General features: G+C 62.7%; 61 protein-coding genes and 1 tRNA gene (2 of these 62 only partly in view). 38 read left to right on the top strand and 24 right to left on the bottom strand.

From position 1 onward, the window contains the following. Together mgtE and CB0101_RS09060 are read right to left on the bottom strand one after the other, a co-directional pair. Window positions 1-1,140, bottom strand: partial view of a magnesium transporter gene (gene mgtE / locus CB0101_RS09065; RefSeq protein ID WP_010312431.1) — the 5' portion only. Its footprint begins 270 nt before the window's first position; only the first 1,140 of its 1,410 coding nucleotides appear in the window; it begins with the start codon at window positions 1,138-1,140; its stop codon lies beyond the left edge, outside the window. 35 nt (window positions 1,141-1,175) lie between these two features. Further along, entirely contained in the window at window positions 1,176-2,303 is a 1,128-nt protein-coding gene (locus CB0101_RS09060; protein ID WP_071778169.1) for an acyltransferase, read from the bottom strand. Window positions 2,304-2,370: 67 nt separating this feature from the next. Between CB0101_RS09060 and CB0101_RS09055 the strand changes: the two genes are divergently transcribed. Then, window positions 2,371-2,841, top strand: coding sequence for a glutathione peroxidase (locus CB0101_RS09055; RefSeq protein ID WP_010312434.1), 471 nt, complete (start codon window positions 2,371-2,373; stop codon window positions 2,839-2,841). Between the two features lie 11 nt (window positions 2,842-2,852). Here the strand turns inward: CB0101_RS09055 and CB0101_RS09050 are convergent, their stop codons facing one another. Continuing rightward, window positions 2,853-3,269, bottom strand: a complete 417-nt coding sequence (locus tag CB0101_RS09050; RefSeq protein ID WP_010312436.1) for a CrcB family protein — start codon at window positions 3,267-3,269, stop codon at window positions 2,853-2,855. Beyond that, window positions 3,262-3,624, bottom strand: coding sequence for a CrcB family protein (locus CB0101_RS09045; RefSeq protein WP_010312438.1), 363 nt, complete (start codon window positions 3,622-3,624; stop codon window positions 3,262-3,264). Before CB0101_RS09045 ends, CB0101_RS09050 begins: the two co-directional genes overlap by 8 nt. Between CB0101_RS09045 and CB0101_RS15400 the strand changes: the two genes are divergently transcribed. Then, complete coding sequence (locus tag CB0101_RS15400) at window positions 3,623-3,931, top strand: hypothetical protein (protein WP_168187970.1); 309 nt, start codon at window positions 3,623-3,625, stop codon at window positions 3,929-3,931. The two genes, CB0101_RS09045 and CB0101_RS15400, sit on opposite strands and share 2 nt — an antisense overlap. 30 nt (window positions 3,932-3,961) lie before the next feature. Here CB0101_RS15400 and gyrB read toward each other — a convergent pair whose 3' ends face one another. Beyond that, on the bottom strand, window positions 3,962-5,923 hold the full coding sequence (gene gyrB, locus CB0101_RS09035; RefSeq protein ID WP_010312442.1) for a DNA topoisomerase (ATP-hydrolyzing) subunit B: 1,962 nt from the start codon (window positions 5,921-5,923) through the stop codon (window positions 3,962-3,964). 197 nt (window positions 5,924-6,120) lie between these two features. Between gyrB and miaA the strand changes: the two genes are divergently transcribed. From miaA to CB0101_RS09015, 4 genes are all read left to right on the top strand, one after another. Further along, entirely contained in the window at window positions 6,121-7,056 is a 936-nt protein-coding gene (gene miaA / locus CB0101_RS09030; protein ID WP_010312444.1) for a tRNA (adenosine(37)-N6)-dimethylallyltransferase MiaA, read from the top strand. 45 nt (window positions 7,057-7,101) lie between these two features. Continuing rightward, on the top strand, window positions 7,102-7,749 hold the full coding sequence (gene infC, locus CB0101_RS09025) for a translation initiation factor IF-3 (RefSeq protein WP_010312446.1): 648 nt from the start codon (window positions 7,102-7,104) through the stop codon (window positions 7,747-7,749). A gap of 63 nt (window positions 7,750-7,812) precedes the next feature. Next, complete coding sequence (locus CB0101_RS09020; RefSeq protein WP_010312449.1) at window positions 7,813-8,061, top strand: type II toxin-antitoxin system Phd/YefM family antitoxin; 249 nt, start codon at window positions 7,813-7,815, stop codon at window positions 8,059-8,061. A 47-nt stretch (window positions 8,062-8,108) separates the two neighbouring features. Beyond that, window positions 8,109-8,456 (top strand): type II toxin-antitoxin system VapC family toxin, encoded by a 348-nt coding sequence (locus CB0101_RS09015; protein ID WP_029553184.1) that lies wholly within the window; start codon window positions 8,109-8,111, stop codon window positions 8,454-8,456. A gap of 30 nt (window positions 8,457-8,486) precedes the next feature. On the opposite strand, the gene CB0101_RS09010 is transcribed toward CB0101_RS09015, so the two are convergent. After that, a complete protein-coding gene (locus CB0101_RS09010) occupies window positions 8,487-9,194 on the bottom strand; it encodes a dienelactone hydrolase family protein (RefSeq protein ID WP_246833731.1) in 708 nt (235 codons plus the stop codon). A 245-nt stretch (window positions 9,195-9,439) separates the two neighbouring features. Here CB0101_RS09010 and CB0101_RS09005 point away from each other — a divergent pair, with 245 nt between their 5' ends. Continuing rightward, window positions 9,440-10,429: a GntR family transcriptional regulator gene (locus CB0101_RS09005; protein ID WP_010312455.1), complete on the top strand. Its 990-nt coding sequence runs from the start codon at window positions 9,440-9,442 to the stop codon at window positions 10,427-10,429. 19 nt (window positions 10,430-10,448) lie between these two features. Here CB0101_RS09005 and CB0101_RS09000 read toward each other — a convergent pair whose 3' ends face one another. Continuing rightward, window positions 10,449-10,850 (bottom strand): type II toxin-antitoxin system VapC family toxin, encoded by a 402-nt coding sequence (locus CB0101_RS09000; RefSeq protein WP_010312457.1) that lies wholly within the window; start codon window positions 10,848-10,850, stop codon window positions 10,449-10,451. Beyond that, window positions 10,847-11,074 carry a hypothetical protein gene (locus tag CB0101_RS08995; protein WP_010312460.1) on the bottom strand — a complete coding sequence of 76 codons (228 nt, stop codon included), beginning with the start codon at window positions 11,072-11,074 and terminating at the stop codon, window positions 10,847-10,849. Before CB0101_RS08995 ends, CB0101_RS09000 begins: the two co-directional genes overlap by 4 nt. A gap of 33 nt (window positions 11,075-11,107) precedes the next feature. Here CB0101_RS08995 and cysE point away from each other — a divergent pair, with 33 nt between their 5' ends. The 3 genes from cysE to CB0101_RS08980 all read left to right on the top strand — a co-directional run bounded on the left by cysE (window position 11,108) and on the right by CB0101_RS08980 (window position 13,980). Next, complete coding sequence (cysE, locus tag CB0101_RS08990; protein WP_256360113.1) at window positions 11,108-11,917, top strand: serine O-acetyltransferase; 810 nt, start codon at window positions 11,108-11,110, stop codon at window positions 11,915-11,917. Window positions 11,918-11,919: 2 nt separating this feature from the next. Beyond that, entirely contained in the window at window positions 11,920-12,720 is an 801-nt protein-coding gene (locus CB0101_RS08985) for an ABC transporter permease (RefSeq protein ID WP_071778170.1), read from the top strand. A 147-nt stretch (window positions 12,721-12,867) separates the two neighbouring features. Next, window positions 12,868-13,980 carry an ABC transporter ATP-binding protein gene (locus tag CB0101_RS08980; RefSeq protein ID WP_210409951.1) on the top strand — a complete coding sequence of 371 codons (1,113 nt, stop codon included), beginning with the start codon at window positions 12,868-12,870 and terminating at the stop codon, window positions 13,978-13,980. Between the two features lie 12 nt (window positions 13,981-13,992). On the opposite strand, the gene CB0101_RS15655 is transcribed toward CB0101_RS08980, so the two are convergent. The 4 genes from CB0101_RS15655 to secA are packed head-to-tail and all read right to left on the bottom strand — an operon-like array spanning window position 13,993 to window position 19,759. Then, on the bottom strand, window positions 13,993-14,403 hold the full coding sequence (locus tag CB0101_RS15655; RefSeq protein ID WP_010312464.1) for an SxtJ family membrane protein: 411 nt from the start codon (window positions 14,401-14,403) through the stop codon (window positions 13,993-13,995). Further along, on the bottom strand, window positions 14,403-16,241 hold the full coding sequence (locus CB0101_RS08970) for a carbamoyltransferase (RefSeq protein WP_010312466.1): 1,839 nt from the start codon (window positions 16,239-16,241) through the stop codon (window positions 14,403-14,405). The genes CB0101_RS15655 and CB0101_RS08970 overlap by 1 nt, the downstream gene beginning before the upstream one ends. Further along, window positions 16,238-16,873 (bottom strand): hypothetical protein, encoded by a 636-nt coding sequence (locus tag CB0101_RS08965; RefSeq protein WP_136644067.1) that lies wholly within the window; start codon window positions 16,871-16,873, stop codon window positions 16,238-16,240. The genes CB0101_RS08970 and CB0101_RS08965 overlap by 4 nt, the downstream gene beginning before the upstream one ends. A 15-nt stretch (window positions 16,874-16,888) precedes the next feature. After that, a complete protein-coding gene (gene secA / locus CB0101_RS08960; protein ID WP_010312468.1) occupies window positions 16,889-19,759 on the bottom strand; it encodes a preprotein translocase subunit SecA in 2,871 nt (956 codons plus the stop codon). Window positions 19,760-20,044: 285 nt separating this feature from the next. Between secA and CB0101_RS08955 the strand changes: the two genes are divergently transcribed. The 4 genes from CB0101_RS08955 to CB0101_RS08940 all read left to right on the top strand — a co-directional run bounded on the left by CB0101_RS08955 (window position 20,045) and on the right by CB0101_RS08940 (window position 22,423). Then, window positions 20,045-20,308, top strand: coding sequence for a type II toxin-antitoxin system VapB family antitoxin (locus tag CB0101_RS08955; RefSeq protein WP_029553186.1), 264 nt, complete (start codon window positions 20,045-20,047; stop codon window positions 20,306-20,308). After that, window positions 20,305-20,706 carry a type II toxin-antitoxin system VapC family toxin gene (locus CB0101_RS08950; RefSeq protein WP_256360102.1) on the top strand — a complete coding sequence of 134 codons (402 nt, stop codon included), beginning with the start codon at window positions 20,305-20,307 and terminating at the stop codon, window positions 20,704-20,706. The genes CB0101_RS08955 and CB0101_RS08950 overlap by 4 nt, the downstream gene beginning before the upstream one ends. Then, window positions 20,703-21,143, top strand: a complete 441-nt coding sequence (locus CB0101_RS08945; RefSeq protein WP_136644066.1) for a GNAT family N-acetyltransferase — start codon at window positions 20,703-20,705, stop codon at window positions 21,141-21,143. Before CB0101_RS08950 ends, CB0101_RS08945 begins: the two co-directional genes overlap by 4 nt. A 301-nt stretch (window positions 21,144-21,444) precedes the next feature. After that, window positions 21,445-22,423 (top strand): IS5 family transposase gene (locus CB0101_RS08940; RefSeq protein ID WP_246833729.1). Its coding sequence is split into 2 segments (ribosomal slippage): window positions 21,445-21,830 and window positions 21,829-22,423, totalling 981 coding nucleotides; the frame shifts between segments, so codons are not numbered across the junction. Between the two features lie 339 nt (window positions 22,424-22,762). Here the strand turns inward: CB0101_RS08940 and CB0101_RS08935 are convergent. Both CB0101_RS08935 and CB0101_RS08930 read right to left on the bottom strand, forming a co-directional pair. Next, window positions 22,763-23,743 (bottom strand): IS5 family transposase, encoded by a 981-nt coding sequence (locus CB0101_RS08935; protein ID WP_136644065.1) that lies wholly within the window; start codon window positions 23,741-23,743, stop codon window positions 22,763-22,765. Between the two features lie 81 nt (window positions 23,744-23,824). Further along, complete coding sequence (locus tag CB0101_RS08930) at window positions 23,825-24,037, bottom strand: UPF0175 family protein (protein WP_010312474.1); 213 nt, start codon at window positions 24,035-24,037, stop codon at window positions 23,825-23,827. A gap of 66 nt (window positions 24,038-24,103) precedes the next feature. On the opposite strand from CB0101_RS08930, the gene CB0101_RS08925 reads away from it, so the two are divergent. Beyond that, window positions 24,104-25,267, top strand: a complete 1,164-nt coding sequence (locus tag CB0101_RS08925) for an ATP-binding protein (protein WP_071778172.1) — start codon at window positions 24,104-24,106, stop codon at window positions 25,265-25,267. A 7-nt stretch (window positions 25,268-25,274) separates the two neighbouring features. On the opposite strand, the gene CB0101_RS08920 is transcribed toward CB0101_RS08925, so the two are convergent. The 4 genes from CB0101_RS08920 to CB0101_RS08905 form a co-directional block, all read right to left on the bottom strand. Beyond that, entirely contained in the window at window positions 25,275-25,529 is a 255-nt protein-coding gene (locus CB0101_RS08920; RefSeq protein ID WP_010312477.1) for a type II toxin-antitoxin system RelE/ParE family toxin, read from the bottom strand. Continuing rightward, window positions 25,507-25,758, bottom strand: coding sequence for a ribbon-helix-helix protein, CopG family (locus CB0101_RS08915; RefSeq protein ID WP_210409950.1), 252 nt, complete (start codon window positions 25,756-25,758; stop codon window positions 25,507-25,509). The genes CB0101_RS08920 and CB0101_RS08915 overlap by 23 nt, the downstream gene beginning before the upstream one ends. Window positions 25,759-25,809: 51 nt before the next feature. Further along, the gene (locus tag CB0101_RS08910; protein WP_043718336.1) at window positions 25,810-27,492 is read right to left on the bottom strand and encodes a glycosyltransferase family 4 protein; all 1,683 of its coding nucleotides are present in this window, start codon (window positions 27,490-27,492) and stop codon (window positions 25,810-25,812) included. Window positions 27,493-27,519: 27 nt separating this feature from the next. Continuing rightward, window positions 27,520-27,591 (bottom strand) — tRNA-Gly (locus CB0101_RS08905). Between the two features lie 110 nt (window positions 27,592-27,701). On the opposite strand from CB0101_RS08905, the gene CB0101_RS08900 reads away from it, so the two are divergent. The 14 genes from CB0101_RS08900 (at window position 27,702) to CB0101_RS08835 (ending at window position 41,679) form a co-directional block, all read left to right on the top strand. Next, window positions 27,702-28,448, top strand: a complete 747-nt coding sequence (locus CB0101_RS08900; RefSeq protein ID WP_010312480.1) for a peptidylprolyl isomerase — start codon at window positions 27,702-27,704, stop codon at window positions 28,446-28,448. Then, window positions 28,445-31,393, top strand: a complete 2,949-nt coding sequence (locus CB0101_RS08895; RefSeq protein ID WP_010312481.1) for a peptidase domain-containing ABC transporter — start codon at window positions 28,445-28,447, stop codon at window positions 31,391-31,393. Before CB0101_RS08900 ends, CB0101_RS08895 begins: the two co-directional genes overlap by 4 nt. Continuing rightward, a complete protein-coding gene (locus tag CB0101_RS08890) occupies window positions 31,393-32,535 on the top strand; it encodes an HlyD family secretion protein (RefSeq protein ID WP_010312482.1) in 1,143 nt (380 codons plus the stop codon). The genes CB0101_RS08895 and CB0101_RS08890 overlap by 1 nt, the downstream gene beginning before the upstream one ends. A 131-nt stretch (window positions 32,536-32,666) precedes the next feature. Then, window positions 32,667-33,839, top strand: a complete 1,173-nt coding sequence (locus CB0101_RS08885; protein ID WP_029553187.1) for a hypothetical protein — start codon at window positions 32,667-32,669, stop codon at window positions 33,837-33,839. Window positions 33,840-33,972: 133 nt separating this feature from the next. Next, window positions 33,973-34,134 (top strand): DUF5989 family protein, encoded by a 162-nt coding sequence (locus tag CB0101_RS15650; protein WP_246833872.1) that lies wholly within the window; start codon window positions 33,973-33,975, stop codon window positions 34,132-34,134. Between the two features lie 311 nt (window positions 34,135-34,445). Further along, window positions 34,446-35,264, top strand: coding sequence for a hypothetical protein (locus CB0101_RS08875; RefSeq protein ID WP_136644063.1), 819 nt, complete (start codon window positions 34,446-34,448; stop codon window positions 35,262-35,264). A 223-nt stretch (window positions 35,265-35,487) separates the two neighbouring features. Further along, window positions 35,488-35,856 (top strand): hypothetical protein, encoded by a 369-nt coding sequence (locus CB0101_RS08870; protein WP_010312484.1) that lies wholly within the window; start codon window positions 35,488-35,490, stop codon window positions 35,854-35,856. Window positions 35,857-35,956: 100 nt separating this feature from the next. Beyond that, entirely contained in the window at window positions 35,957-36,205 is a 249-nt protein-coding gene (locus CB0101_RS08865; RefSeq protein WP_029553189.1) for a type II toxin-antitoxin system Phd/YefM family antitoxin, read from the top strand. Window positions 36,206-36,212: 7 nt separating this feature from the next. Further along, window positions 36,213-36,626, top strand: coding sequence for a type II toxin-antitoxin system VapC family toxin (locus CB0101_RS08860; RefSeq protein ID WP_010312487.1), 414 nt, complete (start codon window positions 36,213-36,215; stop codon window positions 36,624-36,626). A gap of 371 nt (window positions 36,627-36,997) precedes the next feature. Continuing rightward, window positions 36,998-37,324 carry an MbcA/ParS/Xre antitoxin family protein gene (locus tag CB0101_RS08855; RefSeq protein WP_136644062.1) on the top strand — a complete coding sequence of 109 codons (327 nt, stop codon included), beginning with the start codon at window positions 36,998-37,000 and terminating at the stop codon, window positions 37,322-37,324. Beyond that, window positions 37,321-38,052 (top strand): RES family NAD+ phosphorylase, encoded by a 732-nt coding sequence (locus CB0101_RS08850; RefSeq protein WP_010312490.1) that lies wholly within the window; start codon window positions 37,321-37,323, stop codon window positions 38,050-38,052. Before CB0101_RS08855 ends, CB0101_RS08850 begins: the two co-directional genes overlap by 4 nt. A 67-nt stretch (window positions 38,053-38,119) precedes the next feature. After that, a complete protein-coding gene (locus tag CB0101_RS08845) occupies window positions 38,120-38,407 on the top strand; it encodes a hypothetical protein (protein ID WP_136644061.1) in 288 nt (95 codons plus the stop codon). A 423-nt stretch (window positions 38,408-38,830) separates the two neighbouring features. Continuing rightward, on the top strand, window positions 38,831-39,070 hold the full coding sequence (locus CB0101_RS15645) for a hypothetical protein (protein ID WP_246833728.1): 240 nt from the start codon (window positions 38,831-38,833) through the stop codon (window positions 39,068-39,070). Next, window positions 39,070-41,679 (top strand): glycosyltransferase, encoded by a 2,610-nt coding sequence (locus CB0101_RS08835; RefSeq protein ID WP_010312494.1) that lies wholly within the window; start codon window positions 39,070-39,072, stop codon window positions 41,677-41,679. The genes CB0101_RS15645 and CB0101_RS08835 overlap by 1 nt, the downstream gene beginning before the upstream one ends. On the opposite strand, the gene CB0101_RS08830 is transcribed toward CB0101_RS08835, so the two are convergent. Next, window positions 41,655-42,110, bottom strand: a complete 456-nt coding sequence (locus CB0101_RS08830) for a type II toxin-antitoxin system YhaV family toxin (protein ID WP_010312495.1) — start codon at window positions 42,108-42,110, stop codon at window positions 41,655-41,657. The genes CB0101_RS08835 and CB0101_RS08830 overlap by 25 nt on opposite strands. Beyond that, window positions 42,107-42,454: a hypothetical protein gene (locus CB0101_RS08825; protein WP_029553191.1), complete on the bottom strand. Its 348-nt coding sequence runs from the start codon at window positions 42,452-42,454 to the stop codon at window positions 42,107-42,109. The genes CB0101_RS08830 and CB0101_RS08825 overlap by 4 nt, the downstream gene beginning before the upstream one ends. 195 nt (window positions 42,455-42,649) lie before the next feature. Between CB0101_RS08825 and CB0101_RS08820 the strand changes: the two genes are divergently transcribed. Further along, on the top strand, window positions 42,650-42,787 hold the full coding sequence (locus CB0101_RS08820) for a hypothetical protein (protein ID WP_168187969.1): 138 nt from the start codon (window positions 42,650-42,652) through the stop codon (window positions 42,785-42,787). A gap of 74 nt (window positions 42,788-42,861) precedes the next feature. Next, on the top strand, window positions 42,862-43,260 hold the full coding sequence (locus tag CB0101_RS08815; RefSeq protein ID WP_136644059.1) for a hypothetical protein: 399 nt from the start codon (window positions 42,862-42,864) through the stop codon (window positions 43,258-43,260). Window positions 43,261-43,282: 22 nt separating this feature from the next. On the opposite strand, the gene CB0101_RS08810 is transcribed toward CB0101_RS08815, so the two are convergent. Genes CB0101_RS08810 through rfbB form a run of 4 tightly spaced genes read right to left on the bottom strand, consistent with a single transcriptional unit; the run spans window position 43,283 to window position 48,454 of the window. Next, complete coding sequence (locus CB0101_RS08810) at window positions 43,283-45,169, bottom strand: glycosyltransferase family 2 protein (protein WP_010312499.1); 1,887 nt, start codon at window positions 45,167-45,169, stop codon at window positions 43,283-43,285. Next, window positions 45,166-46,128 carry a glycosyltransferase family 2 protein gene (locus tag CB0101_RS08805; protein WP_010312501.1) on the bottom strand — a complete coding sequence of 321 codons (963 nt, stop codon included), beginning with the start codon at window positions 46,126-46,128 and terminating at the stop codon, window positions 45,166-45,168. The genes CB0101_RS08810 and CB0101_RS08805 overlap by 4 nt, the downstream gene beginning before the upstream one ends. After that, on the bottom strand, window positions 46,107-47,369 hold the full coding sequence (locus tag CB0101_RS08800; protein ID WP_010312502.1) for a glycosyltransferase family 2 protein: 1,263 nt from the start codon (window positions 47,367-47,369) through the stop codon (window positions 46,107-46,109). Before CB0101_RS08800 ends, CB0101_RS08805 begins: the two co-directional genes overlap by 22 nt. After that, the gene (gene rfbB, locus CB0101_RS08795) at window positions 47,366-48,454 is read right to left on the bottom strand and encodes a dTDP-glucose 4,6-dehydratase (protein ID WP_010312503.1); all 1,089 of its coding nucleotides are present in this window, start codon (window positions 48,452-48,454) and stop codon (window positions 47,366-47,368) included. Before rfbB ends, CB0101_RS08800 begins: the two co-directional genes overlap by 4 nt. A 185-nt stretch (window positions 48,455-48,639) precedes the next feature. On the opposite strand from rfbB, the gene CB0101_RS08790 reads away from it, so the two are divergent. The 7 genes in view from CB0101_RS08790 to CB0101_RS08760 are tightly spaced (at most 5 nt apart) and all read left to right on the top strand, a layout consistent with a single transcriptional unit that may run on beyond the window. Further along, entirely contained in the window at window positions 48,640-49,887 is a 1,248-nt protein-coding gene (locus CB0101_RS08790; RefSeq protein WP_010312504.1) for a glycosyltransferase, read from the top strand. A gap of 4 nt (window positions 49,888-49,891) precedes the next feature. After that, a complete protein-coding gene (locus tag CB0101_RS08785) occupies window positions 49,892-51,529 on the top strand; it encodes a hypothetical protein (RefSeq protein WP_010312505.1) in 1,638 nt (545 codons plus the stop codon). Next, a complete protein-coding gene (locus CB0101_RS08780) occupies window positions 51,522-52,457 on the top strand; it encodes a decaprenyl-phosphate phosphoribosyltransferase (protein WP_010312506.1) in 936 nt (311 codons plus the stop codon). Before CB0101_RS08785 ends, CB0101_RS08780 begins: the two co-directional genes overlap by 8 nt. Beyond that, window positions 52,454-53,179, top strand: a complete 726-nt coding sequence (locus tag CB0101_RS08775; protein WP_010312507.1) for an SDR family NAD(P)-dependent oxidoreductase — start codon at window positions 52,454-52,456, stop codon at window positions 53,177-53,179. The genes CB0101_RS08780 and CB0101_RS08775 overlap by 4 nt, the downstream gene beginning before the upstream one ends. Before the next feature lie 5 nt (window positions 53,180-53,184). After that, on the top strand, window positions 53,185-54,543 hold the full coding sequence (locus tag CB0101_RS08770; protein ID WP_010312508.1) for an FAD-binding oxidoreductase: 1,359 nt from the start codon (window positions 53,185-53,187) through the stop codon (window positions 54,541-54,543). Continuing rightward, a complete protein-coding gene (locus CB0101_RS08765) occupies window positions 54,543-55,481 on the top strand; it encodes an NAD(P)-dependent oxidoreductase (protein ID WP_010312509.1) in 939 nt (312 codons plus the stop codon). Before CB0101_RS08770 ends, CB0101_RS08765 begins: the two co-directional genes overlap by 1 nt. Next, window positions 55,481-55,494: the 5' end (the start) of an NAD(P)/FAD-dependent oxidoreductase gene (locus CB0101_RS08760; protein WP_010312511.1), read on the top strand. 1,297 nt of this gene lie beyond the right edge of the window; 14 of the gene's 1,311 nt are visible here — the first part of the coding sequence; its start codon is at window positions 55,481-55,483; its stop codon lies off the right edge, out of view. Before CB0101_RS08765 ends, CB0101_RS08760 begins: the two co-directional genes overlap by 1 nt.

Here is a 55,494-nt window from a genome sequence, read left to right as displayed (position 1 = left end):
CAGGGCTCCCGCAATCGCCTCGCGTCCGATCGCCTTGGCGGGTCCAAGGCTCTGAATGCGCTGGGTGCTGAGGCCGCGAATCACCACGGTGGAACTCTGGGCGCCCACATTGCCGCCTGTGCCAATCAACAGCGGGATGAACGCGGCCAACACCACCACCTGTTTGAGCACGCCATCCATCGAGGCGATCACGGCGGCGGTGCCGCTGTTGGCCAGGAGCAGCACCAGCAGCCACACCACGCGCCGGCGGGCCACGCTGAACAGATTGCTCTGGAAGTAGTCGTCTTCATCGCCGGCCTGCACGGCACCCGCGGCGTAGAGGTCGCGGGTGGCCTCCTGCTGGATCACGTCGATCACGTCGTCCACGGTCACGATCCCCACCAGGCGCTGCTCCCGGTCCACCACCGGCACGGCCAGGAAGTCGTATCGCTGGATCACGCGGGCCACTTCTTCCTGGTCAGTGTCGGTACCCACGCTCACCACCTCGCGGGTCATCACATCGCCCACCCGCTCCTCTGGATCCGCCACCACCAGATCCCGCAGCGACAGGATTCCGGTGAGATGGCGCGACGCATCGGTCACGTAAAGGGCGTAGATGGTTTCGGTGTCGCGGGCGCGGCGGCGGACGATCGCAAGCGCCTGGGCCACGCTGTGGAATTCCTTGAGGTCGATGAACTCAGTGGTCATCAACCGGCCAGCGGTTTCCGGCTCGTAGCCGAGCAGCTGGGCCGTCACACGACGCTCCGCTGGGCTCAGCTCCGCCAGCAGCCGCCGCACCACCTTCGCTGGCAATTCATCAAACAGATCCACCCGGTCGTCGGGCGCCATCTGCTCCACGAGCTCCAGCACCTCACCGGAGCGCAACCGCTCCAGCAACGACTGCTGCACGCTGGGCTCGAGGTATTCGTAAACCTCAATCGCTTCGTCTTTGGGCAGCAGGCGGAACGCCAACGCCTGCAGGGTGCGGGGCAAGCCACCGATCGCCTCAGCGATATCCACCTCCTGCACGGGCTGCAGGAGCAACTTCACGCCGTCGTAATTGCCAGCCTCCAGCAGGCCCTTGAGCTGCTGCGTGAGCACCTCCGCCAAGGCAGGGCCGTTGATCGCAGGCGTGGCTGGAGCTGCAGACGCCTCGCTCATCGCCTTGACCTGTGTGCGTGGAGTCTAAAGAGGCGTCAGAGGAGGTATCGCAGACGTGTAAACGGACGCTCCAACACCCTCCAACCGAGAGCACCGAGCAGGATGGAGCCGATGAGGTACGCCGCAAAGGGACCCAGCCCCGAACCCCATGACGTGAGCCAGGCCGCCAGCGAAACGTGCAGGAGATACACGGAGTAACTACAGCGGCTTAAAGCCCGACACAGGGCGGCCAAGGGAGCAAACAAGCTGACATATCGAAAATTCCAAAAAGAGAGCAACAGGAGTGAAGCCAGAAAGCCAGCGCACGGGTAAAACACGACTGCGAGCCAAAACACTCGTCGAGCCTCAACAGGCTGCTGCACAGCTGCAAACAGCTCTGGCACAGTTGCTGTAGCCAAGGCCATACACAGGAGGCATACAGGGATTAACCATCGGAGCCGCGTCAACCTCTCGAACAAAGGCGATTGATAGCGCTTCAGCCAAGCCAACATGCCGCCATAGGCAAGCGCATCAATCTGAGGCGCAAAGCTCTGTTTGATCTCTTGCACAGACGCCCCTTGAACCGCCCAGTCGAGACGAATCAAGGCAGCGACCAATGGGAGACAAACCAGGGAAACCAACAGCAGCGAATCCCAGGAGCGCAGCAGTGGAAACCAGTCCAAATTCCTGGAGGCGCGATAAGCCAGTGCCCGCGATCCCCAGGCCAATCCAGCAAAGAGCAGATAACTCCACACCTCAATCACCAGACTCCAAGCTACCGGCAGAACCGATCCGATCGCAGCAAAATCCTGAACGAAGAGCAGATTGGCCAGCAATTGCAGTGCACCAGGCCATGCAGCGAGCCCGAATACCAGAACCAATAGCGTTGTGAGCCAGTAGGTGGGCATCGTGCGCAAACAACGCCGATAAATAAACACCCTCAGACTTTCATCACGCCGACCACTTGCCATATCCAAAAGCTGACCAACAATCAGAAAGCCACTGATCGAGAAAAATAGGGTCACGCCCCAGAAACCAGGCCTGAAAAACTGCGAATACAGCAGCGAGTGATCAGCAGCCGGAACCAACGGGCCACCATGGGACCACAACACCAAAAAAACAGCTGCAGCCCGAAGAAAATCAATACCTTCGTAAAAAGCCGAAGCCCCTGATGAACGGCCCAACCACGCAGCGGCAAGTCACGGAACAGTAGAGCAGCAACTAAAGTGCTTCGGCCAGAGATTGAGATCCGTGCCCGTTCAGATTGACAACGTGAGCGTGACAACTGCCAGCGGCAGCCAACAACAGCTTGGGGAATGGAACGGGAAGGTGCTGCTGATCGTGAACGTGGCCAGCCGCTGCGGCTTCACACGCCAATACGCCGGCCTTCAGGCCCTGCAGGCTGCGTACGGGAGCCAAGGCTTCTCGGTGCTCGCTTTCCCCTGCAACGACTTCGGCGCCCAGGAGCCCGGCAGCGTTGAGGAGATCCAGCAGTTCTGCTCCACCACCTACGGCGTGGACTTCCCGATTTACGGAAAGGTGGCCATCAGCGCCGCCCCGTTCGACACCCTGGTGCAGGCCGAGCCCGCTGGCCCGGTGGCCTGGAACTTTGAGAAGTTCCTGGTGGGCAAAGACGGCACTGTGATCGCCCGCTACAAGAGCGGTGTGGAGCCCGACTCTGCGGAGCTCAAGGGCGCCATCGAAGCGGCACTCGCGGCCTGATCGCCTGAGGTTCAGCCGGCGGTGTGTCTGAACACCCGCCGGCTTAAGGCCAGGCCAGCCAAGGCACACAACAGCCCCAGCGCCAAGCTGACGGCAATCAGCAGCAGCCCCCAGGCCGGACGACCGGCCTGGATCAGCTTGGCCACATCAAGCATCCAGCTGCTGAAGGTGGTGAGGCAGCCGCAAAAACCAATGCCGAGCAGCAACACAAAGCTGGTGCGGCGCGGGATCGGCCCGGCCAGGAACCCGAGGATGAAGGAGCCGAGCAGGTTCACCAACAGATCGGCACCAGCAGTGCCCCCGAGATGCGGGCCTAGCTGCACGCCGCTCTGCCAGCGCAACAGGGCACCTGGCACGGCTCCCAAACCCACCAAAGCCAACTCCCTGAGCTCAAAGCTCAGCCGGCGGGCCTCCAGCTGATCAGCCACCGATCACCATCCCCGCCGCCACGGCCAGTAAACCGGCCGCCACCGAGCCAGCCATCAAGCCAGCGGCTTGGCGTCTCTGCTCTCCCAGCCAGGCTTGCAAGAGCTCCACCGCGAACGTGGAAAAGGTGCTGAGGCTGCCCAAGAAGCCAGTGGCGAGAAGCAAAGCGATCTGCTGATTAGGACCACACCGGCCCGCCAGAGCCGCTATCAATCCGAGCGCAAAACAGGCCGTCACATTCACACCAAAGGTGGCCCAGTGCTTGCGCGGCACCAGGGGCTCGAAATGGTTCACCAGCCGGAATCGCAGCCAGGCACCCGGCACGGCACCGATCGCCACCAGGAGGGCATCTCGCATGGCCTCAGGCCACGGCAAGCCAGCCACGCCGGTCGCCAGCGTGCACCTGAACCCACTGCTCACCGCCGTGTTCCCGCCAACTGCGGACCACCCGAAGCGGTTGATCGGCGTGAATCTGAGCCAGGGAAGGGGCTTGTTGATCGGGAGCAGCCTGCAACGCATGGCTGCTGGTGCTGAGCAGGGGCTCACCGGTGGTGCGGCGCCGTACTTCCGGTTGGCGTCGGTCGGCTCCTCCGGCAGGCAGAGCTACAGGCGCGAACAACGCGAAGGCAAGTACGGCGCCCCAGCGCCAAGCGCCAAGACGTGATTCAGCCGATGCGGTGATGGAGCACCCCATTCAGATATCCAGCTGCGCCAGATCGAGCTCGGCGCTGTGGGTTTCGATGAATTCGCGGCGGGGAGCCACCTTGTCGCCCATCAGGATTGTGAAGATGCGGTCGGCTTCGGCAGCATCTTCGATCTCCACACGCTTCATCGTGCGCGTGGTGGGATCCATGGTGGTTTCCCAGAGCTGCTGGGGCATCATTTCGCCCAGACCCTTAAAGCGCTGAATGGTGTAGTTGGCCTTCTCGCCGAAACCTTCCACCACGCGCTTGAGATCGCCTTCGTTATAGCAATAGCTGTGGTTCTTACCGCGCTCCACTTTGTAGAGCGGCGGACAAGCGATGTAGATATAGCCGCCTTCCACCAGCGCCTTCTGATAGCGATAGAAGAAGGTGAGCAGCAACGTGCGGATGTGGGCGCCGTCGACGTCGGCGTCGGTCATGATCACGATGCGGTGGTAGCGGAGATTCTTTTCGTCGAACTCTTCGCCTTTGATGCCGAGGCCTAGGGCTGTGATCAGGGCCTGGATCTCGGTATTTTTGTAGATCTTGGCGTCGTCGGTTTTCTCGATGTTGAGGATCTTGCCGCGCAGCGGCAGGATCGCCTGGAAGCGACGATCGCGCCCTTGCTTGGCTGAGCCACCGGCGGAATCGCCCTCCACGATGTAGATCTCAGATTCACCGGGATCGCGGGAGGAGCAGTCGGCGAGCTTGCCGGGCAGGGTGGAGCTCTCGAGCACGCTCTTGCGGCGCACCAGCTCGCGGGCGCGGCGGGCAGCCTCAGCTGCGTTGAACGCTTGGATCGCCTTCTCGAGGATCAGATCGATCACCGAGGGGTTGAACTCCAGATATTCGCTGAGGGCCTCGCCCACGAGCGAATCCACGATGCCGCGCACCTCGGTGTTGCCGAGCTTGGTTTTGGTTTGGCCCTCAAACTCCGGCTCGGGCACCTTCACCGAGAGCACAGCGGTGAGGCCTTCGCGGATGTTCTCACCAGCGAGGTTGGCATCAGCATCCTTCCGCTTGCCGCGCTTCTTGGCGAAGGCGTTCAGGGTGCGGGTGAGAACGGTTTTGAGACCCTCGATGTGGGTGCCGCCATCCACGGTGCGGATGTTGTTGGCGAAACCAAAGATGTTGTCGGAGTAGGCATCCACGCACCACTGCAGGGCTGCCTCCACCTGAACTCCGTCTTTTTCGGAGTTCACATAAATGATGTCGGGATGGAGGGCGTCCTTCTCGGCATTCATGTAGGCGACGTATTCCTTGATGCCGCCTTCGTAGTGATAGATCTCCTCGTGGGCGGCACCCTCGGCGTTGCGCGCTGCCGGGCGCTCATCGCGGAACACGATGCGCACGCCACCGTTGAGGTAGGCGAGCTCACGCAGACGCGCCGAGAGGGTGTGGTAATCGAACTCGATCCCGCCCGTGAAGATCTCGATGTCGGGCTTGAAGCACACCGAGGTGCCCGTGCGGCTGGGATCGGCAGCGGGCTTGGACGCCAGCGAGCCGATCGGAGCACCACGCTCGAAACGCTGCAAGTGCTCCTGCCCCTGACGGTGGACGGTGACCTCCACCCACTCCGAAAGGGCGTTCACCACCGACACGCCCACGCCGTGCAGGCCGCCCGACACCTTGTAACCACCGGCGCCGAACTTGCCGCCGGCGTGCAACACCGTGAGCACCGTTTCCAGAGCGCTCTTGCCGGTGCGGGGGTGCACGTCGGTGGGGATGCCGCGGCCGTTGTCGGTTACGGCGCAGCTGCCGTCCTCATTGAGGACGACGAGAATTTGGTCGCAGTGGCCGGCGAGCGCCTCGTCCACCGAGTTGTCGACCACCTCGTACACCAGGTGGTGCAGACCACGGGGCCCGGTGGAGCCGATGTACATGCCCGGGCGCTTACGCACCGGCTCCAGGCCTTCCAGCACCTGGATCTGCTCGGCGCCGTAGGCAGCCTGAACTTTGGTGGCTTCGCTCATGGGTTCCGGCGGGGGCACGTCTTCCCGCCGCAAGAGCCCGTTGGCAAGCGCGGCAAGGGGCAGGGAGGCGCGCAAAGGCCGTGCCTGAAGGCCCAATTTACCACCGATGCAATAGAGGCGCTTCTGATGGCCACTCCGCGCGCTTTTCGGCAAGGGGTGCAAGCAGCGGCGCTCCGGCCCACCGGCAAAGTGCCCGAATGAGCCAAGCCGAGAGCCTCGCCACAAGCTGCCATCCACGGCCCGATCAGCCCCTGGTGATCGTGCTGCTGGGCCCCACCGCCAGCGGCAAAACGGCTCTGGGCATCGAGCTGGCCCAGGCCCTGGATCTGGCGGTGCTGTCGGTGGATTCGCGCCAGCTCTACACCGAGATGGATATCGGCACCGCCAAGCCCACGCCGGCCCAGCGGGCAGCGGTGCGCCATGAGCTGCTGGATCTACGCCGCCCTGATCAACCGATCAATTTGCAGGAATTCCGCGCGGAAGCAGAGCAGGCCATCGCTGCGGAGCACACCCGCCGCGGCATCGCCCTGCTGGTGGGCGGCAGCGGCCTTTATCTCAAAGCGATCACCCAGGGGATGACGCCTCCAGCAGTGCCACCGCAGCCCCAGCTGCGGGCACAGCTCGAAGCCCTGGGCCAGCCCCTTTGCCACCAGCTGCTAGTGGGCGCCGATCCAGCGGCCGGCGCGCGGATCATGCCCAACGACGCTGTTCGCACCCAGCGGGCTCTCGAGGTGCTTTACGCCACCGGTGTGCCGCTCAGCGCTCAGCAGGGAGCTACGCCACCGCCTTGGCGAGTGCTGGAACTCGGGCTGGATCCACCCGATCTGCGCCAGCGCATCGCCTCGCGCACCGCCGGCCTCTACGCCGAAGGGTTGGTGGAGGAGACCCGGCGCCTCGTGGAGCGCTACGGCGCCGACTGCCCACTGCTCGACACCATTGGTTACGGCGAAGCCCGGGCCCTGCTGCGCGGTGAGCTCCAGGAGCCAGAAGCGATCGCGCTCACCACCCGTCGCACCCAGCAATTCGCCAAGCGCCAGCGCACCTGGTTCCGCCGCCAACACCAGCCGCTCTGGCTGGATGGGGTCGATCCGCTGCAGCAGGGATTACAGGCGATCGAGCGCGTCCTAGGGTGAAGGGTGAACAGCTTCTGTTTTCTCTTCGTCCTCTCGCCCGCCTGAATGCCACCCCGTCCCCGTTTTGACCGCCGCGCTCCCGTGCGGGAGCTCCCCAACATCAACGACCGCATCAGTTACCCCCAGTTGCGGGTGGTGGATGCCGACGGCAGTCAGCTGGGGGTGATCACGCGGGAGGCGGCCCTCGAGGTGGCCAAAGACCGCGAGCTCGACCTGGTGCTGGTGAGCGAGAAAGCTGATCCGCCGGTGTGCCGGATCATGGACTACGGCAAGTTCAAGTTTGAGCAGGAGAAGAAGGCCAAAGAAGCGAAGAAGAAGTCGCATCAAACCGAAGTTAAAGAGGTGAAGATGCGCTACAAGATCGACCAGCACGATTACGACGTGCGCATCGGTCAGGCCTCTCGCTTCCTCAAAGCCGGCGACAAGGTGAAATGCACCGTGATCTTCCGCGGCCGCGAGATCCAGCACACCGCCCTGGCTGAGCAGTTGCTTCGGCGCATGGCCAAGGATCTCGAAGAGAAAGCCGAGATCCAGCAGGACCCGAAGCGCGAGGGCCGCAACATGATCATGTTCCTCACGCCGCGCAAAACCCCGCTGGCCAAGGAAAAAGAAGCCGAAGCCGCTGCGAGCAAAGCCGTGCGCACGATCGAAACGCCGCGGCAACAAGCCGCCGCTGCAGCCAGCGAGGGCTGAAGGTCAGCCCGATCCGCCGTTAGTCCACAACCGGACCAAGCTGGAACCTCCCGCAGGGCGTGGATGCGCACTGTCAACGTGCATGAGGCGAAAACCCATTTTTCGCGCTTGATTGATGCCGCTCACGCTGGTGAAACCATCGTGGTGGCCAAAGGCGGAAAGCCTTGGGCCCGGCTCGTGCCTCTGGAAACTCCCGCGCCGCAACGCCAACCCGGCGTTCTGGCCGGCCAGCTCCAATTGCCGCCTCCGGAGATTTTGCTGGAGGCTCTCCCTGAGGATGAGTTGCGGGCTTTCGAGATCCCACTCCCTTGAGCGTGGATCATCCGTTGCTGCTCGACACCCACGCCTTGCTCTGATGGCTGGCGGAGCCATCCAGGCTGTCCGGGGCAGCATCTGCAGCGATCGCAGAATCGTCGAACCAGGTGTTCGTGAGTGCGGCGACGGCCTGGGAGCTAGCCACCAAGGTGCGTCTTGGAAAACTCGAGATCGCCGAACCCCTTCTGAGTGATCTGCCGTGTCTTCTGGCTGCTCAGGGCTTTGAACTGTTGTCCGTTGATCTCAGGCATGGGCTGAGAGCCGGCGGCTACCCCCATGCTCACCGCGATCCGTTCGATCGCCTTCTGGTGGCCCAGGCGGAGCTGGAATCACTCACGCTGGTGAGCATCAATGCTGCCCTTCGCGACTTCCCCTGCCGGCTGCTTTGGTGAGACGGGGGAAGCCAATCAACAGCTCAACCATCAGAGCGCCTCACTGAACAGCTCAAGCATCGCCGCCCAGCCTGCTGCTGAGGCTTCAGGGTGGAAATCTCCACGGGCTTCGCACATGTAACCATGGCCGGCCCCCGGAGCCAGCACGAAGCGATGGCGGCCGCCGGGCACCGCAGCCAGGGACTGGTTGATGGCGCTGAGCTCCTCTGGGGGCATCAGCGGATCCTGATCGCCGCAGAAACACCACAACCGGCCGGGAATCTGCGGCACATCCGCGAGCGTGGGAGCACCACCTCCGGGCCGATCGGTGGAGACGCGCGCGCCATAGAAATCGCAGGTTGCGGCAATCACCGGCAGGGTGGCCGCCAGCATCGCCAGGTGGCCTCCGAAGCAAAAGCCCACGCAGCCGAGCGGCTTGCTGGCGAGCCCATCAGCGCTGTGGTTGCGCTGCAGCCATGCGGCGGCAGCCGCCACGTCGGCGCGGAGCTGATCGGCGCGCACCTGATCGCGATGCTCACGCCCCAGGGCAAGACCGGCCTCGTTGTAATCAGCCTCCAAGTGCGGGGCCGTGCGCCAAAAGGTGCTGATCGCCAGAGCGGCATAACCCTGTTCCGCCAAGCGATCCGCCACGCTGCGCACCCAGCCGTTCACGCCGAACACCTCCGGCAGCACCAACACGGCGGCGCGGGGGGCCTCAGGCCGAGCCCACCAAACGGGCATCACGCCTTGGGGAGTCATCACCTCAGTCCAATTCGCCTGAATCGCCATCGCGTCGGGGTGCAGGAGTGATGGATCGCGACTAACCGCGCGATTGACCACATCAGAACACCTGCAACACACGATCCAGGTTTTTGTACAGATTGGACAGAATACGGATGCGCGCGCCGCCAACCACAACCGGCACACCCGCTTATGCCGGGATTGCAATTGTCACCGGCTCCAAAGCTCCGTATGGTGGCGCCGCAGCGTTGTGCCACTCCGATTTGCGGTTCCACATTCAGCAGGACAGCGACATCCCAGCGTCGAGCCAGCTGTACAACCAGATCTGCTTTGCGATCGCCGCGCGGCACTTCCCGCCGGGCCATCGATTGCCGAGCACGCGCCAGCTGGCAATGCAGACCGGCCTGCACCGCAACACAATCAGCAAGGTGTACCGCCAGCTGGAGAATGACGGCGTGGTGGAAGCCATGGCCGGCTCCGGCATCTACGTGCGCGATCAACAGAATCCGCGCGAGATCAAGCCCGCCCCGGGCCCCCGCAGCCGCCACCTGCCCGACATCGACCGGGAGGTGCGCCAAAGCGTGGATGGGTTGCTCAACGCCGGCTGCACCCTCCAACAGGCCCGCGATCTGTTCACCCGCGAGATTGATTGGCGCCTGCGCTGCGGCGCCCGGGTGCTGGTGAGCACCCCTCGCGAAGACATCGGCGCTTCGATGCTGATCGCCGAAGAGCTCACCCCCCACCTGGAGGTGCCCGTTGAGGTGGTGCCGATGGAAGAGCTCGAAAGTGTGCTTGAGAGTTCCAGCAACGGCACGGTGGTAACGAGCCGCTACTTCCTCCAGCCCGTGGAGGAGATTGCGCGCCGCCACAGCGTGCGCGCCGTGCCGGTAGACCTCAACGACTTCCGCCACGAACTCGATCTGCTAAAAGACCTCAAGGTCGGCAGCTGCGTGGGCCTGGTGAGCATCAGCCCCGGCATCCTGCGGGCCGCGGAGGTGATCCTGCACAGCATGCGCGGCAATGAGCTGCTGCTGATGACGGCCACGCCGGATGTGAGCAGTCGCCTGCTGGCTCTCTTGCGGGCCTCCAGCCACGTGCTCTGCGATCGCCCCAGCCTGCCGCTGGTGGAGCAGAATCTGCGCCAGAACCGCGCCCAGCTGATGCGCCTGCCCCAGGTGCACTGCGCCCAGAGCTACCTGGGCAGCGCCACCATCAATCTACTGCGCAAGGAGATCGGCCTGCTGGCGGTCTGAAACCGCTCGGGGCGCCGTTTCAATCCAACTGCCACTCCTCCACCGCCACGCCCGGGATGCGGTGAAATTCGCGCGCGTTGTTGGTGATCACCACGCTGTCTTCCGCTAGAGCGTGGGCGGCAATCATCAAATCAAGGTTGCCCACGGGTGTGCCCTTGGCTTCCAGCTGCGCCCGCAAGCGGGCGTAGTGGTGCGTGGCCGCCAATGGCCAATCACGCAACTCAAACCCGGAGAGCCAGGCCTCAACGGAACCGCGAAATCGGCTGGACCCCAGCTTTTCCGCCCCGAATCGCAATTCCGCCGCCACGATGGCGGAAAGCCAGAGCTGCCGGCGATCGAGCTGGCGGAAGCGCTCCACCACCTGCACGGGGCGCTTGCGCAGCACATAGCTGCAGATATTGGTATCGAGGGTGCGCCTCACGCCCAGTCGCGCTCCTGGGGCTGCTGATCCTGGCGATCCTCCAAAAACTCCACGGGCAGCGGAGGGTGATCGGCATAGAAGCGCTCGAGCCAATCGCCCAACCCCTCAGAAGGATCGGCGCAGGGCTGCACCCACAAACCGTCGCCGATGGGCTCGATCTCCACATCCGGCCCCCGTAGCCGCAGCCGCGCCGGCAAGCGCAGGGCCTGACTGCGGCCACTCATGAACAATCGCGCCCGCACCACAGCCTCACCGTCATATCTCATTGTCATACTACTTTTGCCGCTCGGCGCGCCGCACGCCAGACTCTGCCGATGCTCAACGCCCTGCGCGCCGATCTGGCGATCATCAAGGAGCGCGACCCGGCAGCTCGCGGGGTGCTGGAGATCCTGTGCTGCTATCCAGGCCTGCACGCCCTCACGCTGCATCGCTTCAGCCACAGCCTGTGGCGCTTGCGCTGGCCGTTCACGCCCCTGGCCGCCAGGGTCCTGAGCCAACTGGGCCGCTGGCTCACCGGGATTGAAATCCACCCCGGCGCCCAGATCGGCAAAGGCGTGTTCATCGACCACGGCATGGGCGTGGTGATCGGTGAAACCGCCGTGATCGGTGATCAGTGCCTGCTGTATCAAGGGGTAACCCTGGGGGGCACCGGCAAAGCCCACGGCAAACGCCACCCAACCCTGGCCGCGAACGTGGTGGTAGGCGCCGGCGCCAAGGTGCTCGGGGCCATCAAGGTGGGTGCGAACACGCGCATCGGGGCCGGTTCGGTGGTGCTGCGCGATGTGGCGCCAGACAGCACCGTGGTGGGCATCCCCGGCCGCGTGATCCACCAGAGCGGCGTGCGCATCGACCCCCTCGCCCACTCGGCCCTGCCGGATGCCGAAGCGCGGGTGATCCGCAACCTGATGGAGCGGATCGATCAGCTGGAAGGGGAGCTGGCACGCACCCAGGCCTGCCTGCGGGAGCTGGCGGCGGGGCGGCCGCTGCTGGAACCCTGCCGCGGCGAAGCTCAGAGCCTCAAGGACCGTGAGATTCTTGAGTTTCTCGGTCAGGATGAGCGAGCGTAATCGTGTTGGGTTTTCCACGATCACTACTGCAACACCGCACGCTCCTCTGGAGATTGACCCAACGGGAGGTGGCTGGTCGGTATCGCGGCTCGGTATTGGGTTGGAGCTGGAGCCTCCTCAACCCATTGTTGATGCTGGCCGTCTACACATTTGTGTTTTCAACGGTCTTCAAAGCGCGTTGGCCTGATCTCCAACAAGCTGGTCCACTGGGGTTTGCAATCAATCTCTTCGCGGGGCTGATCGTGTTCAACCTGTTTGCTGAATGCATCAGCAAAGCACCCACGCTCATCTTGAGCCAGCCAAGCTACGTTACAAAAGTGGTGTTTCCGCTGGAGCTATTGGCTGCAACCAGCGTAGCTGCCGCCGGTTTTCACGCATGCACCAGTCTGATTGTGCTTGGGGTCTTTGAACTGATGGCCATCGGGTCGATCCCAATCACGGCACTTTGGCTACCAGTGGTTTGGCTACCTCTTCTACTTGGCTGCCTTGCGCTTGGATGGCTACTGTCAGCTCTAGGCGTTTATTTGCGGGATCTTCCACAACTGGTCAGTGTTGGACTCAGCGTTTTGATGTTTCTCAGTGCCATCTTCTATCCGGTTACAGCACTGCCAGAGCGCTGGCAGCCCGTCCTTCTTGCTAACCCTCTGGTGCTGGTGATCGAACAGACACGGCGCGTACTGATCACTGCTGAAGCACCAAGTTTTCTCTATCTTTTGATCGGGATTCCTGCCAGCCTCATCCTATGTGAATGGAGCCATCAGCTCTTTGGGCGAGCACGCCGCGGTTTTGCAGACGTGATCTGAAAACGAGCCATGGATACCGAACCAGCCATCAAGGCCAAGGAACTAAGCAAGTGCTACCGAGTCTTCCGTTCACCTAGGGGCAGGTTGCTGCAGGGGCTCTGGCCAGGCAAGCGCCGTTTCTATGAACCGTTTTGGGCTCTAAGAAATGTGAGTTTCCGCCTCGAAAAGGGCCGCACGCTTGGAGTGGTGGGCCGTAACGGATCAGGGAAAAGCACACTTCTACAGCTGCTCTGTGGAACACTCACTCCAACCAGCGGATCCATGCAATGCAGGGGCCGAGTTGCGGCTCTACTGGAGCTCGGCAGCGGTTTTAATCCAGAGTTCACCGGGCTTGAGAACATCTACCTCAACGCGGCTCTGCTAGGGCTGAGCGATCGCGAAACAAACGAACGGCTCGACGCGATTCTCAGCTTCGCCGACATTGGCGATTTTGTGCAGCAGTCAGTTAAGACTTATTCCAGCGGCATGGCGCTGCGGCTCGCTTTTGCCGTGCAGGCCAACATCGAACCCGATGTGCTGGTTGTTGACGAAGCCTTAGCCGTAGGAGACGAGTATTTTCAGCGCAAGTGCTTCAATCACATCAATAGGCTCCGCGAGAAAGGTACAGCCATCCTGCTCGTGAGCCACAGCTGCCCGCAGATCATTAAGCACTGCGACGAGGCCCTGCTGCTCGACCACGGACAACTCCTCCTGCACGACACGCCCAAGCGCGTGGTGACGGCGTACCAACAACTGAGCAGCGCCAGCGGTGACAGCCCATGGGAAGCGGAACAAGCGCAAGCCGTGCAACCCCACACCACCGTGCGCTATCCGGAAAACGGAGGTGCGATCAGAGGACTTGAAATCCTGAATGGGATCGAGGAACCAATCAAATTGTGCGCCATGGGCGAACCATTCCGGCTGAGGTTCCACTACAGCTTGGACAAGCCTCTCGACAGGCGTGACCTTCAAGAACTGCATGCAGGTTGCAATCTCGCCACGCAGGACGGAATTCAGATCACAGGGCAGCGTTGGGACCCCACCGCTGAAGAGGTTAGGGCGCTTGAGCACGCCGACCGCTTCAGTCTCGACTTTCTATTCCGCGGCGGCCTGATCGCTGGCACCTATTTCATCAGTGCCGGCTTGTGGCGAGGTGAAGATCGACGTTTCCTGCATCGCATCGTTGATATCGACACCTTCAAGGTGGTAGAGCATGAGCCCAGCAGCACCTTCGGCCTTTGCGATCTGCGGGCAGATGCGCCGAAGCTAGTCACTTGCTGACTCAAACAGAGATCAGAAAGGGGTGTTGAGATTAATTGACCCAGGCTTGCGAAGTTCGCGGTAGGTCGAAGCGCTGGGGTCCCAACGACGACGGAGAGGATCATGGCCCGACAGCCGCATCACCAAGGCAATGGGCTGAAGCACAACCCAATAAACAACTCCCAACACGATCCGACCATTCACCCAGCCAAGGGCATGGCCTAGAGCCATCCAGGCTCGATAGGGGTGGCGCAAGAGGCTGGGAGCGCACAGACCCAAGATAAAGAGGGGGATGCCAACCCAGAAGGGCCAGACAATGGGTGGATGACGATGGAGAGCTGGCAAAAGCCAGCCGAACACCACGGCGATGAGAGAACCCACGACTAGCCCAAACTCTCGGAGTTGGCGGATTGAGGGAACGGGATGTGCAACGTTGTTAGCCATCAGTCGAGCTCAAATTCCTCCATCCAGCTCTGGTCATCGGGGGCCTGGGGCTGTTCATCCTTCAGCAAGAGGTGATTCTCGAGAACGAGAACATCCATATCCGTGCGCATGAAGCAGCGGTAGGCATCGGATGGCGTGCACACGATCGGCTCGCCACGAACGTTGAAACTGGTATTCACCAGGGTTGGGCAACCCGTGCGCTGCTGAAAAGCCTGGAGCAGTGCATGGAAGCGAGGGTTGGTCTGAGCGCTGACCGTTTGAACGCGAGCCGAATAGTCCACATGGGTGATGGCCGGCAAGCTCGAACGACACACATTCAGCTTCTCGATACCAAACAGCTGCTCCTCATCGCTCGTCATGGGCTGACACAGCTCCTTCTTCACAGGAGCCACCAACAACATATAGGGGCTGGGTTGAACGAGTTCAAATTGGTTCTGCACCTCTTCCTCCAGCACAGCGGGTGCGAAAGGGCGAAAACTCTCGCGGTATTTGATCTTCAGGTTCATCACACTCTGCATCGTGCGGTTGCGTGGATCTCCCAGGATCGACCGCGCGCCTAAAGAGCGTGGTCCAAATTCCATACGACCGTTGAACCATCCCACGACCTTGCCTTGATCGAGATAGTCGGCGAGCCGGGCAAAGAGCTCATCATCTGGCAGTTCATGAGATGGAGCAGACAGTGCATCCAACTCTTTAGCGATAGTGGCGTTGCTGAAGCTTGGCCCCAGATAAGTGCCACGCATCGCGTCGCCGGCACGGACCAAGCGCTCAGGGTGATTGTGATACCAGCCCACCAAAGCCGCACCCAGAGCAGACCCTGCATCGCCGCTGGCGGGCTGGATCCAGATGTGTTCAAACAAACCCTCCCTGAGAAGCCGACCGTTGGCCACGCAGTTGAGGGCTACACCTCCGGCTAGACAGAGATTCTTGGCACCGGTTTCGGCCTGAAGCGAGTGGGCAAGAGCCAGCACAATCTCCTCTGTCACGCGCTGAATCGACGCCGCGAGATCCATATGGAACTGCGTGAGCTCTGATTCAGGCCTGCGTGGTGGTTGACCAAACAACGTCGCAAAGCGACGACTCGTCATCCGGAAGCCACGATGGTATTTGAAGTAGCGGAGATCAAGCCGAAACGTTCCATCAGGCTTGACATCAACTAAATGGTCACGAATAAGATCTGCGTAAATGGGCTGCCCATAAGGAGCAAGACCCATCAACTTATACTCACCAGAATTAACCTTGAATCCGCAGTAATACGTAAAAGCCGAGTAGAGCAGTCCCAGGGAATGGGGAAAGGAGATGTCCCAGAGTGGCGTTAGCTCATGACCACGCCCCATCCAGGCTGTTGTTGTCGCCCATTCACCCACGCCATCCATGCAAAGCACCACAGCCTCCTCAAAGGGGCTGGGGTAAAACGCCGCAGCAGCATGGGATAAATGGTGCTCGCTGAACAACAACGGCGGGAGGGAGGCACTACCATCTGTGCGAAGTTGATTCAACTCGTCGCGGAGTGCTTGCTTCAGGAAAACCTTCTCGCGCAGCCATACGGTCATGGCCGAGATGAACGAGCGTGAGCCCCTCGGAGCAGCCCCGATATAGGTTTCCAGCAAGCGCTCGAAGGTGAGAAGCGGTTTCTCGTAATAGACAACAGCGTCAAGCTGCTCGAGGGCCAAACCTCCGATCTCCAGACAAGCCTGAATCGCGTGACGCGGGAAACCTGCATCGTGCTTTTTGCGACTGAAGCGCTCCTCTTGCGCAGCGCTCACAACCTCTCCATCCAACACCAAAGCAGCAGCGCTGTCGTGGTAATAGCCAGAGATACCCAGAATGGCTGTCATCGGAAAAGTCCCCGTAGCTTGGCCATCGTCGAAACGGAGGTTTTGACCGTGGTGCTCCCATAAGCCGAGAATTCCTGCTGCCGCCAAATGGGGTTGTTCTCGTAGAGACGCCTCAGGTCAGATGAGCGGAAATAACTCCCAAGATCCCGCGAGTATCGATTCTCATTATCCTTGGGGAAGCACAAAGGTGCTGATTGCAGAGGCAGCAACGGAACAATCTCCCGCTGCACATCCTCCTCAAGATGCTCGAGACGAATCACACCGCTACACCGCTCGATCCGGAAATACCTGAGCCAGTAATCTGCCGCAACCCAAACACCCCCCAACCTCAACGAGTAAAACAAACCACTTTTCACGGGCTCAAAGGGAATGTCAAGGCCCATTTTCAGGCGTTTGTGATGCCAATCACTCAAGAGCCACTGCGGTAGTCGCCGCAACGTGATGAACACAGGCCTGGATTCCATCTCATAGTCCCAGTCGGGCAAACGTGCTTCGATCGATTCGTGCTTGCTATCGAGCGACTGATCATCCGCCACAACCGAGGGAAGGCCCAACTCCGTGAACATCCGCGATGCACTGGTGCCCCCAGTTTTGGGAAGATGAAGCCAGATAAAGCGATCGCTGATGATCACGGATCACACTCCTGATTAGGCCGCCTGCGGAGCAGGTGCCGGCTGGAACATGAACATCGAATAGATCACATTGCGGCGCATCTGGGTCATCATCTCGAGGAACATGTCATAGCCCTCGTTCTTGTATTCGATCAGGGGATCCTTCTGGCCGTAGCCGCGTAGGCCCACGGATTCACGTAGGGCATCCATCGCCTGGAGATGTTCACGCCAGAGGGTGTCGATCTGCTGGAGAATGAAGAATCGCTCGGCTTCGCGCATCAGGCCGGGGCACTGCTGCTCGATCTGGCCTTCTTTGATGTCGTAGGCGTTGCGCAGCTGCTCCTGCAGGAAGGCTTTGAGCTCCTCCACCGAAAGGCCCCGGAGCTGCTCGGGTTTGAGATCTTCGAGCAGATACACGAATTCCTGCACCTTGCTCACCAGGCGATCGAGATCCCACTCCTCGGGGGGCAGGTCGGGGTTCACGTAGGCCTCCACGATGTCGGTCATGGTGCGCTCGCCGTAGCCCACCACCTGCTGCTTGAGCTCGCGGCCCTCGAGCACGCGCCGGCGCTCGGCATACACGGCTTTGCGCTGGTTGTTCATCACCTCGTCGTACTCGAACACCTGCTTGCGGATGTCGTAGTAGTACGTCTCCACCTTCTTCTGGGCACCCTCGAGGGAGCGGGTGAGCATCCCGGATTCGATCGGCATATCTTCCTCCACGCGGAAAGCATTCATCAGGCCGGCCACACGGTCGCCGCCGAAGATGCGCAGCAGGTTGTCTTCCAGGGAAAGGAAGAAACGGGTGGAACCGGGGTCGCCCTGGCGGCCGGCGCGGCCGCGGAGCTGGTTGTCCACCCGGCGGGACTCGTGGCGTTCGGTGCCGATCACATGCAAGCCGCCGGCTTCGCGCACCTGCTCATCTTCGCTGCCGGTGACCACCTCATATTCCGCCTTCACGCGGGCGATCATCGAGCGCAACGCCTGGATCTGAGCGTCGTCGGTAGGGGCTTTTTCAGCAGCCTGAGCGATTTTGTCTTCCAGCTCGAGCACGGTGAGCTGGCGGTCGCCCCAGGCCTTCACGAGATCGTGGGCCAGCTCGGAGAGGGAGTGCTCGGTGGCGTCGGTGAGGGCGCAAGGGTAGAGGGCGCCGATGGCACGCGCCTCGGAGGGAGCCTTGGCGGCGGCGGCACTGGAGGCGGCACCAAAACCGGGGGCTGCTTCGGGGGCACGCTGCAGAGGAACCGGCGGTTTGTGGCCTTCCTCGGGGCGCACCAAGCGCGGCAGCAGCACCTCGCGCAGCTTCAGACGCGCCATGTAGTCGGCATTGCCGCCCAAGATGATGTCGGTGCCACGGCCGGCCATGTTGGTGGCGATGGTCACGGCGCCGGCGCGGCCGGCCTGGGCCACGATTTCGGCCTCGCGCTCCACGTTTTCCGGCTTGGCGTTGAGCAGGTTGTGGGGAATCTGCTGTTCAGCCAACAGAGCCGATAGCAGCTCCGATTTCTCAACGCTGGTGGTGCCCACGAGCACCGGCCGGCCGGTTTTGTGCACCTCGGCGGTTTCCAGGGCCACGGCGCGCCACTTGGCCGTTTCGTTCTTGTACACCTGATCGGTCCAGTCGGCCCGGGAGCGAATCCGGTTGGTGGGAACGATGGTGACTTCGAGCTTGTAGGTCTTCTCGAATTCCACCTCTTCCGTTTTGGCGGTGCCGGTCATGCCGGCGAGGCGCGGGTAGAGCAGGAAGAAGTTCTGGTAGGTGATCGAGGCGAGCGTTTGCGTTTCGGGCTGGATCGGCAGACCCTCCTTGGCTTCGATCGCCTGGTGCTGGCCATCGCTCCAGCGGCGGCCAGGCATCACGCGGCCGGTGAACTCATCCACGATCACGGCATCGGATCCGCGCACGATGTAGTTCACGTCTTTGACGAACAGCTCCTTGGCTTTGAGCGCGTTGTTGATGTAGTGGGCCCAGGGGTCTTGGGGATCGAACAGGTCGCTCACGCCGAGCAGCTGCTCGGCCTTGGCGTAGCCCTCATCGGTAAGGGTGCAGTTGCGTTGCTTCTCGTCGACTTCGTAGTCGCCTTCAGGGTCGATGCCGTCTTTACCGAGTTCGGCGGCGCGCACCAAGGCGGCGGCCACTTCGGCGGCCTTTTGGTATTTCTCCTGGGGGCGCTCCACCTGGCCGGAGATGATCAGCGGCGTGCGGGCTTCGTCGATCAGGATCGAGTCGACTTCGTCGATCACGCAGTAGTGGAAGTCGCGCTGCACCACCTCGGCGATGTCGGCCGCCATGTTGTCGCGCAGGTAGTCGAAGCCGAGCTCTGAGTTGGTGGCGTAGGTGATGTCGCAGCCGTAGTTGAGTCGGCGGGTGGCGGGATCCATGTCTTGCTGGATCAGGCCCACCGAGAGGCCGAGGAAGCGGTGCACCTGGCCCATCCACTCCGCGTCGCGCCGGGCCAGGTAGTCGTTCACTGTGACGACGTGCACGCCCCGGCCGGTGAGGGCGTTGAGGTAGGCGGGCAGGGTGGCCACGAGGGTTTTGCCCTCGCCGGTTTTCATCTCGGCGATCTGGCCGTCGTGCAACACCATGCCGCCGATCAGCTGCACATCGAAGTGGCGCATGCCGAGCACGCGCTTGCCCGCTTCGCGCACCACTGCGAAGGCCTGCGGCAAGAGCTCATCGAGCAGTTTTCGCTCCCGTTCGAGGGTGGCCTCGAGGCTCAGGCCACGGTTCTGGCACTCGAGCTGCAAGGCGGCGAGCTTGCCGCGGAATTCAGTGGTGAGGCCGCGCAGGTCGTCGTCGGAGAGGGGAGCCACCTCCTCCTCCAGCAGATTGACGTCCGACACGATCGGCTGATAGCGCTTCAGCTTGCGGGCATTGGGATCACCCAGCAGCAGCTTGAGCATGGAATCGGGCCGATATGCGCTCCAAGCAGCCTACTGAGAGCGGGCAGGGCGGCCCCGGGCGGGATTCACGCCTGCAGCAGCCGGGGTCTTGTCGCCGGTGACGGCTAGTTGGCGGGAAAACTTGCGAGGAACGACGGCAAGACAACCAACAAGCAACACCCCGCACACCAAACAACACCAATTCTGCACATTCTGTACAGAATTAGCACCGGCACCAAACAGCCTGCCGCCGCCATCAGCGAGGGTAGACTGAAAGCAATCTTCTACCCAGGCAGTGCCATGGGAATGAACATCAAGGACCCCCAAGTCCACGCCATGGCCAAGGAGCTGGCGGCCCGCCGAGGCACAAGCGTCACCGACGCGGTGCGGCAGGCGCTGAACGCCGAGCTGGAACGGCTGCCGGATCCGCTGAGCGAAGCGAGCGTGGAAGCCCGTAAGGACGCTATTCGTGAGATCTGCCGCCGCACCAGCGCCCTGCCCGAATGGCAAGGGCTCAACAGCAAGCAACTCCAGGATGCCCTCTATGACGAGAACGGGCTGCCGGCGTGACTCACAGGCTCGTTGTTGACACCTCAGCCTTGATGGCATTGCTCCTGCGGGAGCCCGAGGCCGAGGCACTCCTCGATCGCGCCGCCCGCACCGAGAGCGTGCTGCTCTCCGCCGCGACGCGTCTGGAGCTCACGCTGGTGGCGGAAGGCAGCTGTTTCAACAGCACCAGCGCTGATCTCGAAGCTTTACTCAGCAACTTGCGCGTGCAGGTGGTGCCCTTCAACGCCGACCACATGCGCTGGGCGCTGCACGGCTGGCGCCACTACGGCAAAGGGCGGCACAAGGCTGCGCTCAATCTTGGCGACTGCTTCAGCTACGGGCTAGCCAAGTCGATGGATGCGCCGCTGCTGTTCAAGGGCGAGGATTTCCAATACACCGATGTGAAGGTGCCCGCTTGAGCGCCGCGCCCATCCAGCTGATCCGGCACCGCCGCGGCGCCTGGCGCCTGCGCCGCGCCCCGGGCCAGCTGCGCCAGCTGCAGCAGCTGCTGGATGCCCATAGCTTCTGGGCCAGCGGCCGCTCGCAACGGGAGCTGAACCGGATGCTGGCCGGGAGTCAGGCCGTGGTGAGCGCCTGGCAGGGCTCACACCTGGTGGGGTTTGGCCGCGCCACGAGCGATGGCGTGTTCCGCGCCGTGCTCTGGGATGTGGTGGTGGCCAGCGAGCACCAGGGCCGTGGTCTGGGCCGACGGCTCGTGGAGGCGCTGCTGCAGGAGCCGGCCCTGCAGGGGGTGGAGCGCGTGTATCTGATGACCACCAACAGCTCCGGCTTCTACGAACAGCTGGGCTTCACGGCCGTGGACAGCCAGCGGCTGATGCTGCTCCAGGGCCGCTAGAGGAGTGGCGCCAGCTGGCCCAGCCGGCAGCCGCGGCTTTATGAATCTCCTCGAGGCTTGCCGTGCGCTCCGAACGACCGACAAGCAAACCAAACACAGCCTCAATGCCTTCAAGGACCGGCTCATTACCTCTCACTGCAGTGAGACCCAACTCATGGGCAATCACCTCGGTGATCCACACAGGGGTGAAGAGATCACGCAGCAGCTGCAACATCACGCATACACTTGCCTAAGGAAATTCTGGAAAACCCAGCCCGTCTGCGCGAAAATGAACCTGTAATCGCAGACCAGGACTGGGTTGATGGGCGGCAAGCAGCTCGGTTTCACGGACTATGAGCTGACCACGGCCAAGAAGCGCACCAAGCGCGAGAAATTTCTCTCCGAGATGGAGGCTGTGGTGCCTTGGCAGGCACTCATCGATCTGATCGAGCCGCACTACCCCAAGGCGAGCAAGAAAGGCGGCAGGCCTCCCTATCCGCTGGCAACGATGCTGCGCATTCATCTGCTGCAGCAGTGGTACTCCCTCAGCGATCCGGCCATGGAAGAGGCCTTGATCGAGGTGCCCACCATGCGCCGCTTTGCCGGCATCGAGCTGATCAGCGATCGGATCCCGGACGAGACCACGATCCTCACGTTCCGCCATCTGCTTGAGAAGCATGGCTGGGTGAGCAGATTTTTGACACCGTCAAAGCGCTCCTGGCCGCTCGGGCGTAACCATGCGTCAGGGCACGATCGTCGATGCCACCTTGATCGCAGCGCCCAGCTCCACCAAGAACAAAGATGGGAAGCGGGATCCGGAGATGCACCAGACCAAAAAGGGCAACCAGTGGTACTTCGGCATGAAGGTCCACGCCGGCGTTGACAAGGACTCAGGCCTGATCCATTCGGTTGTCGTCACCGCCGCCAACGTGCACGACCTCACCCCGGCAGCTGAGCTACTGCATGGAGATGAGGAGGTGGTGTACGGCGATGCTGGCTACCAGGGCATCGCCAAGAGACCAGAAATGGCTGGCAAGACAGCGGAGTTCAGAGTGGCGATGCGGCCCGGCACGCGCAGGGCTCTTCCTGACACCCCGGATGGGAGGGTGCAGGATCTGATCGAGACGGCCAAAGCTCACATCCGCTCCAAGGTTGAGCATCCCTTCCGTGTGATCAAGCAGCAGTTCGGCTTTCAAAAGACCCGGCTGCGAGGCTTGGCCAAGAACCGCTGCAAAATCAACGTGCTTGCGGCACTGTCGAATCTGTACCAGGCCCGACGACAATTACTCGCGACAGTGTGAACAGGGACTTGGTGTGCCTGCACACCTCTATTTAGCCTCAAAACCAGCCGAAAGTGGCTGGATATGTGAGCCAAGGTCATCAAAAAATGGCCTCAGAGGCAATTTGCAGCCAAAACCACTCTTTCTGCTCGCTGCCGCCGCTCAAACACCGCTTGTCCAGAGTTTCCCTAAGGAATCTCTGGACAAGCGGTGTTTGAGCGACCCTAGTGAGCAGGAAAGACTGCCTTTGGCCGTGAATTGCCTCTGAGGCCATTCCCCGAGGACTTTTGGCCTCCTGTTCAGCCACTTTGGGCTGGATTTGAGGCTGAATCGAGGTGTTCAGATACACCAAGCCTATGGTCAGGCTGTGGCAAGCAACTGCTGTCGTGCCTGGAACAGATTCGACAGCGCTGCAAGCACGTTGATCTTGCAGCGGTTCTTGGCCAGGCCCCGCAGCTTGGTCTTTTGAAAGCCGAACTGCTGCTTGATGACTCGGAAGGGGTGCTCACCTTTGGAGCGGATGTGAGCTTTGGCTGTCTCGATGAGATCCTGCAGCCTTCCTTCAGGTGTGTCTGGTAGGGCCCTGCGTTTGCCGGGCCGCATTGCCACCCTGAATTCCATTGTCTTGCCCGCCATCTCAGGCCTGTTGGCGATGCCCTGGTATCCGGCGTCGCCGTAAACCACTTCTTCTTCCCCATACAACAGCTCAGCAGCGGGGATGAGGTCATGCACGTTGGCGGCGGTGACGACCACTGAATGGATTAGGCCCGAGTCCTTGTCCACACCGGCATGGACCTTCATGCCGAAATACCACTGGTTGCCCTTCTTGGTCTGGTGCATCTCCGGATCCCGCTTCCCTTCCTTGTTCTTGGTCGAACTGGGCGCCGCGATCAAGGTGGCATCCACAATCGTTCCCTGCCGCATCGTCATACCCCGCTCGCTGAGATGGGTGTTCACGGTCTCAAAGATCTGCTCGCCCAGCTTGTGCTTCTCCAGCAGGTGGCGGAAGGTGAGGATTGTGGTCTCATCCGGGATCCGATCGCTGATCAGCTCGATGCCGGCAAAGCGGCGCATGGTGGGCACCTCAATCAGGGCCTCCTCCATCGCCGGGTCGCTGAGGGAATACCACTGCTGCAGCAGATGGATCCGCAGCATCGTGGCCAGGGGATAGGGAGGTCGTCCGCCTTTCTTGCTTGCTTTGGGGTAGTGAGGCTCGATCAGGGCGGTTAACGCCTGCCATGGCACCACCGCCTCCATCTCAGCGAGAAACTTCTCCCGCTTGGTCTGCTTCTTGGCCGTGGTCAGCTCGTAATCCGAGAAGCCGAGCTGCTTGCCACCCATCACTCCAGTCCTGGCCCGCGATCACAGGGTCATTGTCCCGTGAATCGCTTCGGTTTTCCAGAGCCTCCCTAGTCAGGCTCCCTACCCGAGCCAGCGGCGGGCCTGAACGAGCTCATCATCCAGGTCGACGTCGTTGTCATCTGCCAGAGGAATCCGGAGCGAGGCCAAGTTCTCCAGAAAGATGCGTAGCGGCACCCCGGCGATGCGCGCCGCTGAGCCCACTGATAGAAATCCAGCCTGAAACAGCGACAACGCCAGGCCCGATCGCAGCACGAATGGATCTGGCAAACCCATGGGTGATCTCGCACCCTTTGGCCATCATGACCTGGAGAGCAGGCTCTGACAGAAAGACGGAGGTGAATCAGTCGATCAACCTGCCCTGTCCAGGATTCCGCACGGTCTGTACAGAAGCCTGAACACCGCCACGCTGATCACCACAACCAAGCAAGCGCGAGCAAATCCACCTGGCTGCAGGAGCGGTTTCCCAATGCACTAAGGCTGGATCTACTGGCTCCGGAGGTGCTGCGGGCCTATCAGGCCAGGCCGGAACGCCTACGGGATCGGATCGCCGCGGAGGAGCCCGGCCTCACCACCGTGGTGATCGACGAGGTGCAGAAGGCGCCCCAGCTGCTGGATGTGGTTCACAGCCTTGTGGAGGAGCGGCCCGAGCTTCGCTTCGTGCTCACGGGCTCGAGCGCACGCAAGCTGCGGCATGGAGCCGAGAATCTGCTGGGCGGGCGACTGGTGGCCGCCCACATGCCGCCCTTCATGGGCGCGGAGCTGGGCGACAGCTTCAGCCTGGAGCGGGCGCTCCAGATCTGCCTGGTGCCGTTGGTTTGGGAAGCGCCTGATCCCCAAGCCACGCTGGCGGCCTACGCCGCGCTCTATCTCCAGGAGGAGGTGCAGGCGGAAGCAATGGTGCGCCAGATCGGCGATTTCAGCCGCTTCCTGGAGGTGATCAGCTTCTCGCAAGGCAGCCTGCTGAACCTGGCCAGCCTGGCCCGGGAGGCTGAGATCCCGCGCAAACGGGCCGAGAGCTATCTGGGCATCCTGGAGGATCTGCTGCTGGGCTTCCGCCTGCCGGTGTTTCAGCGCCGCGCTCAGCGGCAACTGGTGCAGCACCAAAAGTTCTTCTTCTTTGATGCGGGCGTGTTCCGTTCACTGCGGCCGCGGGGCCCCCTGGATGCGCCGGAAGAGATCCAAGGGCTGGCGCTGGAAAGCCTTGTGGCCCAACACCTGCGGGCGCTCTGCCAGTTGCGCGCGAATGGCACACAACTCAGCTTCTGGCGCACCCGCGCAGGCCTGGAGGTGGACTTCGTGGTGTACGGCCCCAACCTGTTCCAAGCGATTGAGGTGAAGCGCGCGGCCAAAGTGACCTCAGCAGACCTGAAGGACCTCAAAGCCTTCCAGGCGGACTATCCGGAAGCGCAGTGCCTGCTGCTCTCCTTCTGTCCAGAGCCGCTGCTGATCGATGGCATCCGCTGCGAACCGTTGGAGGACTGGCTCCGCGAGCTGCGCCCCTAATTAAGAGTTAGCGATACACCTCCTTGCGATGCCCAACACGCACCACGAGAACCACCAGCTCCTGCTGCTGCCACTCGCACACGATCCGATAGCGACCCACGCGCAGGCGACGCAGTCCCTCGAATTCGCCCTTGAGCGCTGAGCCAGCTGCCGGAACCTCGCAAAGCTTGTCGATGGCAGCCACGAGGCGGAGGCGGTCGGCGTTGGGAAGCTCAGCCAGCGCCTTGGCAGCGCTGCGTTTAATCCGCAGCGAGCAGCACATCGCGCACCTCAGCCCAATCCAGAACAGGATCGGCGGGATCCCTCAGGGAAGCGGCTCCTGCTCGTAGATCTTCGATGTCATCGAGGTAGTACTCGATGGCCTGGCGAATCACGTCAGCTCGGCATCGATTCAGCTGCTGCGCGACCGCATCGAGTTCGGCCGTCAGGTCATCGGGCAGTCGGGCCGTCACCTGAGCCATCAACGCCTCCCGACATTCAAGCAAAGTCAACGGATTCGACTTAGACGCTCCGAAGCAACTGGAAAAGCTGCTAGACGGCGCTCAGAGCCAATCCACCAGGCCCTGTTTGGCCAGCCACACGAGGGTGGTTTCCAGATAAGGACGCCGATCAGCGGCCACTGCGGCGAGCAGCTGATCCACCAGCAGCCCGGCGCCGCCAGCGGCGTCCAGGGCCTGAAGCAACGCCAGGGCCTCGGCATTGCTGCCCCGCAGCCCGCTGTAAAGGCGGTTCAGCTTCACGCCGAGCCGAGCCTCCAGATCAGCGGGCACCACGCCGGGGGCCAGGCGCAACACCAAATCTGGCTCCAGCACGCTGGTGGCAAATCCTCGGAAATCAGCAAAGGGGTCGCCGCGGCTGGGTTGGATCCGCGCGCCGCCAGCCACAGAGGAAGCCTGAAGCGCTTGACCACGGCGCTCCGCCAGCTCGGCAAAGAGATCGTTGTACTGACTCACCACCACCGGCCAATCGAACAGAGCCTGAGCCCGGGCCTGGCCGGCGGCTCCCATGCGAGCGCGCAGCTCGGGCGATTCAGCCAAGGCCACCAGGGCATCGGCGGCGCGGTTCACGTGCACCGCGGTGTGCTGGGCCACGGCGCCCACGTAGGTCTGATAGGTCTCCAGTTCGAGGCTGTGGAGATGGGCCAGCAGCTCGCCGGGGGCACCGCCGGGGCTGCCGAGGGTGGGCACAAGAAAACCCTCTTCTCCATCGCGCACGGTGTAGCGGTAGCCATCCCAATCACTCACCACCACCGGCAGGCCTGCCGCCATGGCCTCCACCGGCGCCAGACCAAACGTTTCCTGAATGTTGTCCACCAAGGAAAGGAACACATCGGCCGCAGCCCAGGTTTGAGCCAACAGCTCGGGCTTCCCGCCGTTGAGGATGCTCACCTGCAGCCCAGGCGCGAGCTGCTGGGCAGCCTCGAGATACAGCTGCTGATCGGCCTCGCCACCGGGGAACCACCCCGCCAGGCCCAGCACCATCCGCCGGCCCGAGCGCTCGGCGGCCTGATGCACGGCCTGGATCATCACCTGGGGAAAAGCCTTCTCGAAATAGGAGAGGCGGCCCACCCAGAGCACCAGCAGGTCGTCGTCAGCCAGGCCGAGGCGGCTGCGCAGGCTGGCCCGGGCGGCCTGATCGGCGCCCTGCTGCATCAGCCGCGGAACATCCACCCCCAGGGGGATCAAGGGCAACTGCGGCCTGGGCTGGCGTGTGGCCCCAAAGCGCTCGGCCATCCAGGCCTCTTGGGCGGCAAACATCTCCTGCATGGCCGCCTGCACGGAGGGTGAGGTGCAAATCACCGCATCCCAGGGATGCACCGGCGCCTGGGCGGAGGCGGCGATCTGGCTGCGAATGAAGGGCGGGGCGATCGTGTGAATCAACCCCACCAGGCTGTAGGCCGCATCGGCAGCGGCTGTCCGCCGCAGCCAGGCCAGCTCGGAGAGCGCAGCAGCGCCGCGCAGCAACATGCCGGAACGCTGGGCCAAGTCGGTATCCCACAGGCCGCCGGTGGCCAGCACGCCCTGGGGCTGATGGGGGGGGAAAAACTGCTGCCCGAGCTCAGATGCACCGGCGCCGCTGCGGTGCAACACATTGATGCGGCGGTAGCCGCCATGCCGCGCGAGCGCTGAAAAGAGGCCAACATTGGCTACATCTTTGCCAAATGGTTGGCCCTCCGGAGCCTGGAGATAACCAGCCGGATGAAACAGCGTGATCTCCTCAGGCATCACGAAATAGCCGGAGGACACAAATCAAGCGGATGAAGAGATTCGAACTCTCGACCCTCTCCTTGGCAAGGAGATGCTCTACCACTGAGCTACATCCGCAGCTTGCTAGGCAAGCATGCCGGCGTCGCCGACCCCGAAAGCATGCACCACGGAGGTGCCGCTGGTCAAATGGCCCTGCTAAACCGGATCCCAACCCAAGCCCACTGTTCATGCAGGCCCTCACAGCTCTGGATCCGCAGGCGATCGAGCTGCTCAAGCGCCACAACCTCTGGCAGCAGCTGGTGCGCGCGGAGGTGGTGGCCGCTGCGGTGGGCCAGGAAGCGCTGAGCCAAGAGGAAACCGAACAAGCCTTCGCCCAACAACTCGAGCGCTCCGGCCACGACGACCTGGCGGCCCTTGAGCAGCACCTGCGCGACCAGGGCATCAACCCGGAGCATTGGCGTTGGCAGGTGCTGCTGCCCCTGCGGGTGCGCGCCCATTACCGGCGGGAGTTTCTGAGCAAGGCGGAAGCACGCTTCCTGGAGCGCAAAGAGCGCCTGGATCGGGTGGTGTACAGCCTGCTGCGCGTGCAAGACGGAGGCCTGGCCCGGGAGCTGTATCTACGCATCAGCGGGGGTGAAGCCAACTTTGCGGATCTGGCCCATCGCTACGCGGAGGGCCCGGAGCGCAACACCAAAGGGATCGTGGGCCCTGTGCCGCTGAACCAGGCCCACCCGGCGCTGGCTGAGCGGCTGCGCACCAGCACACCGGGCACGTTGCTGGCCCCGTTTCAGATCCAGGAGTGGTGGCTGGTGGCTCGCCTGGAGAGCTACACACCCGCTCGGTTCGACGACAGCGTGGCCGAACAGATGGCTGCCGAACTGTTTGAAGAATGGGTGCAGCAGGAAACGGTCGGTATCCTGAAGCGACTCAATCAGGCGTCGGACCACACCGGCCAGCAGACCTCTCCCGCATGACGGTGTCCTCCTTTGCTTCGGTGCTGCAACACGAAGCCTTCTCGGAGCTAAGTGAAGCGGGCCGCCAGAAGCTCGAGAAAGGCGCACAGCTGCTGCAATTCCGGATCGGTCAGCCACTGTGCGAGCGCAGCCTGATCCCGCACCAAGTGCTGCTGATCCGTGAGGGCACCGCACGCCTGCTCGGCTTGGAGGCCCACAACCTGATCACCCTCGGCCGCATGGGCCCTGGAGCGGTGGTGGGCCTGGCCTCCCTGCTGCGCGTGAAGGGCTGTGAAGACATCACAGCCGCCACCGATCTGGAGGCCTGGAGCCTGCCTGATGCGCTGGTGCTGGAGCTGTACCAAAGCGAGCCCAGATTTCAGGCCTGGTGCCACCGCCAGCTGTTCCCTGCTGAACTGGCCGAGCTGGCCGCCGTGTTGGCCGCCCGTGCACGCCAGGTTCCCCATGGCCTGGTGAACAGCCTCAATGCCTTGCTGGAGCAAGCGCGGCTGGTGGCGGCCAACCCTGAAGCCATCGCCGAAGCCAGAGCCACCGAGCTGAAGCTCTATGTGGCCAGCGCCAACGCCGAGGGTGCGGAGCTGGGCGACGCGCTGGTGGACAACAATCCACTCCCCTCCGCCAAGCCGCCCCTGCCCTTACGGCTGATCGCCATCCCGCAGCAGCTGGCCGACGCTCTCGAACACGGCCAAAACACAGCCAACTCGGCTGAAGGCGCTGCCACAGCAACGGCCTCAGCCGCAGCCGAAGCCCCAGCCCTGCCCCAGGCCACCAGCTTGAGCCTGGGACAAGCCAGCCTGGCGGAGCAGATCACCCTCCAACGCGGCGAGGGGCCGCTGGAAGAAACGCTGGCCTGCTTCCAGATGCTGGCGCAATTGCTGAAGCTGCCCTTCCGGCGCGATGCGATTGAAAAAACCGTGCGCGATGCCCTGCGGCGCGGCCAACAACCGAGCATTCCGCTGGTGGGGCAACTGGCAGCAGGCATGGGCTTGCACGCAGTGGGTGCCCGGATCCCGGCGGCCATGGCCACCCGCATGCAAACTCCCTGCCTGCTGCCCTTCAACGGAGGCTTTGCCCTCGCGGTGGATGCCAATGCCCGCGGCCTGAAGCTGGCCAGTCCCAAGCAGGGCTGGGTGCAGCTCGCCCCCGAGGAGATCGAATCCCACTACCCCGAAGGCATCGAGCTGGTGCTGGTGGATCGCACCACCGCCACACCAGAACAGAAGTTCAACCTCAGCTGGTTTATGCCGGCGCTGCGTCGCTACCGCGGCGTGTTGATCCAGGTGCTGATCACCTCGTTTGTGGTGCAGCTGTTCACCCTCGCGAACCCGCTGCTGATCCAGGTGATCATCGACAAGGTGATCACCCAGCGCAGCCTCGACACACTGCAGGTGCTCGGCATTGGCCTGGTGGTGGTGACCCTGCTCGAGGGCGTGCTCGGCAGCCTGCGCACCTTCCTGTTTGCCGACACCACCAACCGCATCGATACGCGCCTGGGCGCGGAGGTGATCGATCACCTGCTGCGCCTTCCGGTGGGCTACTTCGATCGCCGCCCCGTGGGTGAACTGGGCACTCGCGTTGCCGAACTGGAGAAGATCCGCAATTTCCTCACGGGCCAGGCCCTCACCACCGTGCTGGATGCGGCTTATTCGGTGATCTACATCGTGGTGATGGCTCTGTATAGCTGGGTGCTCACCTTTGTGGCGCTGGCTGTGGTGCCCATCCAGGTGGGGCTCACACTGCTGGGGGCGCCCCTATTCCGCCGCCAGTTCCGCCAGGCCGCCGAAGAGAACGCACGCACCCAGGCCCACCTGGTGGAAGTGCTCACCGGCATCCAAACGGTGAAGGCACAAAACGTGGAGATGGTGAGCCGCTGGAAGTGGCAAGAGCGCTACGGCCAATACATCGCGCGCACCTTCGAGAAAACCATCACCGGCACAGCCCTGAATGAAACAGGCCAGGTGCTTCAGAAGCTCTCCCAGCTGCTGGTGCTCTGGGTGGGCGCCACCCTAGTGCTGAAGGGCGAGATGACCCTCGGCCAACTGATCGCGTTCCGGATCATCTCGGGCTATGTGACCCAGCCGCTGCTGCGCCTCTCGAACATCTGGCAAAACATCCAGGAGCTGCGCGTGAGCTTCGAGCGCCTGGCGGATGTGGTGGACACACCTGAGGAATCCAACGAGGCCGACAAGAAGAAGATCCCCCTGCCGCCCTTGCACGGCGCTGTGGAATTCGACGATGTGAGCTTCAGCTTCAACCCCGGCACACCGGAGGTGCTCAAGCACATCAACCTCACCATTCCCCAGGGCACCTTTGTGGGCGTGGTGGGCCAGAGCGGCAGCGGCAAGAGCACGCTGATGAAGCTGATCCCAAGGCTCTACGCCCCAAACCAGGGCCGGATCCTGATCGATGGCTACGACATCGACAAAGTTGAGCTCTATTCCCTGCGCCGGCAGGTGGGCATCGTGCCCCAGGAACCGCTGCTGTTTTCCGGCAGCGTGAGCGAAAACATCGCCCTCACCGATCCCAACGCCACCAGCGAAGCAATCGTGCGCGCAGCCGAAGTGGCCTGCGCCCATGAATTCATCATGGGTCTACCGGCTGGCTACAGCAGCGATGTGGGCGAACGGGGCGCGGGCCTTTCAGGGGGCCAACGCCAGCGCCTGGCCATCGCGCGCACCCTGCTCGCCAACCCGAAGCTTCTGGTGATGGATGAAGCCACCAGCGCGCTGGATTACGACACCGAACGCCGGGTATGCAACAACCTGCGGGAAGCGCTCACCGGATGCACGGTATTTTTTGTGACCCACCGTCTCTCCACCATCCGCAACGCCGATCTGATCGTGATGCTGCATCAGGGTGCTGTGGTGGAAACCGGCAGCCACGATGAGCTGATGGCCAAGCAGGGCCGCTATTTCGCCCTGTTCCGCCAACAGGAGGCCAGCTGATGCAGCTGCTCAAGCGGGCGCAGAGCGCCATCGAACAACGGGTGCGCCAATCCCACAGCCAGGAAGCGCTGCAGCAATCACCGGTGTGGATGCGGGCTTCGGCTTGGGGTTTGGTGGGCACCACCGGATTTGCGCTGGCCTGGTTGGCGTTAGCGCAAACCGAGGAAATCGTGAGCGCTCCGGGCAAGCTCGAGCCGATCGGCAGCGTGAGCGAAGTGCAGATCCCGCTCAACGGAGTGGTGAAGCAGGTGCTCGTGAAGGAAGGCAACAAGGTGGAGAAAGGCCAGGTGCTCCTCCAGCTCGACACCGAAGCCAGCAGCGAACGGCAGGCAAACCTTGAAAAAAGCATCGCCCTCAAACAGCAGGAGCTGGCCCTCAAGCAACAGGAGCTCGAGCGATACCTCGAGCTGAACAGCACCGAGCAGCAGATGCTGCGCAAAAACCTGGCACTCCAACAGGAAATCGAACGCAGCTACGTCGAGCTCGAACGTGAAGGCGCCAGTGCCCGCTTGCAATTGCTCCAACAGCAAAACCAGGTAGCCGAGGTGCAAGGCAAACTCGAGCAAACCCAGGTGGATCGCCGCCGCCAGGTGCTGATCCTGGAGCAAACCGTTCAGCAACTGCGAGGCCAGGTGGCCCAGATGCGCAGCGACCTCGCCGAGCAAAACCTGAATCTGCGCTACCAAACGCTGCGTTCACCGGTAAGCGGCCTTGTGTTTGAACTGAAGGCCAAAGCGCCTGGCTACGTGAGCCGTACCGCTGATCCGGTGCTCAAGGTGGTGCCGTTCGACAAACTCGAGGCAAGGGTGGAAGTGCCCAGCGGTGACATTGGTTTTGTGCACACCGGACAACAAGCCGACCTGAGCATCGACTCCTTCCCTGCCACCGACTTCGGGGTGCTGGAGGGAAAGGTGCGCCAGGTGGGATCAGACGCGCTGCCCCCGGATCAGCTGAAGCAGGAATATCGATTCCCGGTGTGGATCCGCCTGGCCTCTCAGCAGCTCAAGCTGAAAAGCGGCCGGTCTCTCCCGCTCCAGGTGGGCATGAGCCTGCAAGCGAGCATCAAGCTGCGCAAAGTGAGCTATTTGCAGCTCTTGCTGGGCAGCTTCAAGGACAAAGCCGATTCGCTCCGCAAAATCTGACGCCACGCGTCATCAACCCCTGACAAAATCGAAGGTTCCAACTCACTTGCTGGCACAGCAGCGCTCTGTATAATTGACCTGCGGGAGTCCGTGCTCTAACATGGCCCCGAGCTCTCTTTCGACTGAGAACCTTGGCTTTCACCACAACTGTCGGCGCCGGCGGTACTTCCCTGATCGGCACTTCTGGTGTTGATACAACCACTTTTGCGCCCGGCACTCTCGCAACCGCAGTTTTCATCGGCGCACAAGGCGATACCGATTTCATCACGCTGCAAACAAACCCAGCCAACAACTACACCATTCGCGGTGGTGCTGGTGTTGACACAATTAATGCTGCAGGCTTCCGCAACAGCCTGGTTACCGGCGATGACGGTGATGATCTAATCACTATCACTGGCACCATTCAAACGGCCACCGTTTCCGGCCTTGAAGGTAACGACACCATTGCCGTCCAGAACATCAACGGTGGCCTGGTCAATGGCAACAATGGCAACGACACAATGAGCAGTGGATCCACTGCTTTGTCGACTTTCACCAACAACGGCAAGCTTGTTGGTGGCCAAGGAAACGACGCAATCACTCTGGGCTCTGCTGGTTTCTCAGTCACCCTGACGAGCGGAATTGTTAACGGTCAGGATGGTGATGACACAATCACCATCACGAACGTTGCTGCCATGACTGGAAGCGGTTCGACAATTTATGGTGGTCAGGGTAGCGACACCATCTCCGCTGCTGGCAATGCTGCTCGTGCCGTCTTCATCTCAGGGGATCTTGGCGCTGACAACCTGACCGGCAGCGGTGGATCTGATACTGTTTCTGGGGGTGACGGTAACGACCGTATTACTGGCGGTGCTGGCGGTGATTCCATGTCCGGCGGCTCTGGTACTGACACCTATATCCAAGGTGGTGCAGCTTCGGGTGTATCGGCTTTCGCAGCTGTTGCTGGCGCTGTCTACACCTATGGCGCAGGTGCGGTTGATTTCATCACCGATTTCGCCTTCGGCCTGAACGGTGACATCATCAGCGGAATGGGCGGTGGCGCTACAGCACCCACCAACTTCAACCAACAAACAGCAGCCCAGCAAGCCGCAAACGCAGCCGGGACTGTCTACTCTGTCTCTGGTAGCTTTAACGCAACCACCGGCGTCTTCACAGCCGTTACCAACAACAGCGGCAGTGATACCCTTCTCGTAACCACAACAGCCGTTGGTCAAACAGTTGCAGCTGCACTTGCAGCAAGCAACAACTCTATTATCCTCCAGTCTGTTAACCTTACTACACTTACTGCCTCGAACTTCGCCTGATTCATTCAGGGCTTTATCAACAAGGGAAGCCTTTTGGCTTCCCTTTTTCTGTCTTTGTGCCTCTAACTTGCAATCAAGGAATCCCTCAGAAGAGCTCTTCGGCGCCAGCGCCCAATCTAGAATTACCAACCAAATGATGGGTATTTTTGAGCTAATAGTTGATTTTCTTGATTTTATTAGAGTTAGAAAAAAATATTGGCTGGCGCCCCTAATACTCTCTCTCGTGGCAATGGGTGCTCTACTAGTGTTTACAAAGGGATCAGTTGTGGCTCCCTTCATTTACAGCTTGTTCTGAAGCTTTAGCTAATGCGCAAGCTCCTGGCGATCAATCTGCTGGTATTCGTAGCTCTGCTTGCAGTGGCCGAAACCACAGCAAGCTTAATTGAGAGCCGGGAGGGTAAATCTCTAGCGCTTATGAGGCTGGCCGAACGCCTGAAGACGGATCCTGCGGGACCTGAGCAAACACAAACCCGCTGCTCCACGACAACCAGCTGGAGACCAAACACACCCTTCCAGCCTGATCCCCTTCTGGGTTACTGGTATCGCGCGAAGACCAGTGCGAGCGGCACCATCAACCTGGCCCAGCCGATCCAGCGAGATGGGATCGTGGGCAAAGTTGACCGCTACGTATGGAGCATCGGCACAGGCCCTTGGGGTGAACGGCTCAGCCGACCACTGTCTGCTACGTCCCTGCCGTCAGGATCCCCATCGGTTCTTCTTCTTGGCGACAGCTTCATCCTCGGCGCCGGTCTCTCCGATAACTCCTCCCTGGGCTGGCAACTCCAGAGCTTGGTGCCCGATCGCCCCGTAGCGAACTACGCAGGCGGCGGCTTCGGGACGATCCACCAATTACTGCTGTTGCGTGATGCCACAGGCGATCAAAGGCTGATTCCAGCAGCCCTGGCCCGCCAGTTGCGCGGCGGCGATGTGCTGCTCGGCTACGCCGACTTTTACCCGCGCCGCAACGTGGCCGCACCCTCGCGGCTGCGCACGTTCCAACCCCGCTGCAGCGGCCTGCAGCCCACCGCTGAACAAGCCAAAGCCTTCTTCCATCCCCGCGCAAGCCTCCGCCAGGGTCAGCTGCAGATCGATCCGGTGCCCCTGTTTCAGGCCCACAACGGCCCGGATCCCAGCCAGGGCGAGCAAGACGCTGTGACCATCGCGCTGCTCGATGCGGCTCTGGCCAAGGTGCAGCAGCTCGGCGCCCGCCCCACAATTCTCTGGATCGAAGGCAGCGATCAAAGTGCGCCGATCATCCACCTGCGCCGGCGCGGCGTGCGCATCCTCGACCTGCGCCCGCAGAACAACGGCCTGTGGACGCACGACACGCTGATGCCCTTTGACAATCACCCGGGGCCGCTCACCGCAAGCAACTGGGCTCGGACGATTGCCCAGGAGCTGAGCAACCGTGACGGCTCACCATGAAGCAGAGTCCCTGGAATCGCTACTTCCAAGCCACCAAGACGGAAAAACTCAGGCTCAGCGACCAACAACGAACGCGCTTCAGCCGAGCTCAGGCGCGTCTGCGTGTGCACGGGCCTTTCAGAACGTCACGCTTTAAAGCGTCAGCAGCCTCACCGAACGCAGCTACACCACAGGCATCGCGATCTTCCTCGCCTATTCGGGCCTGGAAGCTCTGGCGTCCGCCATGGGCGAAGAAGCCCACACCTGGACACACGACGATGCAGGCCTAGCCAAACGTCTGAGAAAAATCCTGAGCGGCCTGGATCTCAGCCATCCCGATCGACAGGAAGGAATCGGCTGGCTTCTCAGCAACGTGACCTTGCTCAGAAAGTTACAGGAGTTTCAGGTGGGTCAAAGCAACGACGTGTTCCTCCTCGCCCAAAGCCTCCGGCACATGGTGGCGCACGGCTCCTTCACCACACACGGCCTCAACATGTTCACCAAGCGTGAATGTGACGCCGTGGAGGAGCTGCGCCAGCTGATCTTTCGCTTCTGTGATCAACGCCTGAACCAATGGCTGGATCAACAGCTTCAGGCCGATCCTCAGGGCTGATCAGCCCAGAGCAGATCACGACGCACAGCCGGAGGCGACCCCCCGACAGGCAGGAGGTCAACTTAGTCGACTAGGATCAAAGGTGTTGTTGGATACCGGCATGCGACAAGTGAACATGCACGAGGCCAAAACCCACCTCTCTCGCCTAGTGGAAGAGGCTGCAGCTGGTGAGTCTTTTCTGATCTGCAAAGCGGGCAAGCCGATGGTGCGTGTCACCTCCATCGACCAGAGCGACGCCCCAAGGCCTCTCCCGCGGCGCCTGGGGCTGCTGGAGGGCCAATGTTCTGTACCAGACGATTTTGATCGTTTTGGCAGTGAGGCCATCGCCGATCTCTTCGAGGGGGCATGAACCGGCGATGCATCTCCTGCTGGACACACACCTGCTGATCTGGGCCATGGGCTCCCCGCAGCGGCTTCCCAACGGTCTTGCAGACATGCTCGAGGATCCAGGCAACACGCCTTTATTCAGCGTGGCCAGCCTCTGGGAGCTCGTGATCAAGCAGGCGCCTAACAAGCCAGACTTCAACGTGCAGCCTGCCCTGCTACGCCGCGCGCTGCTGGAGTGTGGCTGGCAAGAACTCACGATCACCGCCAACCACGCGCTGGCTGTTGCCGACCTGCCACCACTGCACCGTGACCCATTCGACCGGCTGCTTCTTGCACAGGCGAAAGCCGATGGCTTGCTCCTGATCACCGCCGATGAGCAGCTAGCTCGCTATCCCGGCCCCATCCGCTGGATGGCCCCATTGCGTCCCTCAGAGGAATCATGACCCTGCGACAGAACCAACCCTCAGCTTGCCGAAAACCTGCTTGACGTCATCCGCAGCCTGCCCGCAGCGGAGCGCCAATGGCTGCTTCTGCAGCTGGAGCAAGACAACGGCGACATGAGCGCCAACACCCTGGCTCAGATCTGACCGTCGGTCAGGGTCTGCACAGGAGCGCTGAGCACCCATCACCGGTGCAAGGCCATCCACAAGACCCGCCCACGACAACGAGCCTCGCTTCAGCCAAGACTCGTCAGCACCCTCTTCCGAGGAATTCAGGGCTCTTCAGCCGCAAATGAGGCATACTGGCGTAAGTGAAGGGCAAGAGGGTGGCGGTTCAAGAGCATGCCAGCGCAACTACGCTGAGCGAAAGCCTGGTGCTGCGCAAGGCCCTGCAGCGTGCCGGAGAAGAACTGGGCTTATCAGCACAGGAAACGGCTCAGGCGATTGGCAAGAGCCGAACCTTTTTTGAGCGGGCACGAGGTCACAGTCGCATTGATCGGCACACGCTGCAGATGCTCGCGCTGATGCTGCGCTTGCATCGCAGTTTGTCGGCACTCGTTGGCGACGACACAGAACTGATGCGGCATTGGATCAACACCGGCAACCATCACACCGGCGGGGTTCCGAGAGAGCAACTGCAGGATCCGCAGCAGCTGGTGGAGCTCGTGCAGTATCTCGACGCCATGCGAGGCCGGCCTTGAATCCGGACCTCAGCGACCTCATCGACCTGGACGGTGTCGTGATGAGGTTGGTCGAGCAACAGGGGGCTGAGGCCACACGGAGGCTCACAGACAGCCTGGATGAACAGGCCTGGCTCGAACGGTTTCTGGAAGACAGCAAACCGGATGCCCCCGATGCCAAAGAATGCCCTTTCAGGCATCGCCTGTTGCTGGCACCGTTTCGCTACCAAAAACGCCACGGATCTCGATTTGCAAGCCGATGGGAGCGCGGGCTGTTTTATGGCTCACGCAGTCGTTTTGGCTGTCTTGTCGAGGGAGCTTATTACGAATTTGTCTTTCAAAGTGGGCCAGAGCGGCCCTTCCCCAAATGCTCTGCACTGCGCAAAACGCTCTTTCAAGTGGAAATGCGCACGCCAATGGCATTGAAATTACAGAATTCAACCTCATCAGAGCTGCAGCGGAAGCTACGCGATCCCGTGGATACCAATTTCTGCCAACAGCTTGGGCAGAACATGCGTGAGGCAGGCATTCACGCATTTGAGTATCATTCGGCCCGCTACAAAGATGATATCGTGCAGGTTGGCGTGATCAGTTGTTGCGTATTCAGCAGCATGCCATTTGACCACATAGACGTACAGATGGAAGCCAGCGCCGATCAAGTTGTTTTCCACTGCCTTGACAACCACAGCGTGAACCACTTTGACCGCGAGCAGTTTCTGGCCAATGGCTACCTACCGAAGCCGAGCTAAGGACGGATTGGCAATTGCTGCAGATCACTAGCGAGCCTCGCCTCCAACAACGGAGACTGAGGGGCAAGTGATCACGATCGACGTGAGCGATGCAACTGAACGTGGTTACAGCACAGGAATGGTGATTTCCCTGGCGTACTCAGGCATGGAAGCACTGGCCGCGGCCATGGGAACAAAGGTTCATGAATGGGAGAAGAATGATCAGAAACTCGCTCTCAGGCTCAACAAGTTACTGGCCGGGGTTGACCTCAATCACCCCGAACCACAATGTTTTCCTGATCGCACGCAGTCTCCGTCACATGGTGGCTCATGGCTCATTCACAACCCATGGCTTGAAGATGTTTACGAAGCGTGAATGTGACGCCGTTGAGGAGTTGCACCAGTTGATCTTCAACGCCTGCGATGAGCGCCTCGGGAAATGGCTTGACGCGCAGCTCCTCAACGAGGCATCTACTCCAATAGTGATGAATCATCACCATGAGAAGGGCGCCTGAGCCCACAGGGTCTGTGACTAACAATACGCGCGTTAAATGATGGCAACAAGTGATGGCAATAAGCCCTCTCCACACACCACGACAGCAGCACAGATCTTGGGCAACCCTGCGATGCGCAACAGCAACCAGGCAGGTGGCTTGCCAAGTTCGAAAGCAGCCCCACGCCTTGCAAGTGGAGTACCAACAAGTTCTGCAGAGGGTAATCGGCAGCCTTGATTCAGGGTATTGATCTCTACGAAGGAGGCTGAGCCGGCAGGATGCACCTGTAGGCCGTGCGCACTACCGTGAAACTCCACGATGCACTGCTGGCTCAAGCCCAGCCGCTATGCGGTGAGAACGAGCGCTCGTCGACTGTCAGCCCTGGGCAGCAGTCAGCCGGATCTGGGGCCAATTCCACGGCGACGCAGCGCCGCATGAGGCTCACGGGCCCCTCACTCTGGGTGGATCACCTGCGCCATGCATTGCCAGATCTGGCGTCTGCCCGGCGCTTGCTGGCCCTGGCTCAGAAGTTGGGTCAGGCCTGATGCGTAGCCCGCTCCTGCTGATCGTGGGCATGCACCGCAGCGGCACCTCTCTGTTGGGCTCCCTACTCCCGGCCTGCGGCATCGCCATGCCCGGCCCCCTGATCCCGGGCGACACGCACAACCCCGAGGGCTACTTCGAGCGGGCCGACGTGACGGCCCTGCAGGAGCAGCTGCTGATTGATCTGGAGCGCTGGTGGCCAGCGCCCCGGGGCATGCAGCCCTTGCCCGAGGGCTGGCTGGAAAGCTCACTGGGCCAAACGGCCCTGGCAGACCTGATCGCTTTGCTGGAACCGGAAGCCAAGCACCAGCCAGGCCCGTGGGCAATCAAAGACCCCCGCAGCAGCCTGTTGCTGCCACTGTGGATCGCGGCTTGCCAGCGGCTTGAGATTCCCCTGAAGCTGCTGCTAGCTGTGCGCGATCCCGCCGAAGTGATGGTGTCGCTGGTGCGGCGCGATCAGGCCGCCACGGGCATGGACGGTTGGCGGGCCCAACGGCTCTGGTGGCAGCACAACGCCCAGGTGCTGCGCGAAGGCCGTGATCTGCCACTGCAAGTGGTGAGCTACAGCCACTGGTTTCAGCCGCAATCAGCCCTGGCCCAGCTGCAGCAACTGGCCCCAACCATCAGCCAGGAGCAACGGCATCAGGCGCTGCAGGCGATCAAGCCGCAACACCGCCGCAGCCAGCGGCAACCGCTGCCCGCTCGCTTAGCCCCACCAGTCCAGGAGCTGTATCAACACCTGGAGCGCTTGGCGCTCAGGCCTTCCCAAAGGTCGGCCACCGAGCAGTGGCTGGATCAGCAGCCCCCCCTCTCGCCCTTGGCGCCGCTGCCCCGGCGGCGCAGCCAACTCAAACGCGCCATCCAGATCCGGCGCGGCCATGCTCCCAGCAAGCAGGTGGCCACCCACCCCTGGGGCTACCTGGCCGAGATCACCTGCGGCAGCCAGGGGCCAGCCGCCGAGCATCAGCTCGCCTTCTGGCTGGAGCATGGCTTTCGAGATTTTGAGCTGAACCAGTGGGCAGCCCTGGCGGGTGCCTGTCCGGCCGCCATGCCTTGGCCAGCGCCAGGCAACGCCGTCACCCTCCAGGTGCGTGGGGGTGATCTGAACGCATGGCCAACCCATGCCTGGCTGCAGCATTGCCCGATCCAAGGGGCCGCTTCCATCCAAGCCGCACCGCTGGCAGCCGCGGAGGCCGATGCCATCGCGCTCAACCTCGCGGATCTCAGCCCCGGGCTGGCCTGCGCCGCTGAGCTGCTAGCCATGACCGCCCTGGAGCGGGTGTGGGATCCCAACCCGGAGCGCGTGCGCCTGCTGCGCCAGTTCGGGGTGAACGCCTCCTGGTTGCAAGCGGCCGCCGTTGGCAATGGAGCGCTTCGCGGCAGCGCCGCAGACTGGGCCGCCTGCAGCGCAGTCCTGGGCCTGCCCGCGCCTGATGCCCTGCGCCGGTTGGGCGACACCGTCTGCCTCGGCAGCGGTGGGGAAGCCTGTGATCAGGGGCTCCAACCTCCCCTGCTGGGGGTGCCTGGGTTCGATGGGTTGAGCATCGCTGGCCCAGAGCAAGCCAGGTTGCAGGCGCTGTGGCTGCAGGGTTGTCTGGATGCCGGCCTCGAGCTGGTGCGGTTCCAACCCACACCCGCTGAACAAGAGCTGGAGGGATGGAGGCTGCTGATCCAGCCTGAGCAGACCGGTCGCACCCCGATCCTGTTGCTCAGCGATCCGATCGGTGCCAGCGAACTGCTGGAGGAACTGCACTGGTATCGCCAGGGCTGTCCGCCCCCTGAACCCTGCTGCACCCCAGAGCCCGAGCACAGGGTGTTGCTGGAGCGCAGCCAAGGCCGCTGCCACACCGCCGTGTGCATCAGCCTCTACAACTACGGCCCTCGAATTCATCAGGCACTGGAGAGCGTGCTCCATCAGGAGCAGGCCAGCGGCCTGGAGCTGATCGTGGTCGACGACGCCTCCACCGACAACGGCGCCGCCGTTGTGCGGTCTTGGATGAACGAGCACCACGGCAGGTTTGCCCGCTGTCTGCTGCTGCAACACACCGCCAATGGCGGCCTCGCCTCAGCCCGCAACACCGCCTTTGCCGCTGCCGAAAGCCCCTGGTGCTTCGTGCTCGATGCCGACAACCAACTGGATCCCCTAGCCGTGGCCCACTGCGGCTTGCTGGCCGACGCAGCGGATCCCAGCTGCGCCGTGATCCACAGCCTGATCCGTGTGCAACCGGAAGCCGGCTGCCACGACCCACGCCACCTGGTGAGCGATCTGCCCTGGCAGCAGGAGATCTTCAAGCGCGGCAACTACATCGATGCCATGGCGCTGGTGCGCCGAGAGGCCTGGCAAGCCGTGGGCGGCTACGCCCACATCCCCGGCGGCTGGGAAGACTTCGACTTCTGGTGCTGCCTGATCAACGCCGGCTGGCACGGCCAGCTCTGCCCCCAGGTGCTCGCCACCTACACCAGCCACAGCAGCTCGATGCGCGCCGCCCACACCACCAGCCAGGAACGCCGCCTGAGCCGCCTGCTCCAGGCGCGCCATCCCTGGCTGGAGCTGCCCCAAGCGCGAGATCAGGCGATGTGGCCAACTCAACCAGCCTCCAACTCCCGCTGAAGAGCGGCCCACGTGTCGGGGAGATCGCCTCGGCGCACCATCCTCGAAAACACGGCATAACAGTCATCACGGTCGCCCTCTTTGCGAGGAAAACCGAGCCACAGAATCAACAACACACGCCGGCCCTGCGCCTCAAACGGCCGAAAGAACAAGCGATAACGATCCGGTAGACCAAGGCCTTTCAATCGACCGTAACGCCGAAGCGGGCCACTCAGAGCAAAGCGAGCTGCATAGGGATCAGCAGCAATGTGCTCTTTGATCCCCAACATCACTGCGGCCAACAACTTCACCTGCGGATGTCTGCCGTAAGCCTCGGCATCCAATTCTTGCTTGAGACGACGAACCTCGCGCTTAAGATCGGCATACTGGCGCGCAAATAGCTGAGGTTGAAACGCAATCTCCCAGCCATGGCGCTGCAGGGGAGGGGTCATTCCTGCGGCGCTGGAGTGTCGAGATCAACCACAACACCGGCCAACAGCTCCTCATCGTCGGCTGCCATCGCTTCGCTGTACAGCACAGGTCCATCGGCTGCACTGAGTGCCTCGCGAGTAAGGAAGTCGAGAAACAGCCCCAGCATCAGGCTTTCATCCTCTGCTTCGTCTAGAGCGGGCTGGGCCGGCTCTAGATGAAGCAGGAGCGTGCGATCGCTCAGCACCTCGATCTGCCCGGAAGCGCCATTGAACTGAGGGTGATCGCGATAAAACGAAGCCGGCAAGCGCAAGCCAGAGGAATTGCCGATCCGCGCCGGCGTCACGCGGTATGGAGATTGGGCCACAGAGACGCCCCAGATCATGGACTTACATCACGTTAGTCCCGCCAGCAACAAGGGTGGGGCGCTACTGCCCATGTGAGCCTGGCAACCCTGGATGCCTGGCACAGCTAGCTGTTCGCCCCAGGTCCAGATGGCTTGCGTGCGATCCGCATCGGGGGCCTAAGGGGCGACGATCCAATGCAGGTGGTGTTGAGTCCGATGAGCCGGGAAATCGTTCACTTTGAGGCGCCGCCACGCCAGGGCCTTGAAACAGGGCTGCAGCAACTGATCCACTGGTTCAACAACCCTCCCAGCGATCTGGATGGGCTGATTCGAGCCGGAATCGCCCACGTCTGATTCGTGACCCTCCATCCCTAGGACGACGGCAATGGCCGCCTAGCCAGAGCCATCACCGATCGCGCCCTGGCCAAGTGGACGCACACGAAATCCGCATCCACCACGCCTTGACCCTCTCGGCGCGGATCCAGGAAGAACGCGAGAGCTACTACCTCCAGCTCGAGCGCTGCCAGAAGGGCACACTCGAGATCACCGAATGGCTGCTGTGGTTCCTGGAGCAGCTGAGCGCTGCTGCGCAGCAAAACGGCCGGGTGGTGAACGCCGTGCGCGCCCAGGCTCTCTTCTGGTGGACCCACCGCCACACCAGCTTCAATCCGCGCCAGCGCAAACTGCTCAATCGCCTCCTGGATGCGGAGCCGGAAGGGTTTGAGGGCGGCCTCACCCTGCGCAAGGCCCTCAGCCTCACCCGCACCACCGCCTACCGGATCCGCTGGCTGCAAAACATCCTTGCAAATCCGGACCCTGGCTCCTGATTTGCAAGGAAGAATCCCGAGATCACGACGACGCCCACCGCTCAACACGCGGCGGCCAGGCCAGACGGAAATGGGGATTATCCAAGCTGAGGTTGGGGTTGTAGGCCGGATCGTGCGGTAGCTGATCACCCCAGCGCTGCTGCATCCAATCCACCTCCGCCGCAAAGCGAGCCGCCTTCTCAGCGCTCAGATCCTGTCCGCGGCTCACGGATTCATGGTGGATCAAGCGCGCTGCCGGTGCATAAACATTCTGCAGGCCTTGCTCACGCAGCTTCAGGCAGAAATCCACATCGTTGAACGCCACTTTGAGCTGCTCTTCATTCAGCCCGCCCACCGCTTCGTAATGGCTACGCCGCACCAGCAGACAAGCACCTGTCACAGCCGCCATCTCCTGCGTGAGTTGCGCCCGTGAGAAGTATCCAGGGTGATCACCCGGCCAGCCGAGATGCGCATGATTGGCCACACCGCCCACCCCCAGCAACACCCCCCCGTGCTGAAGGGTGCGATTGGGATAGAGCAAACGCGCGCCCACAGCCCCCACGCCAGTCCGCAGCGCCTGCACCACCAGCTCCTCCAGCCAGCCGGGATCGACCACCTCAATGTCGTTATTCAGCAGGCAGATCAGCTCGCCGCTGGCATGATTCACAGCCCGATTGTTCAGAGCCGAGTAGTTGAATGGGCTGGGATCAGGCAACACACGGATCTGGCCCTGCTGCTCCAGACCCGCCAGGAACTGCAGGGTGGCTGGGTCATCGGAGCCGTTGTCCACCACCAGCACCTCAAAATCTGGATAGCGCGTGCGCTCCAGCAGGCTGATGAGGCAGGGCCGCAACACCTGGAGGCCATTGCGCGTGGGGATGATCACGCTCACCCGCGGCGGCAGCTCGGGCAGCGCCAGCTCGGCCCGGAAGCCAACGGGTGTCCAGCTGATCTGCCGCAACGGCAGGGCGCGCCGCTGCAGGTGTTCGCTGATCGCCCGCTCGGCCGCCTGCACGGTGTAAGGCTTGGCTTTGGCGCCGCCGGCTGTGCTCTGGGGATGCACGCGCCAGTGATAGAGCACTCGTGGGATGTGCACGATCTGCTCGCGCCGGAGCTGCTCGCTGCAACGCAGCACCAGATCGTGATCCTGGGATCCTTCAAAGCCTTCGCGGAAGCCACCCACCCGCCGAACCAGATCGGTGGCGTACACACCCAGATGGGAGGACATGTTCTGCCCCTCCATCAACACAGGGTTCCAATCGCCCTTGAAATAGGGATCGAACAACTCACCGGCCGGGCTGAGCTTGTCTTCATCGGAATAGAAGAGCCGCGCCTGCGGGTGCTCGGCAATTGCCTTGGCCACCCAGATCAGCGCCTCATCCGGCAGCAGATCGTCGTGATCCAGCAACGCCACCCAGGGCGCCTGCACCAGCTCCAGCGCACTGTTCGAGCTGGCGCAGATGTGGCCGTTGCGCTCGCGGAACACCACCTGTATGCGCGGGTCGGCAGCCATCGCCGCCTCCAGCAGCGGCTGGATGCGCGGGTCAGTGGAGCGATCGTCTGCAATGCAGAGTTGCCAGTGGGGATACAGCTGCGCCCGCACCGAATCGATCGCCGCCTGCAGCCACTCCGGCTTCGGGTTGAACACCGGCATCAGCACGGCGATCGGCACCGGCTGGGGCAACGCCTCAGCCCAGGCCGCCATGGCCTGCTTCTCCTCAGCCGTGGTTCCGAACTCCGCGCGCCAGGCCTCGTAATCCACCGAGAAGCGCAGCGGATCGCTGATGCGCCGCAACCGATCCAGGCTCGCTCTCGGCCCTTCTTTCAAGGTGCGCCACACAAACCGAGGGGCACGCAACAGCACCCCCGGATCACCCCGCAGCACCTGAGCTGATGTGCGCAGCCGGCGCAGCAGGGTGCGGAATTTCATCGGGGCAACCAAGCCACCAGACCGTAAAGCCCGAGCGTGCGCAGGGGCCCATGCTTCCAGGGGAGCTGCTCGGCTGGTAGGCGCACCAGCGCCCACCAGCGCCGCCTCCGCCGCAGGTGCAGCAGAGAGGGAAGCGCCGAAATTGGCAACCCATAGCGCTGTTCAAACAGCTCTGCCTGCTGCAACGCCGCTCGGGTGTGGCCTCCGGCAGCGGGATCCGCCAGCAGCGCCTGAAGCCGCTGCCGCCAATAGGGCAGGCCCAGCCCCTGAGCTCCGAGCACGTTGCTGCCGTGTTGGCGATAGAGCACCCCAGGCTCTTCCACCAGCGCGATCTCACCAAAGGCACTGGCCACCAAGGCCAGCCACCAGTCATGCATCAGCGCTTCCGGAGGGATCGGCAGGGCCTTCTGGAGCAGAGCCCGGTTCAGCAGGGCCGTACAACCGGTCACCACGTTGGTGAGGGCCAGATCCACCGGATCGGTGCGCTGGGGATCTAAGCGCTGGCGCTGGAGATAGCGGCAGCCCAACCGCTCGCCTGCGGCATCCACCAGCTCCAGATCGCCATGCACAAGCAGTGGTGTGGTGCTGCCGCGGCTGGCCTCCAGCTGCTGCATCAGCGCCAAAGAGCTCTCGAGCTTGTGGGGCAGCCAGAGATCGTCTTGATCCGCCAGGGCCACGTAGGGAGCCGTGGTGGCTTGCAGCAGCCGATTCACATTGGCGGTGCAACCGAGATTGCCATCAGCGGGCAACACCTGCAGCCAGGCGCCGTAACGCTGGTGCAGCTGGCCAATCAACGCCTGGGTGCCATCGCTGGAGCCGTCGTCGCGCAGTAGCACTCGCTCAGGGCGGAGGGTTTGCGCGCTGATCGAAGCCAACTGCGCCTCCAGATAAGCCGCTCCGTTGTATGTGGGCAGCACCACCTCGATGGCGGCGGCATTCACCACAGGGCCCAACCCCATTTGCGGAAGTAGTGCCAGGCGCTGGCCAGGTTCACCGCCATCAGGCCCAGGTTGCGGTAATTGCCGCGGCCCCAGCCATGCACCACACCCGCCACCGGCAGATGCACACAGCGGCCATCGCGGGCCAGGCTGCGGGTGAGATCAGCATCCTCCAGATAGAGGAAGTAGCGCTCATCGAAGCCGCCAGCGCGGCGGAAGGCATCGCTGCGAATGAGCATGCAGCAACCACTCAGATAAGGCGCCTCGAACACCTCTTGGTAGTTCTGATCAGCCATCACATACCAGCGGTCGTAGCGCTTTAGCCAAGCCGGTTTGAGCACATCCGGCAGGAAGCGGCGGCTGAACAAGCCCAGCACCGTGGGGTGGTGTTTACAGAGCTTTTGCGGTGTGCCCGCCTCATCGAGGATCTGCGGCACCGCCAGGTTCACCTGGGGATGTTGCTGCAGCCAGCCCAATAGCTGCTCAAACGTGCCGCTGGGCCAGGAGAGATCGGTGTTGAGCACGCCGATGTAAGGCGGCAGCTGCCCCAGGCGCACCACCAGGCGGTTCACGGCGCGACCGTAGCCGGGGTTGTCGCGGTTGGTGAGGAAGCAATCGGCTCGCGCCGCCAGCTGCTCCACCGGCTCACCGGGCTGATGATCATTCACCACCACCGCATAGCCCACCTCAGGTGGCAACTCGGCCAGGCAGGCCTGCAACTGCTGCACCTCTAGGGGTGAGGGGTGATAGGCCACCAGCAACAGCAAGAGCTCCCGCTGGGCGGGCTGCTGCTTAGGAGAGGGCTGTCGCCCAGCGCTCGGCCTGCCCTCGGCCACAGGGGAAGCCGCCAGCCTTTGGCTGGCTTGAATCCGCGCCAGCGGCTGCAACCATCGCCGCAGGAACAATCCCCACAGCGCCAACACCGCCCCCAGGATCACCAAGGTGCTGCGGTGGAACCACACCGCCGTGGCCGCTGCGTTCAACAGCCAACCCGCCAGCACCGCCAGGCCCAGGGCGCTGCCAACCACCAGCAACCAGCGCTGCACCAGCTGCCGGTAGGGCATCCAGGGCCAACGCAGAAACGAATACCCCCCCAGAAACCAGGCCAACAGCAGAAACACCAGGCCAAAGGCGAGGCCGTCGGCCTGCAGCACCAGCCCAAGGTTGTGATGGCGCAGCTGAGCGGCCAGCAGCGCTCCCGCCAGCACCCCCAACAGATCCAACCCCACACTGAGCCAGAGCAGCGGCCAGCGCCGACTCATGCCTGCGTCCCGATGCGCTCGCCGCTATAGCCGGCGCGATGGCGCACCTGTTGGCACCAATCCAAATGCTCGAGATACCAGCGCACGGTGGCCTCCAACCCCTGCTCAAAGCTGTGGCGCGGTGTCCAGCCCAGCTCTGTGCTGATCTTGGCCGCGTCGATGGCGTAGCGCCGGTCGTGGCCAGGGCGATCGCTCACCCGGGTGATCAAGCGGGCATGGGGGGCACCTTCAGGCCGCAACTGATCCATCAGGGTGCAGATGGTGTCCACCACATCGCGGTTGGTGCGCTCACTGGGGGAACCGTGATCCCCAGCGCCGCCCACGCAATAGCTCTCGCCAAGGCGCCCGCGGGTGGCCGCCAACAGCAGCGCCTCCACGTGGTCTTCCACATACAGCCAATCGCGCACGTTGGCGCCATCGCCGTAAAGCGGGATCGGCTCGCCGGCTACAGCCTTAAGGATCACCACGGGGATCAGCTTCTCGGGGAACTGCCAGGGGCCGTAGTTGTTGGAGCAGTTGGTGAGCACCACCGGCAGGCCATAGGTGTGGTGCCAGGCGCTCACCAGGTGATCGCTGGCCGCCTTGCTGGCGGAATAAGGGCTGCGGGGGTCGTAGGGGGTGGTTTCTGAAAAACGGCCCGTAGGCCCCAACGAACCGAACACCTCATCGGTGCTGATGTGATGAAAGCGGAAGCGCTCGCGCCGGGCTGCAGGCAGCTGCTCCCAATGGGCCCGCACGGCCTGGAGCAAGTTGAAGGTGCCGCTCACATTGCTTTCGATGAAGGCAGCCGGCCCATCGATCGAGCGATCCACATGGCTCTCAGCCGCCAGGTGCATCACCAGATCGGGATCCGCCGCGCGAACCGCCTCGGCGGTGGCCTGTGGATCCGCAAGATCCACCTGGATGAAATGGTGGCGAGGATGGTCGCCGATGCTGGTGAGGTCGCTGGCGTAGCCAAGCTTGTCGAGATTGAACACCTCAGCAGAGCTATCGGCCAGCAAGCGCCGCACCACGGCACTACCGATGAAGCCGGCACCTCCGGTGACCAGCACCCGGGCGGTGCCCTGCGGTAAGAGATCCTGCACCGATGGGGGCCTTGAGCTCGTGGGAGCGTAGGAGAGGCCGCTGGCTGTACCTCAAAACAGCAATCAAAGAATCTGTACATCCCGTACAGATTTAGGAATCCCGGCTTTGGTTGCCTCCCTGCTGGCCTGTGGGAGCTCGGCGGCCGTTGACCACCCGTACACTGCCGCCACGGCGCGCAAGCAGTGTGAACGTTCTCTTTGTTCACCAGGGATTTCCAGGCCAATACCTGCACATCTGCCGCGCTCTGGCCCAACAGGGCAACCATCGATTGGTGGCGATGGGGATGCAACAGCCCCGCACACCGCTACCCAAAGGTGTGCAGCACGTGATCTATGGCGCCTCCAGGGGCAATGGCCAAGACGTGCACCCGCTGGCCCTTGAAACCGAAACCAAGGTGATTCGGGCTGAAGCCTGCGCCACCGCCGCCGAACAACTCAAGCGCCAGGGCTTCCAGCCCGACATCATCTGCGGCCATCCCGGCTGGGGAGAACTCTTATTTCTTCCCTACGTGTGGCCCGATGTGCCAATCCTGATGTATCAGGAGTTTTACTACCAGATTCGCGGCTTCGATTACGACTTCGACCCTGAATTTCAAGCCGAGCTCAATTGGCAGAAGTGCGCCAAAGCGCACATGAAAAATGCCAACACGCTCCTGAATCTAGAAGCCGCAACCTGGAACGTCGCCCCCACCGGCTTTCAACGCAGCAGCTTTCCCGAACGCTTCCAGCAGCGCATCTCCGTGATTCACGACGGCATCGATGCCGGTGCCGCCCCCGCCAAAGCCAACACCGGCCTCACCCTCAGCCTGCGCGATGGACAAGAGCTGCGCCAAGGCGAGCCGATCATCACCTTCGTGAACCGCACGATTGAGCCCTACCGGGGCTGCCATTCCTTCATTCGCTCGATTCCCCTGATTCAGGAGCTCCAGCCCAACGCCCGCATCGTGATCGTGGGAGCTGAGCAGGGCGTGAGCTATGGCTCCGTGTGCCCCCAAGGGGAATGGAAAGAGCGCTTCATGGCCGAAATCGAGGGCTCCTACGACCCCTCACGCCTGCATTTCGCCGGCAGCCTCAGCTACGCAGACTTCCTCACCCTACTGAAGCTCAGCCAGGCGCATGTGTATCTCACCTATCCCTTCGTGCTGAGCTGGAGCCTGCTGGAGGCGATGAGCACCGCTTGCGCCATTGTTGGCTCCGCCACCGCCCCGGTGATGGAAGTGATCCGCGATGGCCACAACGGCCTGCTGGTGGATTTCTTCAGCCCCAAGGCCATTGCTGAAGCCGTGGATCAGCTACTGCGCGATCGCAAGCTTGCTAAGCAACTCGGCGCCCAGGCCCGGAAGGATGCCCTCGCTCGCTACAGCCTCGAGAGCTGCCTACCGCGCCAGCTGGAGCTGATGGATCTGGTGGCCAGCGGTGCCCTGGGGCGTTGATGCAATGCAGCCTCTTCGCCAACAACCTGCAGCTCTCCTGATCCTGGGGCTCTTGCTAGCAGGCATCGCCCATGGCCTGTTCGAGATCCTGGCGTTGGCTCAGGCCCACTGGGCGCAACCAAATCTCTTTGGTGACAGCTTCGCCTTTGTGCAAAGGAGTGCTGAGCCCGGCTGGCTCACCGCCCAACACAACGAGCACCGCATCCTCTGGGCCAAGGCTGCCAGCGTTGTGGAAACCGAGCTGCTCAAGCTCCCGCCTGGCCAAAGCGCCTTGTTTCAGAACCTGGCCCTGATCCTGGGCTGCGCGGGGCTCTGGAGCTGGCTGTGCCGGCGTCTGCTCCACCGCAGCGACCTCTGCCTGATCACCGCCCTCGCAGGCGGGCTACTGCTGATCAATCCCTGGCAATACGAAAACCTCGGCTGGGAATTTCAAACCCCCTGGTTTCTGATCAATGCCCTAGTGCTGCTGGGGACCTTGCTGTTGAGTGTCCCCACTGAAGGACGGTGGCCTCAAGGCGTAGCCGCTGCGGGATTGCCCTGGTTGGCTCTCAGCAGCACGGGCCAAGGGCTGGCCGTGGCTGTGGCTTTCACAGCCTGTGCCTGGTTACACAGCCGCCGGCTCAGCGTCCTAGTGACGGCCTCCACGGCCTTGGCCAGCCTCACATGTTTCGTGCTGCTGCCCTATAGCAAGCCAGCTGGGCACCCGGAGCTCAACTTCCAGCTTGACTACTTCTTGCGCGCTTGGCTGGGTGGCCCCTGGCAAGGCCTCGCCGTGCTGGCTGTGGTGATCGCCGCGGTGCTGCTGGGGCGTCGCCAACCGATTGCCCAATCCGATTGGCCAGCACTGCTGATGCCTGGGTTGTTCAGTGTTTTGTTCGCGGGAATGATCACGCTCTCCCGTGCGGGCTTTGGAGTGGAACAGGCCAACTCGTCGCGCTACATCAGCCACAGCCTGATGCTGGGTCTCACCGCACTGCTGGCCCTCGCCCTGGCAGACGACCGCAGCAAGCGCCAAACCACGCCGCTGCTTGGGGGATTTCTGGTGCTGCTCACCACCATCGGTTCCTTCCCCCAGGGCCTGCAAGCCGGTGGGCTCAGCTACGCGGGCGCCTGGGCCGAAGGAAAGCGCTGGTCCGAGCAAAAGCGGCAGCGCTTCATCTGCCATGCCGAGCAGGCTTCTCTCGACAAGCAGAACCTGCGTCTGCTGGAACCGTGCAAGGAGATCCATCCGCGCCAACGCATGGTGGATCGCTATTTCCAGGGCGTCTGGCCTGTGAAGCCATTGGGATGGCACCAAGAGCTTCTGAGTGCCCAACCCGCAACCAGCGGAGCAATCCGCCACCAACTCGATCAACAAACGCCGAGCCCCGCAAGCCTCCGGCTGCAGGGCTGGGCATTCCTCACCACCGCCCCACACGAGCAGCTCTATCTCCTCGCCGACTATGGCACTAACCCACAGCTGGCCATCCCGGTGAATCAACCCCGGCGTGACGTCAAACGCGCCCACCATCTGGCCAACAAAAACGTTGGGTTTGATGCGGCCATTCCTCGCAACCACAACGGCCAACCCTTGAAGGGCGTTCGCGTAGGCACCCCCACCAAGGCCGTGCAGATCTGGGAGGATCCCAGCGCCGATGGCTGAGCAACCCGGTGTGATCCAGGCCCTGATCGCCGCCTGCCGGCCCCGCCAGTGGACCAAAAACCTGCTGGTTTATGCGTCGGCCCTGTTCTCGTTTCAGCTCAACGCGTCGATTTGGTGGGCGTCCACCGAAGCGCTGCTGGCCTTCTGCCTGATTTCCAGCGCGGTGTATTTGCTCAACGACGTGATCGATCGCGACGCCGATCGCGCCCACCCGAGCAAATGCCGCCGCCCAATCGCCTCCGGTGCCCTGCCGGTGCCAGTGGCCCTGATCGCCGCGGCCCTGATTGCCTTGCTCAGCCTGGTGATCGGTGCCGCCGTCACCCCCGGCCTGGCGGCCGTGATCGCGGGCTATGCCGTGATTCAGATCGCCTATTGCCTGGGGCTCAAGCGCCAGCCGCTGCTGGATCTGTTCTGCATCGCCTCGGGTTTTCTGCTGCGGGCCCTGGCTGGGCTGGTGGCCACGGGGCTGGGGGCATCGCCCTGGTTTCTGCTCACCATCGGTCTGCTGGCCCTGTTTCTGGCGGTGGAGAAGCGCAAGGCGGAGCTGCGCATCTCCCTGGATCGCGGCGTGGTGACCCGCCAGGTGTTGCTGCGCTACTCCCTGCCCCTGCTGCAGCGGCTCGAATCGCTGGTGGCCAGCAGTGCCTTCATGGCCTACGCCCTCTGGAGCGCCGGCCCCACCCTGCGCGGCGCCTCCACGAGCTGGATGCTGCTCACCGTGCCCTTTGTGATCGCCGGCATCTTTCGCTATCAGCTGCTCAGCGACCCCGAAGAAACCGAGCGCCGCTGCGCCCGCTACCCGGATCGCAACTGCGAGAAGCCCGAGGAAATCCTGCTGGGCGACCGCGGCATTCAGCTCACCCTGCTGGGCTGGTTGGCCACGGCGATCGTGGTAGGCATGGGCCACCGCATGGGCTGGTTGGCATGACGACGGCGCTTCGCTCCGCCTGGGTGCTCGGCAGCACCAGCACCGTGGCCATCGCCATTTGCCGCGGCCTGGCCGAACGCGGCTGTCGCCGCTTCCACCTCTTGGCCCGCAACCCAGCGCGCAATCAGGCCCTCGCCAGCGAGCTGCGCGATCGCTTCGGCGCGGAGGTGAGCTGCGAAGCCATCGATCTCCTGGCGCCACAGCTGGCCCAACCCCAACTCCAGGAGTCGTTCGACCTCTACCTCGTGGCTGCCGGCAGCCTCGGCGATGCCGAACGGGCCCGCAGCGATGCCGCCGAAGCCCAGGCGATCACCCTGGCCAACTTCACCGGCCTGATCCCCTGGCTCACGGCGATCGTGTCGCCCGAGCGGATCGAGCAGCCCGGTGCCCTCTGGGTGTTCTCCTCGGTGGCCGCCGATCGCGGCCGCCCCTCCAATTACCACTACGGCGCCGCCAAAGCCGGCCTGCTGCGCTTCTGCGAGGGCTTGCTGCTGCGCTGCCACGGCACCCCCTTTGCGGTGCGCATCCTCAAGGCCGGCTTCATCGCCAGCCCGATGACCGACGGCAAAGCCCCTCCACTGCTCTGTGCCCGCCCTGAGCAAATCGCCAGCGACCTCCTGCGCCATCCCCGGCGCCGCGGCATCGAAACGATTCCCTGGTGGTGGACGCCGCTGATGGCCCTGGTGCGCCGCCTGCCCGCCCGCCTCGCCGCCCGGCTCTGAGCACCATGAACGCCACCCTCACCGGCACCACCACATCCCTCACCGGCTGGGGCCGCACTGATCCCAGCACCGCTCTGGTGTGCGTGCCCAGTGCCATCGATCAGATCCAGAGCGCCGTAGCAGCGGCATCGCCCGGAAGCCTGATTGCCCGGGGCCTCGGCCGCGCCTACGGCAACCCGGCCCAATGCGGCGGTGGCACGGTGCTGGAGCTCACAGGGCTGGATGCCATCCAGCTCGATGCCGCCACCGGCTGCGTGACCTGCGGCGCCGGCGCAAGCCTTGACGCTGTGCTGCGGGTGATCGTGCCGGCGGGCTTCTTCCTTCCCGTCACCCCTGGCACTCGCAACGTGACCGTGGGCGGCGCCATCGCCGCTGATGTGCATGGCAAAAACCACCACGGGGAGGGCAGCTTTGCCAACCACGTTCAATGGCTGAAGCTGTTGGATGGCAGCGGCCAGCTGCGCCAGCTCAGCCCCAGTGATCCCGCCACCGCCCTGGCCTTCTGGGCAACAGCGGGCGGCATGGGCCTCACCGGCGTGATCGTGGAAGCCTGCTTCCGGCTGATCCCGATCAGCAGCTCGCTGATCAGCGTGGATACCACCCGCTTCCGCGACCTTGATGCCCTGATGGCAGCGATGGTGGAGGCCGATGCCCGCTACCGCTACAGCGTGGCCTGGGTCGACAGCCTCAACCCTGCCGGACGCGGAGTGCTCACCTGCGGTGAACACGCGAGCCGCGAACAGGTGGAAGGCAGCGGCGTCGACCCACTCCACTACGACCCCAAAGCACTCGCCGGTGCTCCGTCGCTGCTACCAGGCGGCCTGCTGAACACCTGGACAGTGCGGGCCTTCAACGAAGCCTGGTATCGCAAGGCCCCCAAACAACGGGAAGGCGAGCTGCAGGCGATCAGCCCCTACTTCCACCCCCTCGATGGGGTGAGCAACTGGAACCGCATCTACGGCCCCGCCGGGTTCCTGCAATACCAGTTCGCCGTGCCGGATGCCGCGGCCCACCTGGTGGGCACCAGCCTCGAAGCGCTGCGCCGCATCGGTGCCCCCAGCTTCCTCACGGTGCTCAAACGCTTCGGGCCAGGCAACCCCGGACCCCTCTCCTTCCCGATGCCTGGCTGGACCCTCGCCGCCGATGTGTCGGCCGCGGTACCGGGCCTGTTCGAGCTGCTCGCTCAGCTGGATGAGCAGGTGGCCGCAGCCGGCGGACGGCTCTACCTGGCGAAAGACTCGCGCCAATCTGCAACCATGCTCGAGCGCAGCTATCCACGCCTGCATGAGTGGCGCCAGCAGCGGGCCCTGCTCGATCCCCGCGGTGTGTTCAGCTCCGATCTGGCCCGTCGCGTGAAGCTCTGATGAAGGTGTTTCTTCCCGGCGGGGCCGGCCTGGTGGGGCTCAACTTGATCGCGCTGCTCCAGCAGCACCATCCCGATTGGCAGCTGCTGGTGGTGGACAAAAAGCGCGAAGCCGTGAACGCCGGCCGCCAGCTCTTCCCCGCTGTGGAGTTTCTCTGCGAAGACCTCACCACCACCAGCGGCGTGAGCTGGCCCCAACGCCTGGCGGGCTGCAACGCCTGCGTGATGCTTCAGGCCGAGATCGGCAACACTGACCCCAGCCAGTTCGAGCGCAACAACATCCGCACCACCGAAGTGGTGCTCGAGCAGCTCAAGCGCCAAGGCATCCCCCGGCTGGTGCACATCAGCAGCTCGGTGGTGAACTCAGTCGCCACCGACCTCTACACATCCACCAAGCGCGCCCAGGAGCAGCTGGTGCAACGCAGCTGGCCCGGTGTGGTGATCCTGCGCCCCACCCTGATGTTCGGCTGGTTCGACCGCAAACATCTGGGCTGGTTGGCGCGGTTCATGCAGAAGCTGCCCGTGTTCCCGATCCCCGGCAGCGGCCGCTTCATCCGCCAACCCCTCTACGTGGGGGATTTCTGCCAAGTGATTCAAAGCTGCCTTGAGCAGCCGGGCCTCAGCGGCACCTACGACATCACGGGCCTGGAGCAGGTGAGCTACATCAGCCTGATGCGCCAATTGCGCCAGGCCGTGCAGGCCCGTCCCTGGATCATCCACCTGCCGATCCCGCTGTTCGGCTGGTTGCTGCAGCTTTGGGCCCTGATCAGCCGCCAGCCGGCCTTCACCCGGTCGCAGCTCACGGCCCTCACGGCCGGCGATGAATTCGACGTGATCGATTGGCCCGGCATCTTCTCGGTGCAGCCCACCAGGCTGGCCGATGCCCTGCGGATCACCTACCAGGATCCGCGCTATTCCCAGGTGGTGATTCCCTTCTGATGGCGCCAACGAT

The organism is Synechococcus sp. CB0101, assembly GCF_000179235.2.
Lineage (GTDB): Bacteria > Cyanobacteriota > Cyanobacteriia > PCC-6307 > Cyanobiaceae > Vulcanococcus.
The sequence above is the reverse complement of the archived record's forward strand: the minus strand, read 5'-3'. Positions and strand labels throughout refer to the sequence as shown.

What these genes read in the sequence shown, in the direction of transcription:
- CB0101_RS08920 (WP_010312477.1), bottom strand. Translation starts at nt 25,529, where the DNA reads ATGTGCTGCTCGCTGCGGATTAAACGCAGCGCTGCCAAGGCGCTGGCT.
- CB0101_RS15400 (WP_168187970.1), top strand. Translation starts at nt 3,623, where the DNA reads ATGGCCTCAGGCCACGGCAAGCCAGCCACGCCGGTCGCCAGCGTGCAC.
- CB0101_RS08820 (WP_168187969.1), top strand. Translation starts at nt 42,650, where the DNA reads ATGAGCCGGGAAATCGTTCACTTTGAGGCGCCGCCACGCCAGGGCCTT.
- CB0101_RS15650 (WP_246833872.1), top strand. Translation starts at nt 33,973, where the DNA reads ATGATGGGTATTTTTGAGCTAATAGTTGATTTTCTTGATTTTATTAGA.
- CB0101_RS08890 (WP_010312482.1), top strand. Translation starts at nt 31,393, where the DNA reads ATGCAGCTGCTCAAGCGGGCGCAGAGCGCCATCGAACAACGGGTGCGC.
- CB0101_RS08865 (WP_029553189.1), top strand. Translation starts at nt 35,957, where the DNA reads ATGCGACAAGTGAACATGCACGAGGCCAAAACCCACCTCTCTCGCCTA.
- infC (WP_010312446.1), top strand. Translation starts at nt 7,102, where the DNA reads ATGCCACCCCGTCCCCGTTTTGACCGCCGCGCTCCCGTGCGGGAGCTC.
- CB0101_RS08935 (WP_136644065.1), bottom strand. Translation starts at nt 23,743, where the DNA reads ATGGGTGGCAAGCAGCTCGGCTTCTCGGATTACGAGCTGACCACGGCC.
- CB0101_RS08810 (WP_010312499.1), bottom strand. Translation starts at nt 45,169, where the DNA reads ATGAAATTCCGCACCCTGCTGCGCCGGCTGCGCACATCAGCTCAGGTG.
- CB0101_RS08785 (WP_010312505.1), top strand. Translation starts at nt 49,892, where the DNA reads ATGCAGCCTCTTCGCCAACAACCTGCAGCTCTCCTGATCCTGGGGCTC.
- CB0101_RS08835 (WP_010312494.1), top strand. Translation starts at nt 39,070, where the DNA reads ATGCGTAGCCCGCTCCTGCTGATCGTGGGCATGCACCGCAGCGGCACC.
- CB0101_RS08995 (WP_010312460.1), bottom strand. Translation starts at nt 11,074, where the DNA reads ATGAGTGGCCGCAGTCAGGCCCTGCGCTTGCCGGCGCGGCTGCGGCTA.
- miaA (WP_010312444.1), top strand. Translation starts at nt 6,121, where the DNA reads ATGAGCCAAGCCGAGAGCCTCGCCACAAGCTGCCATCCACGGCCCGAT.
- CB0101_RS08780 (WP_010312506.1), top strand. Translation starts at nt 51,522, where the DNA reads ATGGCTGAGCAACCCGGTGTGATCCAGGCCCTGATCGCCGCCTGCCGG.
- CB0101_RS08900 (WP_010312480.1), top strand. Translation starts at nt 27,702, where the DNA reads ATGCAGGCCCTCACAGCTCTGGATCCGCAGGCGATCGAGCTGCTCAAG.
- secA (WP_010312468.1), bottom strand. Translation starts at nt 19,759, where the DNA reads ATGCTCAAGCTGCTGCTGGGTGATCCCAATGCCCGCAAGCTGAAGCGC.
- CB0101_RS08765 (WP_010312509.1), top strand. Translation starts at nt 54,543, where the DNA reads ATGAAGGTGTTTCTTCCCGGCGGGGCCGGCCTGGTGGGGCTCAACTTG.
- gyrB (WP_010312442.1), bottom strand. Translation starts at nt 5,923, where the DNA reads ATGAGCGAAGCCACCAAAGTTCAGGCTGCCTACGGCGCCGAGCAGATC.
- CB0101_RS08775 (WP_010312507.1), top strand. Translation starts at nt 52,454, where the DNA reads ATGACGACGGCGCTTCGCTCCGCCTGGGTGCTCGGCAGCACCAGCACC.
- CB0101_RS08830 (WP_010312495.1), bottom strand. Translation starts at nt 42,110, where the DNA reads ATGACCCCTCCCCTGCAGCGCCATGGCTGGGAGATTGCGTTTCAACCT.
- CB0101_RS08860 (WP_010312487.1), top strand. Translation starts at nt 36,213, where the DNA reads ATGCATCTCCTGCTGGACACACACCTGCTGATCTGGGCCATGGGCTCC.
- CB0101_RS08770 (WP_010312508.1), top strand. Translation starts at nt 53,185, where the DNA reads ATGAACGCCACCCTCACCGGCACCACCACATCCCTCACCGGCTGGGGC.
- CB0101_RS08955 (WP_029553186.1), top strand. Translation starts at nt 20,045, where the DNA reads ATGAACATCAAGGACCCCCAAGTCCACGCCATGGCCAAGGAGCTGGCG.
- CB0101_RS08800 (WP_010312502.1), bottom strand. Translation starts at nt 47,369, where the DNA reads ATGAGTCGGCGCTGGCCGCTGCTCTGGCTCAGTGTGGGGTTGGATCTG.
- CB0101_RS08805 (WP_010312501.1), bottom strand. Translation starts at nt 46,128, where the DNA reads ATGGGGTTGGGCCCTGTGGTGAATGCCGCCGCCATCGAGGTGGTGCTG.
- CB0101_RS08930 (WP_010312474.1), bottom strand. Translation starts at nt 24,037, where the DNA reads ATGGGTTTGCCAGATCCATTCGTGCTGCGATCGGGCCTGGCGTTGTCG.
- CB0101_RS09020 (WP_010312449.1), top strand. Translation starts at nt 7,813, where the DNA reads ATGCGCACTGTCAACGTGCATGAGGCGAAAACCCATTTTTCGCGCTTG.
- CB0101_RS08895 (WP_010312481.1), top strand. Translation starts at nt 28,445, where the DNA reads ATGACGGTGTCCTCCTTTGCTTCGGTGCTGCAACACGAAGCCTTCTCG.
- CB0101_RS15655 (WP_010312464.1), bottom strand. Translation starts at nt 14,403, where the DNA reads ATGGCTAACAACGTTGCACATCCCGTTCCCTCAATCCGCCAACTCCGA.
- CB0101_RS08870 (WP_010312484.1), top strand. Translation starts at nt 35,488, where the DNA reads ATGGGCGAAGAAGCCCACACCTGGACACACGACGATGCAGGCCTAGCC.
- CB0101_RS09010 (WP_246833731.1), bottom strand. Translation starts at nt 9,194, where the DNA reads ATGACTCCCCAAGGCGTGATGCCCGTTTGGTGGGCTCGGCCTGAGGCC.
- CB0101_RS09045 (WP_010312438.1), bottom strand. Translation starts at nt 3,624, where the DNA reads ATGCGAGATGCCCTCCTGGTGGCGATCGGTGCCGTGCCGGGTGCCTGG.
- CB0101_RS08910 (WP_043718336.1), bottom strand. Translation starts at nt 27,492, where the DNA reads ATGCCTGAGGAGATCACGCTGTTTCATCCGGCTGGTTATCTCCAGGCT.
- CB0101_RS08970 (WP_010312466.1), bottom strand. Translation starts at nt 16,241, where the DNA reads ATGACAGCCATTCTGGGTATCTCTGGCTATTACCACGACAGCGCTGCT.